We start from the raw sequence: 55,634 nt of genomic DNA on the forward strand, positions 1-55,634 counted from the left end.
TGGCGTCCCCTAGGGGACTCGAACCCCTGTTACCGCCGTGAAAGGGCGGTGTCCTAGGCCACTAGACGAAGGGGACACACTACAACTTCACTGCATGCCGCGTTTCGCTGTGTGCTTTACGCTGCAAGTGGCGCGCATTCTATGGATGCCTCGACAAGCCGTCAACCCCTTTGTGGAAATTTATTTAAATCAACGACTTCCGCCCCTGTACATAGGTCGCGCATGATGCGCCCGGGGATTGGCGTTGCTTTTCTGACGCCAGCCCGGCAAGCTCGCATCAAAGTGCCAGCACTGTAGATTTTCGACCTTGCGCCGACACCCATGGGTATGACCTGTCCGCCAGGCTGCACTGTTCGCCCCCTGGCGAACTCACTACACTCAATGATGCAAAACTTCTTCATGAGGCGTTAACGGTGACACCACTTCTGATCACCCTGCTCATCGTGGCGGGTATCGCGTTGCTGATCGTGATCGGCTACCTCAACAATGTCGTGGAAAACGCCAAGCTCGAGCGCGCGCGCCTTAAAGTCGAGCTGACCGAACGCTTGCGCCGCTGCGGTGAGATCACCGAAACCTTCCCCGGCCAACTGATGACCCCGGCACTCAAGCTGCTGCTGACCCGCCTGGAGCTCAACCTCAATCAGCGCCTGCTGGCGCTGGACAAGCACAACGGCGACTTCAAGGCGCGCATCACCGAACTCGAAGGATTGATTGCCAAGGGCGACAAGTTGCCGGTCAACAACCCGCCGAGCCCGATTCAGACCGAGGTCAAAGCCAAGGACGTGCGCTTCCTGCTTGAGTCGCTGCACAACCAGATCGTGCGCGCTACCCAGGAAAACTTCCTGCAGTCCAACGAAGGCAAGTACTGGGTCAGGGAAATTCGCCACATCCTGGTACTACTGCACATCGAGTTCTTCAATAACCTCGGCCAGCAGGCGTTGCAGCAGAATCAACCAGGCCATGCGCGGCTGGCGTTCGAACGCGGCGTGCAGTACCTGCGCAAACAACCGGAACCGAAACAATATGAAGAGCAGCTGACCTACCTGGAAAAACTGCTCGCTCGTGCCAACGCGCAAGTACTGGACCAGATGGAGCCGGCCGAAAATGACCAGAACGCGCTGACCCAGGGCCTGAAAACCGATGAAGACGAGACGTGGAAAAAGCGGGTGATCTACGACTGATCCACAACCGTTGAATACAAGAAGGGCCGCAAAAAGCGGCCCTTCTTGTTTTTCAGCAGTCGCTCAACGCCAGGAAGATCGACGCCAGGCGTTCAAGCCCGCACTGATCGGCCTCACTGAAACGCGCAAGGCTCGGACTGTCCAGGTCGAGCACGCCAATCAGCCTGCCCTCTTTTACCAGCGGGATCACCAGCTCGCTGTTGGACGCGCTGTCACAGGCGATGTGACCTGGGAATGCATGCACATCTTCCACCCGCTGGGTCTGCCGCGTGGCTGCGGCCGCGCCGCACACACCCTTGCCGAATGCGATGCGCACGCACGCCACCTGCCCCTGAAATGGCCCGAGCACCAGTTCTTCGTTGCGGTTGAGGTAGAAACCCGCCCAGTTCAGGTCTTCCACCTGGTGGTAGAGAAATGCCGAGAACTGTGCGGCGTTGGCGATGAAGTCACGTTCGTCGGCGAACAACGCCTGTACTTGCGCAGCCAGCAGGTCATAGCCATCGAGGCCTTTGCCGCTGGCGTTGAGGTCGATCATTGGTTCTGCTCCAGCAATTGCAGTCCGACCCAGTAGCGGGCGAACTGGTAGGCACAACGGCCATTACGGTTGCCGCGGCCGGTGGCCCAGCGCGCAGCGAGGATGTCGAGTTCTTCGGTGCGCTGCCAGGCCAGCCCGGCCGGTCGCGCCAGTTGGCCGATCCAGTGCTCGACCACGTTGAGGAAATGCTCCTGGGTGAACGGGTAGAACGACAACCACAAGCCAAACCGGTCAGACAAGGCGATCTTGTCTTCCACCGCTTCGTTGGGGTGCAGCTCGCCATCGACCATCTTCCAGTTTTCGTTGTCGCTCTGCTTCTCGGGCACCAGGTGACGGCGGTTCGAGGTGGCATAGAGCAGGACGTTGTCCGGCGCCTGCTCGAGCGAACCATCGAGCACACTCTTGAGCACGCGGTAGTCGCCCTCTCCCGCCTCGAACGAGAGGTCGTCGCAGAACAGGATGAAGCGTTGCTCGAGCTTTTGCAGTTGCTCGACCACCCGCGGCAAGTCGGCCAGATGATCGCGCTCGATCTCGATCAGGCGCAGGCCCTGGCTGGCATGTTCGGCCAGCAGCGCACGCACCAGCGACGACTTGCCGGTGCCCCGCGAGCCCCACAGCAGAGCGTGGTTGGCGGGCATGCCATTGATGAACTGATGGGTGTTGCGGCCCAGTTGCTCACGTTGCTGATCGACGCCGATCAGGTCCGAGAGTCGGATGTCCAGGCTGACTTCCAACGGCATGAGGTAGCCACTGCGACCATCACGCTGCCAGCGCGCAGCGAGGGTCGACGACCAGTCGATCTGCGGTCGGGGCGCCGGCAGCAGCGGTTCGAGGCGGGTCAGTATGGATTCGGCGTGTTCCAGGAATGCAATGAGGCGGGTGTCCATGAAGGTTTCCTTAATCAAGACCGGTTCAGGAGCCGGAGCGCCGCCATCGCGCGACAAGACTGCCCCTACAGAGCCAACAGAGGTTGTGGGAGCAGGCTCGTCCCGCGATGGCCGCACACCGGCCCATTGATTGGATCGCTCGAAACAACAGACAGACCCGCCAGCAGCCGGGGCTGATCGGCTATGCTTGCGCAGCGCAAGGGGCGTTGAACCGGCTCGGGAACCATGGATATCAAGTTCACCAATCGCCTGTCATACAAGCAAGCCCGGTTGACAGTCCTAGTCGGCTTCATCCTGGGAACATTGCTCAGTCTCATCCAGATCGGCATCGATTATGCCAGCGAAGACGCGTCCATCAACCGCGAAGTGCAGGCATTGCTGCAAATAAGCCACGACCCAGCCTCGCGCATCGCCTACAACATCGACGCCGAGCTGGCTCAGGAGCTCACCGGCGGGCTGCTGCAATCGCCAGCGATCATCCGTGCGCGCCTGATCGACAACAACGATACGGTGCTGGCCGACGTCCATCGCCCGCGCCAGGAAGACAGCTACCGGCCGCTCAGCGACTTCCTGTTCGGCGAGCAACGCCAGTTCAAGGACCGCCTGTTCCTCGCCCACATGCCCGACGATTACCTCGGCACCCTGTACCTGGATGTCGACACCTACGCCTTCGGCAGCCGCTTTCTCGACCGCGCCGGCATCACCCTGCTCAACGGCTTCGCCCGCAGCCTGGTGCTGACCGGTATTCTCCTGGGGCTGTTCTACATCATGCTGACCAAACCGCTGGTCACTGTCATCGGCGCCCTGAGCGGCAGCGATCCACGCCAACCCGGACAGACGCGCCTGGACTACCCCACCGGTCATGAGCACGATGAGATCGGGGTACTGGTGAAAGTCGCCAACCAGCAGTTCGTCAGCATGGCCACCGAAATCCAGCAGCGGCGCAACGCCGAAAACCGCCTCACCCAATACCTCAACGAGCTGGAAGACATCGTCTCGGCCCGTACCGAAGAACTCAAGGCCAGCAACAACCGGCTGAGCCAGTCCAACCAGGAACTGGAAGAGGCCCGCCGCCGCGCCCTGGACATGGCCCAGGCGCGCGCCGCCTTCCTGGCCAACATGAGCCACGAGATCCGCACACCGCTCAACGGGATGCTCGGCATGATCGCCCTGGCCCTGGACAGCGGGCTGACCGCCGAGCAACGCCAGCAGCTGTCGATCGCCCACGACTCGGGCAAGGTGCTGGTCGAGCTGCTCAACGATATCCTCGATCTGTCCAAGTTCGATGCCGGGCAACTGGAGCTCGAACGCATTCCTTTCGACATGGGGGCAATGGTCGAGGACACCGCCAATCTGCTGTCGCAGAACGCCGCGCCCAGTGTCGAGCTGACCTGCCTGATCGCTCCGGACTTTCCCAGCAGCGTGCTCGGCGACCCCACACGGGTGCGCCAGATCGTCAGCAACCTGCTGTCCAATGCGCTCAAGTTCACCCGTTTCGGGCGCGTCGACGTTCGCCTTTCGAGCATCGTCGGCGGCGTACGCCTTGAAGTGTGCGACACCGGGATCGGAATCCCCGAGGAAGCCCAGGTGCGCATCTTCCAGCCCTTCACCCAGGCTGGCGCTGGCATCACCCGCCAGTACGGCGGCACCGGCTTGGGCCTGGCGCTCACCCACAACCTGTGCAAGGCCATGCACGGGCACCTGCATATTCACTCGCAAACCGGCTTCGGCAGCCGCTTCAGCGCCGACCTGCCCCTGCCCACCCACACCGAAGCGGTCTCGCCTGCGCCGCTGAAGGGTCAGGTGGTGGCACTGAGCAATGCCTCAAGCGGCCTGGCTGAACTACTGCACGGCCTTTTGCCAAGCTGGGGGTTGGATTATCAGCGACGCGACGATACCAGTGGACTCGACGGCATGGCCATCGACCTGCTCATCACCGACGATGCCGAGCACCTGTTCGAACTGCGCCCCGGCCTCAGCGCACCGATCCTGCTGGTCACGGCCTATGGCAACTTCCTGCCCGGCGAGCAAACCGCGCAATTGGCCCCTTTGCACCAGCAGGCACGCCCTCTGGCGCGCAATGCCCTGTACCAGATGCTGCGTCGCACCCTGCAAGGCGAGAATGCCACCCCCGCACCCACCGAGGCCGGCCGCCTGCTGGAGCGGCGCGCGCAGATCCTTCTGGTGGAAGACAACCCGGTAAACCAGTTGGTAGCCAAGGGCATGCTCGGCAAGCTCGGCTGCCAGGTACAGGTTGCCGCCCATGGTGCCGAAGCGCTGGAGATACTCGAGCGCGAAGGCTTCGACATGGTACTGATGGACTGCAACATGCCGGTGATGAATGGCTACGAGGCCAGCCGACGCATCCGCCAGAGCGGGCGCTGGCCCGACCTGCCAATCGTCGCCCTGACCGCCAACGCCATGCCCGAAGAGCGCGAACGCTGTCGCGCTGCGGGCATGGACGACTACCTGGCCAAGCCGTTCCGCCGCGAAGAGCTACTCGCCCTGATCGACCACTGGGTGCCGGTCAGCGGCTGAGCAGACGCTCGATATCGGCTTCCAGCGCCTGCGGCTTGGTGGTCGGTGCATAGCGCGTGACCTGGCCGCTGGACGGATCGACAAGGAACTTGGTGAAGTTCCACTTGATCTTCTGCGTCCCCAGCAGGCCGGGCGCACGCTTCTTCAGCTCGGCGAACAGCGGGTGGGCGCCAGGGCCGTTCACCTCGATCTTGCGAAACAGCGGGAAGCTCACGCCGAAGTTGAGCTCACAGAACTGCGCGATTTCCGACGCATCGCCCGGCTCCTGCTTGCCGAACTGGTTACACGGAAAGCCCAGTACGACAAGGCCCTGGGCGGCATGGTCCTGCCACAGCTTCTCAAGCCCCTTGTACTGCGGCGTGAAACCGCACTGGCTGGCGGTGTTGACCACCAGCAGCGCCTTGCCGGCGAAGTCGCCCAGGGTTTTCTGCTCGCCCTTGAGGGTGACGCAGGGAATGTCCAGCAACGCATCGGCCATGTCGAATCTCCGTTCAGTCGTGCGGTTTGAAATCCAGGCAAACCGAATTGATGCAGTAGCGCAGCCCCGTCGGTGGCGGGCCGTCCGGGAACACGTGACCCAGGTGCGCGTCGCACTGGGCGCAGGTGACTTCGGTGCGGATCATGCCGTGGGACGTGTCGCGGATCTCGATCATCGCACTCTCCTCGATCGGCGCGTAGAAGCTCGGCCAGCCGCAACCGGAGTCGAACTTGGTCTGCGAATCGAACAGCGGCAGATCACAACAGATGCAGTGATAGACACCGGCACGCTTTTCACTGTTGTATTTGCCCGTGAACGGTCGCTCGGTCCCCTTCAGGCGGCATACCTGGTATTGGGCGGGATCGAGCATCTCACGCCATTCTTCAAGTGTTTTGTCGATCTTTTGCATGGATGGACCTCGGCAGGCTGAATTTCACCCTGCGCCGTCTTTTCCCTGGCGCGGGTGGCACGTATATTAGTTGGCTTGTGCGCAGACGATCAGTCTGGCACCCGCGCCCCGTCCTTTTCAAACCTTTTGACGACCGCGCCCCGCGACTTATCCATTCGGGATCACATCATGCAGTTCAGCAAATCGAACAAGCTCGCCAATGTCTGCTACGACATTCGCGGTCCGGTGCTCAAGCACGCCAAGCGTCTGGAAGAGGAAGGCCAGCGCATCCTCAAGCTGAACATCGGCAACCCGGCGCCCTTTGGTTTCGAAGCGCCGGACGAAATCCTCCAGGACGTGATCCGCAATCTGCCGACCGCCCAGGGCTACAGCGACTCCAAAGGGCTGTTCAGCGCGCGCAAGGCGGTGATGCAGTACTGCCAGCAGAAGCAGATCGAAGGCGTCGGCATCGAGGACATCTACCTGGGCAACGGCGTCTCCGAACTGATCGTGATGTCGATGCAGGCGCTGCTCAACAACGGTGACGAGGTGCTGATCCCGGCCCCCGACTACCCATTGTGGACCGCAGCAGTGAGCCTGGCTGGCGGCAAGCCCGTGCACTACCTGTGCGACGAGCAGGCCGACTGGTTCCCGGATCTTGACGACATCAAGGCCAAGATCACTCCGAACACCAAGGCCCTGGTGATCATCAACCCGAACAACCCGACCGGCGCGGTGTACTCCAGGGAGCTGCTGCTCGGCATGCTGGAGCTGGCCCGCCAGCACAACCTGGTGGTGTTCTCCGACGAGATCTACGACAAGATCCTCTACGACGAAGCCGTACACATCAGCACCGCCTCGCTCGCTCCGGATGTGCTGTGCCTGACCTTCAACGGCCTGTCCAAGTCCTACCGGGTCGCAGGTTTCCGCTCCGGCTGGCTGATCATTTCCGGGCCCAAGCACCACGCGCAGAGCTACATCGAAGGCATCGACATGCTGGCCAACATGCGCCTGTGTGCCAACGTGCCCGCACAGCACGCCATCCAGACCGCGCTGGGCGGCTACCAGAGCATCAACGACCTGGTATTGCCGCCGGGCCGCCTGCTCGAACAGCGCAACCGCACCTACGAGTTGCTCAACGCCATCCCCGGCGTCAGCTGTGTCAAGCCAATGGGTGCCCTGTACGCGTTCCCGAAAATCGACCCGAAGGTCTGCCCGATCCACAACGACGAGAAGTTCGTCCTCGACCTGCTGCTGTCGGAGAAACTGCTGATCGTCCAGGGCACGGCGTTCAACTGGCCGTGGCCGGATCACTTCCGCGTGGTCACCCTGCCGCGGGTGGATGACCTGGAGCAAGCCATCGGCCGTATCGGCAACTTCCTGCGCACCTACTCGCAGTAAGCGATCAAGGCCTTGTCGTGCCAACCAGCCATGTTGGCACGACGCCCTCCGCCCCACGGATGAATTCTTACATCCTGCAACGGTCTATCCCCCGGCGATCCGCCGCATCTCTGTCATACTTCGCGATACACAGTTTGAAATAGTCGGCCAGTTGAATCGCCTCGGCCGCCACCTTATATACCCCGCAGTAGAGCGACATTTTCATCCGTCAGGAGAACGTAACAACCATGATGCGCATTCTGTTGTTTGTAGCCACCAACCTTGCGGTGGTGCTGGTTGCAAGCATTACCCTCAGCCTGTTCGGTTTCAACGGGTTCATGGCCGCCAACGGCGTCGACCTGGACCTGAGCCGCCTGCTGGTCTTCTGCGCCGTGTTCGGGTTTGCTGGCTCGCTGGTTTCGCTGTTCATCTCCAAGTGGATGGCGAAGATGACCACCGGCACCCAGATCATCACCCAGCCGCGCACCCACCACGAACAGTGGCTGCTGCAGACGGTCGAGGAGCTGTCCCGCGAGGCGGGTATCAAGATGCCGGAAGTGGGCGTGTTCCCCGCCTACGAGGCGAACGCCTTCGCCACTGGCTGGAACCGCAACGACGCACTGGTCGCCGTTTCGCAGGGCCTGCTCGAACGCTTCTCGCGGGACGAGGTACGCGCGGTACTGGCCCACGAGATCGGCCACGTCGCCAATGGCGACATGGTCACCCTGGCACTGGTCCAGGGCGTGGTGAACACCTTCGTGATGTTCTTCGCGCGTATCATCGGCAACTTCGTCGACAAGGTGATCTTCAAGAACGAAGAAGGCCAGGGCATCGCTTATTACGTCGCGACCATCGTCGCCGAACTGATCCTGGGCATCCTGGCCAGCATCATCGTCATGTGGTTCTCGCGTCGCCGCGAATACCGCGCCGACGAAGCCGGTGCCCGCCTGGCAGGTACTGGCGCGATGATTGCCGCACTGCAGCGCCTGCGTTCGGAACAAGGTATGCCAGTGCACATGCCCGATACGATGAAGGCCTTCGGCATCAACGGCGGCCTCAAGCAGGGCCTCGCCGGCCTGCTGATGAGCCACCCGCCGCTGGAAGACCGTATCGATGCACTGCGTCGTCGCGGCTGATTCAACGCGGTAAATGGAAAGGGCGACTCAGGTCGCCCTTTTCTTTGCACGTCTTCTGGCCAGAAGGCCGATCAACGCTGCAACCGATACACCCGTTCCACCAGGCTGCCGACTCCCGCTTTCTGGAATTTAGGGCTGTCCTCGATAATGTCCGGCGCCTGCAACTCGGCCACTTCTTGCCATCCAGCAAGCCCGCGCCGGACTTCGTCATCCGGCACCGAGAACGGCGGCCCGTCCAGACGCGACTGATCGTAATCCAAGGTGACCATCAGCCCCTGGCAAGCCGTCGGCAGGTAGTCAGACAGCAACGCAAAGTAACGGGTACGCAGAGCCTGCGGCAATGCAATCACCGCAGCGCGATCATAGAGCCCCGCGCACTGTGCCAGATCCTCCGCCTGCAAGGCGAAGAAGTCACCACACCACAACTCCACCAGGCCGCTGCGCCAGACCTCGAAGGCCCCATGCTGTGACACCTCGGGCTCGAGTTTGTGCTCCAGGAAGAAATCCGCCACCGCACGTTGCGACAATTCCACCCCCAGCACGCGATACCCCTGCCCCGCCAACCAGATGACATCCAGGCTCTTGCCGCACAAAGGCACCAGCACCTGGCTGCCGGATTCCAGCTTTGGCCAGTGCGCCTGCAGGTACGGGTTCACCTGCGACTGGTGAAAGCCGATCTGATTGTCCGCCCACCGCTTGTGCCAGAACGCTGGCTCCATGATTCCTCCGAATACTTCGATAGATAACTTGCAAAACTTATATTGGATATCGATCTGTAACTGATCGAAGATGGCGGCATCTTAACCGCTCAGGACCCTGCCATGCTGCCTAGCCTGTTCATTTCCCATGGCTCCCCCATGCTTGCCCTGCAACCCGGCGCCAGCGGCCCCGCACTGGCCAGCCTGGCGGCAGGCCTGCCACGGCCGAAGGCGATCGTGGTGGTGTCCGCGCACTGGGAAAGCCAGGAACTGCAGGTGATGAGTGGCGCGCAGCCACAGACCTGGCACGACTTCGGCGGCTTCCCCGCTGCGCTGTATGCCGTGCAGTATCCAGCACCTGGCGCCCCCGAACTGGCGCGCGAGGTAGCAGGCTTGCTCAGTGACGCCGGCCTGTCCGCCCAGCTCGATGCACAACGCCCCTTCGACCACGGCACCTGGGTGCCACTGTCGCTCATGTACCCGGATGCTGGCATCCCGGTAATCCAGGTGTCGCTGCCCAGCCGCCAGGGCCCAGCCCTGCAGCTGCAGGTTGGCAAGGCACTGGCCGGATTGCGCGCCCAAGGGATACTGCTGGTCGGTTCCGGCAGCATCACCCACAACCTGGGCGAACTGGACTGGCACGCCGGCCCAGACGCCATCGAGCCCTGGGCACGGGCGTTCCGCGACTGGGTGGTCGAGCAATTGAAGGCAGAGGATACGGCCGCCCTGGAAGACTATCGACAGCAGGCTCCCTACGCGGTGCGCAACCACCCGAGTGATGAGCATCTCCTGCCATTGTTCTTTGCCATGGGTGCAGGCGACAGGTTCGGGATCGTCCACCAGGGCTTCACGATGGGAGCACTGGGAATGGATATCTACAGGTTCGACTGACTCCACAGACCTCAATTGACAGGCAAAAAAAATCCCCGGCAAGGCCGGGGATTTTTCATTGCAGCAGGACTTAGTCCTCGCGATAGCGGCGCAGCTTCAGTTGCTTGCCGGCCACGCGGGTATCCTTGAGCTTGGACAGCAGACGCTCCAGGCCTTCTTCCGGCAGCTCGACCAGGCTGAAGCTGTCGCGCACCTGGATGCGACCGATAGCATCACGGGCCAGGCCGCCTTCATTGAGGATCGCACCCAACAGGTTCTTGGCGGCGATACCATCACGGGCACCCAGGGCAGTACGGCAACGCACGCGGCCTTCGGCCAGCGGCATCGGCGCACGACGCTCGCGATCACCGCGCTCGCTGCGCTCACCACGGTCACTGCGCTCGCCGGTACGCTCACGCGGCGTGTAGGTCGGCACCAGCGGTTGCTCGCGCTCGACAGCAGCCAGGTCAAGCGACTGGCCATTGGTGGCCTTGCGCAGCAACGCAGCAGACAGCGCACGGGCCGAGCAGCCCAGATCGGCGGTCAGGCGGTCGAACAGCTCGCCATGGGTGGCCTCAGCTTCGGCAACCAGCGGCGCGAGGCTTGCGGTCAGCTTCTTGATGCGCGCATCCAGCACGGCCTGTGGGCCAGGCAGACGAGCTTCGGCAACCTTCTGCCCGGTGACGCGCTCGATTACCTGCAGCATGCGGCGCTCACGCGGCGTCACCAGCAGCAGTGCGCGACCATCGCGACCGGCACGACCGGTACGGCCGATACGGTGCACGTAGGATTCCGGATCGTATGGCATGTCCACGTTGAACACGTGGGTGATGCGCGGTACGTCCAGGCCACGGGCGGCGACGTCGGTAGCGACGACGATGTCCAGGCGACCATCCTTGAGCGAGTCGATGACACGCTCACGCTGGTTCTGGGCAATATCGCCGTTCAGCGCGGCAGCCTTGTAGCCCTTGGCTTCCAGCGCGGCGGCCAGGTCCAGGGTGGCTTGCTTGGTGCGCACGAAGGCGATCAGCGCGTCGAACTCCTCGACCTCCAGCAGACGCAGCACGGCCGGGATCTTCTGGTCGGCGTGGACCATCAGGTGAGCCTGCTCGATCGCGGTGACGGTCTGGGTCTTGCTCTGGATCTTGACGTGCTTGGGCTCGCGCAGGTGGCGCTCGGCGATCGAACGGATCGACGACGGCAGGGTTGCGGAGAACAGCACGGTCTGGCGGGTGGCAGGGATGGCGTCGAAGATCACTTCGAGGTCGTCCATGAAGCCCAGCTTGAGCATTTCGTCGGCTTCGTCGAGCACCAGGTACTGAACGGTGGAGAGCACTTTCTCGTCACGGCGCAGGTGGTCGCACAGACGGCCCGGGGTGGCGACGACGATCTGCGCACCGTTACGGATGGCACGCAGTTGTGGGCCCATCGGGGCACCACCGTACACAGCCACCACGTTAACGCCCGGCATCTGCTTGGCATAGGTTTCGAAAGCGGTGGCTACTTGCAGCGCCAACTCACGGGTTGGCGCCAGGATCAGGGCTTGCGGTTCGCGCTTGCTCACGTCGATCTTGTTGAGGATCGGCAGGGCGAAGGCAGCGGTCTTGCCGGTGCCAGTCTGCGCCTGGCCGATCATGTCATGACCGGCGAGGATGATCGGGATCGACTGTTGCTGGATGGCCGACGGCTCTTCATAGCCGGTGGCCAGAACGGCGGCAACGATGTTCGGATGAAGATCGAGAGCGGCGAATCCGCCGGTTTCCTGGGTCATGGGTCTGCCTCTATGTGCATCCGCAAAGACCCATGCTCCAAAACTGCACATGCCTTGAAAGACCCGAAAGTCACCCAGGCAGCTTTGGCGGCGGGGATTTGCGAAAACGATTGAAAAAGAATTACGTGGGAAAGGTCCGCCTAGCGGACGTGCAGCCGAAGCTGGACTCGGAGGGTTTGCACCACCTGATTTTGAGGTCCGCTAAAAGACCGGCGCGTACTATATACGAATTCGCCCTGTACCGTGAGATTTTTTTCTGGGGTGCTGCATGGTATCAGGCCATCATCGAGCAGCTTGCTGAATCGTTTCCTTTTTTTGCTCCGCGGCACACTTTTGTGGGAGCGGGCTTGCCCGCGAATGAAGGCATCACCAACGCCGGATCAGCTCGCCGGTCGAACTTCCTTGATCAGATACTCCAGTGAATACCCCAACTGCGCCGCCAGCGCAGCGGCGCGGGCGCGCAGCCCGTCCAGATCCAGTGCCTGCTCCAGATCCGCCGGCACCAGCAGGATCACGTTGCCCTCTTTCACCGGCAGCTCCCAGTAATGCCGGTGATACAACCCACGCAACAATGCCGCGCCCAGCGGCCGGCCATCGTCGCCGGCCCACTGGTTGATCACCAGCCACCCCCCCGGATTGAGCTGCTGCTGGCACCGCTCCAGAAAGCCCCAGGCCAGGTGCCCGACACCCGGGCCATGATCGGTATAGAGGTCGACGAAGATCAGGTCGGCCTGCTCAGCCGTGGGCAGCAGTTCGAGAGCGTCGCCAATGCGCACGTACAAGCGCGGATCATCATCCAGCCCCATGTATTGCATGGCCAGGCGCGGCACGTCCGGGCGCAGCTCGATGGCCTCGACATCCTCCAGCGGCAGGAACTTCAAGCAGGCCTGGGTCAGGGTACCGGCCCCAAGCCCCAGGAACAGCGCGCTCTCTGGCTGCGGATGGCACAGCGCACCGACCAGCATCGCGCGGGTGTAGTCGTATTCCAGCCAACTGGGGTCGGCGGTGAAGGTACAGCTCTGCTCGATGGCGTCGCCGAACTCAAGGAAGCGATAATCCTCGACCTCGTACACACTGATGACCCCGTAGGCATCTTCCACCCGGGCCAGCAGCCGCTCTTCCCGCTCCGTCGCCATCGCTTGCCACCTGCCCACACAAAAAACCGGCATTGTCCGCCAATGCCTGCGGTGCAACAAGCACGCCGCCAACTGATACCATGACAGGTACGCCTGAACCGACCACATCGAGCCCGTGATGAACCGACCCTGGACCCCTGACAGCTGGCGCGCCCTGCCGATCCAGCAACAACCGACCTACCCCGACGCCGCTCACCTGCTCAAGGTCGAGCAGACCCTGGCCAGCTACCCGCCGCTGGTATTTGCCGGGGAAGCCCGCGAGTTGCGCCGCCAGTTCGCCGAGGTCACCCAGGGCCGCGCCTTCCTGCTCCAGGGCGGCGACTGTGCCGAAAGCTTCGCCGAATTCTCCGCCGCGAAAATCCGCGACACCTTCAAGGTGCTGCTGCAGATGGCCATCGTCATGACCTTCGCCGCTGGCTGCCCGGTGGTGAAGGTCGGGCGCATGGCCGGGCAGTTCGCCAAGCCGCGCTCGGCCAACGACGAAACCATCGGCCAGGTCACCCTGCCCGCCTACCGTGGCGACATCGTCAATGGTATCGGCTTCGACGCCGCCAGCCGCGTCCCCGACCCGGAGCGCCTGCTGCAGGCATATCACCAGGCCACCGCCAGCCTCAACCTGCTGCGTGCGTTCGCCCAAGGCGGCTTCGCCGACCTGCACCAGGTGCACAAATGGAACCTGGACTTCATCGCCAACTCGGCACTGGCCGACAAGTACCATCAGCTTGCCGATCGCATCGACGAGACCCTCGCCTTCATGCGCGCCTGCGGTCTGGACAGCGCCCCGCAACTGCGTGAAACCAGCTTCTTCACGGCCCACGAGGCGCTGCTGCTCAACTATGAGGAAGCCTTCGTACGCCGCGACAGCCTGACTGGGGACTACTACGACTGTTCGGCGCACATGCTGTGGATCGGCGACCGCACCCGTCAGCTTGATGGTGCCCACGTGGAGTTCCTGCGGGGCGTGCACAACCCGATCGGGGTCAAGGTCGGCCCGAGCATGAACACTGAGGATCTGATCCGCCTGATCGACGTGCTCAACCCGGACAACGACCCCGGCCGCCTGAACCTGATCGTGCGCATGGGAGCGAACAAGGTCGGCGATCACCTGCCGGGGCTGATCCGCGCCGTCGAGCGCGAGGGGCGCCAGGTGTTGTGGAGTTCCGACCCGATGCACGGCAACACCATCAAGGCCAGCAGCGGCTACAAGACCCGCGATTTCGCGCAGATCCTCGACGAAGTACGGCAGTTCTTCCAGGTACACCAGGCCGAAGGCAGCCACGCCGGGGGTATCCACATCGAGATGACCGGGCAGAATGTCACCGAATGCATCGGCGGCGCCCGGCCGATCACCGAAGATGGCCTGTCGGACCGCTATCACACCCATTGCGACCCACGGATGAACGCCGATCAATCACTGGAACTGGCATTCCTGATCGCCGAAACCCTCAAGCAGGTGCGTCGCTGAGGGCCTGACGCAACGGCCCTGCCGACTCGCGCGCGCAATCCAGACGCACCCGTTCCAGGCCCAGCCAGCCCGCCAGCCGCTCCAGGCTGCGGGCCAGGGCCTGGAAGCCCTCTTCATCCAGCCCCTGAACTTCCTCATGCACGGCATGCACCGCCAGCTCGCCGCGTGCCCGTTCCGCACGCAGGTCCAGGCGCGCGGCGATACGACCGTCGTGCAGGAACGGCAGCACGTAGTAGCCATACACCCGCTTGTGCGCCGGGGTGTAGATCTCCAGGCGGTAGCGAAAGTCGAACAGCCGCTCGGTACGGGCGCGCTCCCAGACCAGCGAGTCGAACGGCGAAAGCAAGGCGCTGGCCTCCACACGCCGCGGAATACGAGGCGTGCCGGCGCAGTAGGCCGGCTGCTTCCAGCCCTGCACCGTGCACTGCTGCAAGCGACCGTCAGCGAGCAACTCGCCCAGGGCGGCCCGCGCCTGCGCGGGACTGAGCCTGAAATAGTCGCGCAGGTCTTGCTCGGTTGCCACGCCCAACGCCGTGGCGGCTTGCAGCAGCAACCCCTGCTGGGCCTCGCTGTCACGGAGTTCGGGCTGATCGAGGATCGCCGCTGGCAGCACCCGCTCCGGCAGATCGTACAGACGCTCGAACCCGCGGCGCCCGGCGACGGTGACCTGTCCGGCCGCAAACAGCCACTCCAGGGCATGCTTCTCCTCGCTCCAGTCCCACCATGGGCCGGCGCGCTCTTGTCGGGTCGACAGGCTTCCGGCGCCCAGGGCGCCCTGGTCGCGCACCGCAGCCAGCACGCGGGCAATGACATCCTGACGCTCACGCCCGAACTGCGCCAACTGCCGGTAGATACCCTCGCCCTGCTGCGCTCGCGCCATGCGCCAACGCATCAGCGGATAGAGCGACAAGGGCAGCAAGGACGCCTCATGCCCCCAATATTCGAACAACTGGCGCTGACGCCCACGGCCCCAGGCCAACTGGTCGAGCAACTCGGCCGGGTAGTCGCCCAGGCGCGAGAACAGCGGCAGGTAGTGCGAGCGCACCAACGCATTGACCGAGTCGATCTGCACCACGCCCAAGCGCTGCAGCATGCGCTTGAGAGCAGCCGGCGTCGGTGCCTGGGGCTTGCCGAAGCCCTGCGCGGACAGGGCCAGGCGTCGGGCCTGCTTGAGGGAAAGGCTGAAGGTCACGGTACGGGCTCCACGGCAAGTCGGGTCACAGTGTAGCGCCAAGGCAGTCTTTACCCAGCCTTTACCCTGCACTGACCGCCCTTGACCTTGATCTCCCTAGACTGGGCTCATCCGGTAACCACCGGCCTCAGAAAGGAGAAACACCATGCGCAAGACCCTTATCGCTCTGATGTTCGCCGCAGCCCTGCCGACCGTAGCCATGGCCATGCCAGACGGCGGCCCACGCGGTGACGGCCCGCATCACCGCGGTGATGCGCCTTTCGCGCAGCTCGACCTGACCCGCGACCAGCGCCAGCAGATCGGCAAGTTGATGGGCGAGCAGATGAAGCAGCGCCGCGACGTCACCGAACGCTACCTGGCCAAGCTGCCGGCAGCGGACCAGAAAGCCATGCAGGACGAGATCAAGGCCGGTCACGACAAGACCCAGAGCCAGATCCGTGCCCTGCTCAAACCAGAGCAACAGAAGCAGTTCGACGAACTGCAGAGCAAACGCGCCGCAGACAAGGCTGAATGGCAGCAGTTCCAGGCCTGGAAAGCTGAAAAAGCCGCCAAGGCCCAGTAAGCTGTCCGACCGATGCCCGGCTCGCATTTATGCGGGCCGGGCCTTTCTCGTGTGTGGGAGGTACTCGTCTTGCGTTCATTGTTCTGGCGCATCCTGGCCAGTTTCTGGCTGGCCATCGCCCTGGTTGCGGGCCTGTCGATCCTGCTCGGCCACATGCTCAACCAGGACGCCTGGATTCTCAGCCGCCACCCAGGCCTGAACACCTTGGCCAGCCGCTGGGTAAAGCACTACGAACAGGAAGGGCTGGAGGCATCGCAGCGCTTTCTGGAACGCCGCAAGCAGCGCTACAAGATCGACGTCCAGGTGCTCGACGACAGCGGCGACGCCGTGGTGCCCGGCACCTTCCCGCGTCGCGCCGAAGACTTCGAGCGACGCCAGCACAACGACGAGCGGCGCCTGCCCTGGCGCCGCCTCACCGAGGAATACACCAGCCCGACCACGGGCGAAACCTACCTGCTGATCTACCGTATCCCGCACCCGGAGCTGATGGCCTGGCACCGTGAAAGCCTGATCTGGCCGCTCAGCGCCCTGGGAATCGCCTTGGTGGTGCTGACCCTGTTCAGCTTGCTGGTGACCCTCTCGATCACCCGCCCTCTCAGCCGCCTGCGCGGTGCGGTGCACGACCTGGGCCAGACCAGCTACCAGCAGAACAGCCTGGCGCGGCTGGCGGTGCGCCGCGACGAGTTCGGCGTACTGGCCAACGATTTCAACAAGATGGGCGCCCGCCTGCAAAGCCTGATCGGCAGCCAGCGCCAGCTACTGCGCGATGTGTCCCACGAGCTGCGCTCGCCGCTGGCACGCCTGCGCATCGCCCTGGCCCTGGCCGAACGCGCCGAGCCCGAACAGCGCCAGGCCCTCTGGCCACGCCTGACCCGCGAGTGCGACCGGCTGGAAGACCTGATCAGCGAAATCCTGGTGCTGGCCCGGGTCGATGCCGAGCAGGCGCATGCCGAGCCTGTCGACCTCAACGCACTGCTCGGCAGCGTGCGCAAGGATGCCCAGCTCAGCGTGCCGGAACAGGAAGTACGCCTGGAGGCCGAGCCCGGGCTGACCCTGCAGGGCTGGCCGACCCTGCTGGAGCGTGCGGTAGACAACCTGGTGCGCAATGCGCTGCGCTTCAGCCCAGCGGGGCAGCCGATCGAGATCCGCGCCAGACGCGAGCAGGAACACCTGCTGCTGAGCGTGCGCGACCACGGGCCGGGGGTGGCGCCAGAACATCTTGCACAGTTGGGCGAGCCGTTCTTCCGCGCGCCGGGACAGGACGCGCCGGGCCACGGACTTGGCCTGGCGATCGCCCGGCGCGCGGCCGAGCGACATGGCGGGACGCTGGTGCTGGAGAATCACCCGCTGGGGGGCTTTGTCGCGCGGCTGGAACTGCCGGTGGCCCAGGCAACTGCCTGAGCGTGCAAGCCCACGCGGTCACTCGCCCCAGGCGCTGACGAACTCGGCGGTCTCCAGCACCGGCGGGGTGCGCGGTTCATTGACCGGCGTGCCCAGGTACAGGTATCCGATCAGCTCTTCGTTCTCCGCCAGCCCCAGCCCCTTGTTCACATGGGCATCGAAGGCCATGTCGCCAGTGCGCCACACCGCGCCGATCCCCTGAGCATGGGCGGCGATGAGGATGCCATGGGCCGCACAACCGGCAGCCAGACGCTGCTCCGACTTCGGCACCTTGAAGTGATCCTGCAGACGGGCAATGACCACGATCAGCAAGGGCGCGCGCAGCGGCATGGCCCGGGCCTTGTCCAGTGCCGCCTGGCTGGCGTCCCCCTTGGCCTGTACAGCTTCGGCGAACAGCTCGCCAAGCTTTTCGCGCCCCTGCCCTTCGATGGTCAGAAAACGCCACGGGCGCAGCTGACCGTGGTCCGGTGCACGCAGCGCGGCCTGGAACAAACCCTCGCGCTGGGCGGCATTGGGCGCCGGATCGGTCAGGCGTGGTACGGAAACACGGTTGAGCAATGCGTCGAGAGCCTCCATCGGCTACCCTCCTGACAGAAGAAATGTGGCGCCATTCTAAAGGACCTCGCGCACATGTGGAGCCGACTTGTCCGCGATCGCGATCAAAAGTCCGCAACCCGCACCGCCGGGCACACGTTTACATCCCGCAACCCACAGGTAGAATGGCGCCCTTTCCGTTTCGAGTCAGGGCAGATCACATGGCGTTGCCGACCTTAAGGATCATTGGTTTCATCATCGGCATCTTCCTGATCACCCTGGCGGTGAGCATGGTCGTGCCCATGGCGACCCTGCTGATCTTCGAACGCACCGGCGACATGCCGTCATTCCTCTGGTCGAGCCTGATCACCTTCATTGCAGGCCTGGCCATGGTCCTGCAAGGCCGCCCCGAGCACGTGCACCTGCGCCCACGCGACATGTACCTGCTGACCGTCAGCAGTTGGCTCGTGGTCTGTGTGTTCGCCGCCCTGCCCTTCCTGCTGACCCAGCACATCAGCTACACCGACGCCTTCTTCGAAAGCATGTCCGGTATCACCGCCACCGGCTCGACGGTGCTCAGCGGGCTGGACAACATGTCGCCCGGCATCCTCATGTGGCGCTCGATGCTGCACTGGCTCGGCGGCATCGGCTTCATCGGCATGGCGGTGGCGATCCTGCCATTGCTGCGCATCGGCGGCATGCGCCTGTTCCAGACCGAGTCCTCGGACCGTTCGGAGAAGGTCATGCCGCGCTCGCACATGGTTGCCAAGTACATCGTCGCGGTGTACGTAGGCATCACCGTACTCGGCAGCCTGGCCTTCTGGTGGGCGGGGATGAGCCCCTTCGATGCGATCAACCACGCCATGTCGGCGATTTCCACCGGCGGTTTCTCCACCTCCGACCTGTCGCTGGCCAAATGGGACATTCCTGCGGTGCACTGGGTCGCCGTGGTGGTGATGATCCTGGGCAGCGTGCCCTTCACCCTTTATGTGGCCACCCTGCGCGGCAATCGCCGGGCGCTGATCCGCGACCAGCAGGTGCAGGGGCTGCTCGGGTTGCTGGTGGCCACCTGGATCGTGCTCGGCACCTGGTACTGGGCCACCACCGATTTGCACTGGCTCGACGCCTTCCGCCACGTGGCACTGAACGTCACCTCGGTGGTCACAACCACCGGTTTCGCCCTGGGCGACTACAGCCTGTGGGGCAACTTCTCGCTGATGCTGTTCTTCTACCTGGGCTTCATCGGCGGCTGCTCCGGCTCGACCGCCGGTGGCATCAAGATTTTCCGCTTTCAGGTCGCCTACATCCTGCTCAAGGCCAGCCTCAACCAGCTGATCCACCCGCGCGCAGTGATCAAGCAGAAATACAATGGTCACCGCCTCGACGAAGAAATCGTGCGCTCGATCCTGACCTTCTCGTTCTTCTTCGCCGTGACCATCTGCGTCATCGCCCTGTTGCTGTCGCTACTGGGCGTGGACTGGATGACAGCCCTGACCGGCGCAGCCAGTACCGTTTCCGGCGTGGGGCCAGGCCTGGGCGAGGTGATCGGCCCGGCTGGCAACTTCGCCAGCCTGCCGGATGCCGCCAAGTGGATTCTCGCCGGCGGCATGCTGCTCGGCCGCCTGGAGATCATCACGGTGCTGGTGTTGTGCATGCCTGCGTTCTGGCGTCACTGACCACTGACGCCTCCAGGCGCGCGCGGTACTCGCTGGGAGTGACGTCGAACCAGCGGCGGAAGGCCCGGTAGAAATTGCTCGGATCGGCAAAACCCAGCAGATAGGCGGTTTCCAGCAGGGTCATGCCCGGCTGTGCCAGGTATTGCTCGGCCAGTTCGCGCCGCGTGTCGTCGAGCAGGGTCTGGAAGCTGGTGCCTTCCTCCTGCAGACGCCGCTGCAGCGTGCGCTGGGACAGGTGCAAGGCCTGGGCCACGGTTTCGCGCTTGGGTTCGCCCTGGGGCAGGATGCGGCACAGGGTCTGGCGCACTCGATGGGTGACCCGACTTTCCGAGAAACGCGCCAGGTATTCGCCCGCGAAACGGTCATGAAGAATGGCCATCGCTTCGTTGGCAGTGGGCAGCGGCGCCTCCATGTCGGCCCGTTCGAGCACCAGCGCATCGTGCGGAGCCCCAAACACCAGCGGTGCCCGGAAAGCGACCCGATAAGGCTCGACATTCCTCGGTTGCGGCCCCTGGATCAGCACCCGGCGCGGCTGCACCGGGCGTCCGCTGAGCCAGCTGCACAGCGACAGCGCACAGGCCAGCGAGGCTTCCGAGCTGTGCCGGGTCGGAGGCAGGTGATCACCATGAACGGTGAGAATCAGCGAATAGCCCTCAGGCCCGAGACGGAAGCTCAGGTCGGAGCTTTCGGCGATGATCCGCTGGTAACGCACCAGGCGCTCGAAACCTTCGGCCAGCGTACGGCTGGACATCAGCGCATAGCCAACCACATGAAAGGACGCGGGCCTCACCACGCGTGCCATGTTCAGGCCAATGGCCTCGTTGCCCGACAATTCCACCGCCAGCTGCCAGAGACGGGTCATGGCGTCCTGCGGGAAGCGTGCATCCGGATCGTCTAAGGCGGCGAAATCCAGCCCGAGCTGCTTGAACATGGCACGGCAGTCGAGCCCTTCCAGCTCGAGCGCCTTGACGATCCCTGATGCCCAGCTGGCTGACGTGGTTCTTTCACTCATGACAGATTTCTTGTGCTGACCGCTCCAGCGGTGAATCAAAAGGATAGTCAATTGGCGCCAATTGTCACTGGTAGCCGCTCCCAGTGACTCTAGACTCGAAACAGGCTCCACGCCGTGTATCCTGAACAAAAACGCACCTGCGGGAACACAGCCCATGAACAGCACAGCGCAGTTTCGCAGTTTTGCCGAGTTCTACCCCTACTACCTTGGCGAACACGCCAACCCTACTTGCCGACGCCTGCACTTCGTCGGCACCAGCCTGGTCATCGCCCTGCTGGCCTACACCATTGGCAGCGGCAACTGGCTGCTATTGCTGGCCATACCGTTCGCCGGGTACGGCTTCGCCTGGGTCGGGCACTTCTTTTTCGAGAAGAACCGACCGGCAACTTTCACGTATCCGCTGTATAGCCTGATTGGTGATTTCGCGATGTTCCGCGACATCCTGAGAGGCAAGATCAGCCTTTGAGAGGCCTGCGGCCTTATCGAACTAAGCTGGCTCGCGCAACGCCGCGACGCGCTCGATTTCCCGTGCCTGGGCATCGGCCAGACGATACAGCTCGATGTGGCCATCCCAGTGCTCGATCAACGCCGTGCACGATTCGACCCAGTCACCGCAGTTGAGGTATTCGACCTCGCCCACCTTGCGAATCTCGGCGTGGTGAATATGCCCACACACCACACCCTGGAACCCCCGGCGCGTGCATTCATGGGCGATCGCATCCTCGAAGTCGCTGATGAAGTTCACCGCCCCCTTGACCTTGTGCTTGAGGTAAGCCGACAGCGACCAGTAGCCATACCCGTAGCGGGCACGCCAATGATTGAGCCAGCGATTGAGCACCAGGGTGAACTCATAAGCCCGGTCGCCCAGAAACGCCAACCAGCGGTGGTAGCGGGTGATCACGTCGAACTGGTCGCCATGCACCACCAGCAAGCGACGACCATCGGCGGTGAGGTGCTCGGCCTCGTCGACCAGCTGGATATTGCCCAGGACCAGCTTCGAATAACGGCGCAGGAACTCGTCGTGGTTTCCGGTGACGTAGATCACCTCGGTACCGCGCTTGCTCATGGTCAACAAGCGACGGATCACGTTGGTATGGGCTTGCGGCCAATAGATGCCGCTACGCAGCTTCCAGCCGTCGATGATGTCGCCGACCAGGTAGACGCGGTCGGCCTGGTAGCCCTTGAGGAACTGCGACAGGTGTTCGGCCTGGCAATCCCGGGTGCCCAGGTGCACATCGGAGATCCACAGGGTGCGCACCCGCTGCTTGCGTGACGGACGGACAAGTTCGGCATGTGTCATGGGGCGGCCTCCGGCGCTGTTTGCAGGAGACTGGCAGGTGCGGATGACAGATTGGTGGCAGTGATGTGACGAGTGATCGTCCCGGACGGAGCGCCGGCCTTTTCGCGGGCAATTCCCACGGTGATACACTGCACCTCTGTTCCAAGGATGCTCCCATGGTCGGTCCGATCCTTTCCCTGCGCCACTACCGCGACGAGTTGCTCGCCCACAGCCACGAACACCCGCAACTGGTGTTCGGCCTGCGTGGGCAACTGGATTTCGAAGTACAGGGCCGGGGCGTGCGCATCGACCGCCAGGGGCTCATCGTGGTCCCCGCCGGCTTTCACCACACCTGTGCCAGCGACGCGGGCAGCCACTGCCTGGTGCTGGATATTCCAGGCGAACACTGGCTGCGCGAACAGATGGGCGGCCACGCCGAGGCCAGCCATCGCCTGCTCGAGCGCTCGGCGGCGCTACTGCTCGACGGCCGCCAGCAGCAACTGGTGGACTGGCTCGCGGCGAGCCCGGTGAATGACCCGCTGATCAGCCGCCAAGGCGCACTCCTGCTGCTGGCCAGCCTGAACACCGCTGCCGCCCCCACCACCGCCAGCAAACGCCTGCCCTACGCCGCCTTCGATGCACATATCGAGCGTCATGCCGCACACCCGCTGCAGGTCGCCGACCTGGCACGACTGGCCGGTTTGTCAGGTGCCCGCCTGCACGCACGCTTCGTCGAGGAATGCGGCATGACGCCGATGGACTACATCCGCCAGCGGCGTTTGCTCAAGGCACGGCAACTGATCGTTCGCACTTCGCTGCCGATGGGCGAAATCGCCGCACAGGTGGGTTACAGCTCGCAGAGTGCATTTTCGGCGGCGATACTGCGGGCATTCGGCCTTACGCCGCTGGCGCTGCGACGAGAGTCTGGCGACAACTGACGCCAGGATCGCGACAGAATCTGTTCTCCCCGAGCTCTACACTGTGCCTGTATCGGCCTGTGGCTGCGGGTTTACCCGCGCAAGTGCCAGCAACGATCTCGAGCAAGGACTCAGCATGAACCACCGTACTGCCCTCGGCGCCCTGCACATCGGCGCGCTGTTCTTCGGCCTTACCGGCGTCTTCGGCAAACTGGCCGCCAGTGCCACGCCCTCGATCATCGTCTTTGGCCGCGCACTCTTCGCGGTGCTGGCCCTGGCCTTGTTCGCCGGCCTCGCCCGCAAGGGATGGCAGCGACTCAGGGCTCAGGACCTGGGGCGTTTGCTACTTGGCGGCATATTGCTGGCCGGGCACTGGGTGAGCTTCTTCATCGCCGTGCGGGTCGGTGGCGTTGCCATCGCCACCCTCGGTTTTGCCAGCTTTCCAGCGTTCACCGTAATCCTTGAGGGCGTGCTGTTCCGCGAGCGCATCCGGCGCAACGAAGCCGTGCTGGTACTGCTGGTAAGCATCGGCCTGGTGCTGGTCACCCCGGCGTTCAACCTGGCCAGCGAGGCCACGGGCGGCCTGCTTTGGGCCTTGCTGTCGGGCCTGTTGTTCTCGCTGCTGTCGCTGACCAATCGTGCCGGCTCCGGTCGTGTGCCTGCGGTGCAGGCTGCGCTGTGCCAGAACCTGGTGGTCGGCCTGTGCCTCCTGCCCTTCGCGTTGCCGGGCCTGAGTGCCGTGAAACCGATGGACTGGCTGTGGATCGCCCTGCTCGGCATCTTCTGCACCGGGGTGGCGCACAGCCTGTTCGTCGCCAGCCTGGCAGTGATCAAGGCCCGTACCGCCTCGGTGGTGTTCGGCATGGAGCCGGTCTACGGTATTGCCGTGGCCTGGATGGTGTTCGCCGAGACCCCCACCCTGCGCATGCTCGCTGGCGGGGTGCTGATCATCTTCGCCATCGTGCTGTCCAGCCGCCTGTCTGCCGAGCCACCACCACAGCGTGAACGCCTGGCCGAAGGTGCATGATCAACGGTCGTTGTGGCCCAGGTCACGCTGCGGGTCGATCTGGTCGCGCACCCGCTGCTTGAGCACCTTGGCCTCGGGGAAGCCACCATCGAGCTTGCGCTCCCAGATCTGCGCGCCGTCGCAAGTGATGCGGAACACTCCACCAGTGCCCGGTTCCAGGGCGACTCGCGCGAGATCGTCGGAAAAAGTGCTGAGCAGTTCCTGCGCCAGCCAGGCAGCGCGCAGCAACCATTGGCACTGCGTGCAATACGTGATGACGATTTCGGGTTTGGTATCGGCCATATGAGGACATTTCCTGGTGGGTGAGCCGCTTATACTAGCGGTCTTTGCCCACCGCTTTGAGACTCACGATGCATCATCTGCTGCTATGCCTGTTGCTGGCGCTCACCTCGTTCACCGCCCTGGCCGTGGAGCCACCCCGGCCCAAGGTCGGCCTGGTACTTTCCGGCGGCGCCGCCCGCGGCCTGGCGCATATCGGCGTGCTCAAGGCCCTGGAAGAACAGGGCGTGCGCATCGACGCCATCGCCGGAACCAGCATGGGTGCGGTGGTCGGCGGCCTGTATGCCTCCGGCTACAGCATCGAGGAGCTCGAGCACCTGGCGCGCACCCTCGACTGGCAGCAGGCACTCTCCGACGCCCCGCCGCGCAAGGATGTGCCGTTTCGCCGCAAGCAGGATGACCGTGATTTCCTGGTCAAGCAGAAGCTGAGCTTTCGCGATGACGGCAGCCTTGGCCTGCCGCTGGGTGTGATCCAGGGCCAGAACCTGTCATTGCTGCTGGAAAGCAAGCTGGCGCACACTGCTGACATTCGCGACTTCGACAAACTGCCGATCCCGTTCCGCGCCGTCGCCACCGACATCGCCAGCGGCGAGAAAGTGGTGTTCCGCCGTGGCCACCTGCCTCAGGTGGTGCGCGCCAGCATGTCGATTCCGGCAGTGTTCGCCCCGGTCGAGCTCGACGGGCGCCTGCTGGTGGATGGTGGCATGGTCGACAACATCCCACTGGATGTGGTGCGCGAAATGGGCGTGGACATGGCCATCGTCGTCGATATCGGCACCCCGCTGCGCAGCCGCAAGCAACTGGCCACGGTCGTGGACGTGCTCAACCAGTCGATCACCCTGATGACCCGGCGCAACTCCGAGGAGCAACTGGCCAGCCTGCACCGCGACGACATCCTGGTACAACCAGCACTGGCAGCCTTTGGCGTCACCGACTTCGGTCGTGCCCAGGACATGATCGACGCCGGCTACCGCGCCACCCGCGCCCTCGACGCACGCCTGGCGGTGCTGCGCCAGGCAGGCGGCGACAGCCAGTTGGCCGCGGCCCGCTCTGCGCAACAGCGCACGCCCATCATCACGGCGATCAAGGTGGAGAACGATTCAAAGGTCAGCGATGACGTGATCCGCTACTACATCCGCCAACCCATCGGCGAGCCGCTGGAGCTGGAGCGCCTGGAGACCGACATGGGTACCCTCTACGGCCTGGACTACTTCGACCGGGTGCAGTACCGCGTGGTGCACAAGGGCGACGACAACACACTGGTGATCAACGCCCGAGGCAAGCGCGGCGGCACCGACTACCTGCGCCTGGGCCTGAACCTGTCCGACGACATGCGCGGCGACAGTGCCTTCAATCTGGGTGCCAGTTATCGGGTGAATGGCATCAACCGCCTGGGCGCCGAATGGTTGACCCGGGCACAGATCGGCGATCAGCAGGAACTGTACAGCGAGTTCTACCAGCCGCTGGACGTGGGTTCGCGCTACTTTGTCGCGCCGTACCTGTCCCTTGGCTCGCAAAACATCGAAGCGACCCTGGACAACGATCCGGTTGCCGAGTACCGCCTGGAACGCTACGGCTTCGGACTGAACCTGGGTCGACAGATCGGCACCTACGGGGAAGTGCGCCTGGGCGTGGGCAAGGCCTGGGGTGAGGCCGAAGTGCGCATCGGCGACCAGGACCTGCCCAAGGTCAGCTTCAATGAAGGCTTCTACGAACTGAAATACTCCTTCGACACCCTCGACAACGTGTACTTCCCCCACAGCGGCGAGGACATCGGCCTGACCCTGCGCAAGTACGACCGCTCGCTGGATTCAGACACCGACTACCGCCAGTGGCAGTTCAACATCGACAAGGCGTTGAGCTACGGGCCGAACACCTGGGTATTCGGCGGCCGCTACGGCCGTACCCTGGACGATACCGACGTGGTGACCTCCAGCTTCGTGCTTGGCGGTGCTCGTCAGCTATCGGGCTTTCGCCAGGATTCGGTGTCGGGGCAGAACATCAGCCTGATGCGCATGGTCTACTACCGGCGCCTGACACCACGCGCCTACCTGCCGCTGGACTTCCCGCTGTACCTGGGCGGGTCGCTGGAGCGTGGCCGCGCCTGGAACAACGACAACGAGTTCGACAGTGGCTATATCAACGCAGCGAGCATCTTCCTCGGGCTGGACACACCGCTTGGGCCGCTGAACATCAGTTATGGCGCCAACACCGAGCACCAGAAGGCGGTGTACCTGAACCTGGGCCACACCTTCTAGTACGCGCGAAGGCGCGACATAAAAAAACGGATAGGGCGTGAGCCTATATCCGTTTTCTCGTGCCGCTGACGCGTAGTGCTGTGGTCAGGACTTCTCGAGGTTGCCAAGAATCTTCGCGTGCACGCGCATGCACACCTCCAGATCCGCCTCATCGACGCCAGTGAAGAGTTCGGCGCGCAGGGCATTGGCAATGGTTTCGATCTGATCGATGAGCGGTTTTGCAGGCGGGCACAGCAGGATTTTCTTGGCGCGCCGATCTTCCATGACCGCTTGACGACGCACCAGCCCCTGACTTTCCAGGCTGTCGAGCAGGCGCGCCAGCGTCGGGCCCTCGACACCGACACTTTGCGCCAGCTCGCGCTGGGTCGGCGCTTCGTCGAAACGGGCCAGGTGCAACAGCACCAGCCAGCGGGCCTGGGACAGGTTCAGCCCGGCCAGGCGGCGGTCGAGTTCGGCGCGCCAGCCCCGGGACATCTGGGCCAGCTGCATGCCGAAGCGGTGTTGGTTGTCGGTCAGGGGCATAAGCAACTCGATCGATAGAACTAATTATTAGTCAGCTAATCATGCCCCGGAGTATCAGGCAAGGCTCGGCGAGTGGGAAACGTCCGATAATCAACAAAAAGAATGACAAAGGTCAGGAATGACCGGGAAACCCGGCGTTACCGGCGGCACTCTACGCTCACGGCAGCAGGCACTATTGCCTCAGAGCTCGAACTCCGCCGCCAGCGCCGCACGCACGCAATACAGCACACCTTCCGGCACGCGCTGGCCAAACTGCGGGGCAATGGCCGAAACCGGCGGCAGTTCACCCTCCCCGTCGAGGAATGCGTCCTGTACCTCCATCATCAACTCTTCTGGCAGGTCCAGCGCCTGCTCCAGGCTCAGTTCCTGGCGCCCGATGGCCTCGGCCAACAGGCTGTAGACGTTCTTCTCGCTGCAGTTCAACTGCCCGGCGATCTGCGCCGGGGTCATGCCGGCGCGGGCCAGGCTGACCAGTTCGTGCCGCAGGTCGAGCACCACCTTCGGTGCCTCCTCGGTGCCGCCGGCGCCGTTGAGCACCTCCAGGAACGCCTGGCCATAACGCTCCAGCTTGCGCGCACCCACGCCACTGACCTGGGCCATGTCGCTGAGACTGGTGGGCTGGCTGCGCAGCATCTCGAGCAACGTCGAATCGGGGAAGATGACATAAGGCGGCACGCTGTGCTCCTCCGCCAGCTTGCGCCGCAGTGTACGCAGCGCCTCCCACAGCTCGCGCTCCTCGGCACGCACCAATTGGCTGGCCGGGCTGCCGCCGCCGCTGCCCGAGGACTTGGCCACGGTCTGCGGCTTGAGATCACGGCGCAGTTGCAGGTTCACCTCGCCTCGCAGCAGTGGCCGGCAGGTGTCGGACAGACGCAGGCCGCCATAACCTTCGAGGTCGATGTCCACCAGGCCACGGGCAACCAGCTGACGGAACAGCGACCGCCACTCGTGCTCGCCCAGCGCCTTGCCGACCCCGAATACCGACAGCTTCTCGTGACCGAAATTGCGTACCTTCTCGTTATCCTTGCCCATCAGCACATCGACCAGATGGCCAACCCCATAGCGCTGGCCAGTGCGAAACACGGCCGACAGCGCCTGGCGGGCAGGCTCGGTGGCATCCCAGGTCTGTACCTTGTCGACGCAGTTGTCGCAATGGCCGCAGGGCTGCTCGAGCACCTCGTCGAAGTAGGCCAGCAAAGACTGGCGCCGGCAGCGCGTCTCTTCGCACAGCGCCAGCATCGCGTCGAGCTTGTGCTGTTCGATACGCTTGTGACGCTCGTCGCCTTCGGAGTTCTGCAGCATCTGCTTGAGCATCACCATGTCCTGCAGGCCGTAGGCCATCCAGGCATCGGACGGCAGGCCGTCACGCCCGGCCCGACCTGTTTCCTGGTAATAGGCCTCAAGCGACTTGGGCAGGTCGAGGTGGGCGACGAACCGCACGTTGGGCTTGTCGATGCCCATGCCGAACGCGATGGTGGCGACCATGATCAGCCCTTCCTCGTTGAGGAAGCGGTGCTGGTTGGCCGCGCGGGTCTCGGCAGCCAGGCCGGCGTGATAGGGCAATGCCGGGAATCCCTGCTCGCAGAGGTAGGCGGCGGTTTCGTCGACCTTCTTGCGCGACAGGCAGTAGACGATGCCGGCGTTGCCGCGCCGCTCGCCGAGAAACGCCATCAACTGCTTGCGCGGCGATTCCTTGGGCACGATGCGATAGAAAATGTTGGGCCGGTCGAAGCTCGACAGGAAACGCTCCGCGCCCTGCAGGTGCAGGCGCTGGACGATCTCCTCACGGGTGCGCATGTCGGCAGTGGCGGTCAGGGCGATACGCGGCACATGCGGGAACAGCTCGGCAAGCTGACCCAGTTGCAGGTATTCGGGGCGGAAGTCATGCCCCCATTGCGACACGCAATGCGCTTCGTCGATGGCGAACAGCGAGATATCCAGGTCGCGCAGGAACTCCAGCATGCGTGGCTGCACCAGGCGCTCAGGCGCCAGGTAGAGCATCTTTACCTCGCCGCGGCGCAGGCGCCCAGCCAGGTCGCGCTGCTGCTCGGGGCTGAGCGTCGAGTTCAGCGCGGCCGCAGCCACCCCCAGCTCATCGAGGGTGGCGACCTGGTCGTCCATCAACGCGATCAGCGGCGAGACCACGACGGTAAGGCCAGGGCGCAGCAGGCCTGGCACCTGGAAGCACAGCGACTTGCCACCCCCGGTGGGCATCAGGACCAGTGCATCGCCCCCGTTGGCCACGCATTCGATGATCGCCGCCTGGCGACCTCGGAAACTGTCGTAGCCGAAGATGTCCTTGAGGACGCGCTGAGCCTGTTCGAGCATTTGCCACTCCAAATCGCCGTACCATCCTGGACACAGGCTGGACGATAAATCCGCCGCGCACACGTCGAATGCGTAAGCGGTTTTTGCCGGGCGGCGCAGAAACGCCAGCTGGCTTGAAAAACTGCGGAGTATACCCGAGTGCCCTGCTCTGCGGCAGGCTCCGGTGACAGACGTTCCCTTTGCCCCGCCGAGGCTGCAAGGTGCTAGAATTCACTATCGTTTATTCCCCAAGGTAGCCCTGTAATGTCCTTCGCCGAGCAACTGACCCGCCTGCAAGCCTTCCTCGACGCCGATGAGCTGCACGAAGAAGCGCTGGACTACGTCGCCGCACACGGCTACCTGACCGCGCTGTCGATCTGTGCCGAGGACGTTCCCGAGCGCGAATGGATCGACGCGCTTTTCGCCGAAGAACCTCACTACGCCAGCGAAGCCCAGCGCACCGAGATCGAAGCGACGCTGGTGGCCCTCAAGGGCCACATCGCTCGCCAACTGGCCAGCGACGAGGAATTCGACCTGCCTTGCGAGCTGGACCTGACCGACGAGCCGGACGATTCCGACCTGCGCGGGTGGTGCATCGGCTTCATGGAGGGCGTGTTCCTGCGTGAAGAGGCCTGGTTCGAGAACGCCGAAGAGGAAGTCAGCGAAATGCTGCTGCCGATCATGGTTGGCTCGGGCCTGTTCGACGAACAGCCTGAGTTCGCCGACATCGCCAGCAACGCCAACCTGCAGGACGACATGGTCGTGCAGATTCCCGAGGCACTGAGCGCGCTGTTCCTGCTGCTGCACGCGCCGGAAGAAAAGCCGGCCCTGCTCAAGCCGCGCCACCACTGATTCGCAGTGGTGCGCTACCTGCTGCTGGCCGTCGGCTGGCTCAGTGTCGCGCTAGGGGTGCTGGGGATCTTCCTGCCGGTGTTGCCCACCACCCCTTTCCTGCTGCTGGCGGCGGCCTGTTTCGCCCGCAGCTCGCCGCGCTTCCACGACTGGCTGGTGAACCACCCCAGGCTCGGACCGTGGATTCGCGACTACCTCAACGGCGAAGGTATCCCGCTCAAGGGCAAGGTCTACGCCATCGGCCTGATGTGGGCGAGCATCGGGCTGTCGAGCTACCTGGTGCCGCTGTTCTGGGCCAGGGCCTTCATGCTCACCAGCGCCGTGCTGGTCACCCTCTACATCCTCAAGCAGAAGACCCTGCGCCATCCGTAACCGGTTACACCGTATCCACCTTCAACGAATGATCGTTGAGCATACCGCTGATGACGGTCGCGGTATCGTGCCCTGCCGCGATCATGCCCCCCGCTCCCGCCGTCACCCCGTAATGCTGGGCCAGGTCGACGCCGGCAAGATCGATGGTCTGGGTCGCCGCAGCACCCGCCACACTACTGACCTCAATGGTCGAGACCACATTGACCCCACTGCCACTGACCTTGAAGTGCAGGTAGTCATCCAGCGAGGCTGCCGTAGCATTCTCGCCTTGCAGCAATTGCGACAGGTCGAGCCGGTCGCTGCCCGGCGTGAAGTCGGTCACCCGGTCGTGCCCGGTATCGCCTTTCTGCCAGACGAAGGTATCGTTGCCGCTGCCGCCGGTGAGGGTGTCGTTGCCTGGCCCGCCAATGAGGATGTCGTTACCGCCACCGCCGATGAGAATGTCGTCCCCCAGGCCACCACTGAGCACATTGTCCCCCTCGTTGCCGATCAGCGTGTCGTTGTAGTCCGAGCCGATCAGGTTCTCGATGCTGACCAGGGTGTCGAGGCCCGCCCCGCCGGTGTTCTGCGCACCGACATGGCCGAGATCGACCGTGACCCCGGCCGTCGCCGACGCGTAGCTGGCGGTGTCATTGCCGGGCCCGCCGTCCAGCAGGTCGTTGCCGGGGCCACCGATCAGCAGATCATCTCCCTCCCCGCCGTACAGGGCGTCGTTCCCCACCCCTCCCACCAGCACATCGTGGCCGGCACCACCGTTCAAGGTGTCGTCGCCATTGCCCGCCAGCAGTACATCGTCGCCTGCCGTGCCCTGCAAGGTGCTACCGGCCTGATAGGTGATGTCCACCGCCCCGGAGGCGCTGCCGCCATGGTTGTCGCTGAGCGTGTAGCTGCCCTGGTAGACCTCGTTCTCGGCATGGCTGTAGTCGATCACCAGGCTCAGCTTGTAGTTCTCCGCCGCCTTGCTGTTACCCAGGGCATTCTCGCTGTTGATCACATGAATGCTGTACACACCGTCGTGGCTGGCGGTGAAGCTGCCACCGTCGGCGATCGGCTGATAGCTGCCGTTGGCATCCTTCCACTCCAGCATCAGGTTGCCTGTCGGGCGGTCATGGTCGAGGCTGAGGCTCTCACCCTTGCGCAGGGTCACGGTCAGGGTGTCCTCATCGTTGGCATTGCCGGTGCTGATCGAACCCAGGTACCCAGCAATCACCAAGGCCGCCGTCATGGAGCCCGAGATCGCCGTGAAGTCACTGCGCGCCAGGTCCTTGAGCTGATTCTCGAGCTTGTTGGCGGTGCCATCGAACTTGAGCGTCTGTGCCTGGCTGCCTGCCGTGAAGCCCGCGCCCTTGTCGGCAAAGCCCGTGTTGAAGGTGATGGGCGCAGCGCTGAGGTGGTCGTGATCCGCATCACTGTCATTGGCCAGCAGCGCCTGGGCCGGGACGGTGACGCTGGCACCGGTGATATTGGTGATGATGTGGTCGGCACCCGCCACTGGCGCGCTGTTGCTATTGATCTTCACCATCAGGCTGGCGCTGCTGGTGTCGCCGTCGTTGTCGCTGACAGTGAAGCCGAACTTCTCGACCTGGCTGCTGCCGGTATCCTTCGGCGGCGTGTAGGTAAATTCACCAGTGTCCATGTCCACCAGCAGCGTGCCACCGAGCGCAGTCTTGATCGACAGCGTGTTGCCGCTGGTATCGAAGCTGGCCTTGTCCGGCCCTCCGGCAACGCTGTAGCCCCCCTGCCCAGCATTGGCCTTGGGATCGAAGGTGTAGGTGGTGCCATCGACCAGCAGCGCCTTGATGAAGCCGCCATCGGCACCAAAGTGCCCGCCATTCATCAGGCTGCCGGTGATCGGCGCCCCCTGCACAGTGCCCGACAGCACGGCGCTGAGCTGGCTGAGGTCGGTAACCACCACGGAGCCCGTATCCACATGGCTGCTGCCGTCGTAGGCCAAGGGGTCGAGGTTGGCCTGGTTGACGCCGGTGCCCAAGCCAATGGCGTAGGACTTGATCCCGTTGTTGTCGAGGAAGCTTTCCCAGGCCGCTTCGCGCACCGCTGTCATCGAATGATTGTCAGTGGGCACGCCATCGGAGAAGAAGTAGCTGATGTTCTGCGCCCCCGCGATCTTGCCACTGCTGGCAAAGGCCTCCTGGGCCTTGATGGCCGCCGAATCGTAGTAGGTCGAGCCGTCGGCGCTCAACCCGGCGACGATGCTCTTGGCCTCGGCGATCGACACCCAGACCGGCGTCTTGACCCAGGCCCCGGTGGCGAAGGTGACGATTTGCACCTTGATATCGCCCATGTCGTCGTACTTGTCGAGCAAGGCGTTGATCGCCTGCTTTGCCAGGGCCAGACGGCTCAGCCCCTGCACACCAGAGGCAAAGTTCATGCTGCCGGAGACATCGATCACCAGCAGGATATTGGAGTCCACCTGGCCGGGCGTGATGCTGCGTTCGGCGCACACGGCCTTGGGCACATCATCGACGATGGAAATGGCAATGGTGCTGGTGACACTGTTGCCCAGCGAATCGGTGGCCTTGTAGGTGAAGTACTCGACAACCGGATTGGCGCCATCGTCCGCACCGTCCGGGGTTTTCGGTGCCGAGGTCAGGGTGTAGGTGTAGGAACCATCGGCGTTGATCTGAATTTGCCCGAACTGGCCGACAGCATTGCCCACCAGGCTATAGGTCAATGCCCCGACACCGCCGCCGACCGACCCCACCAGACTGCCGGAGGCGGTTTCCGCCGTTGAATGCGGGTCACTGCCAGTGACCGTGCCCGCCGCCAGGTCGTTGCCGTCCTTGACCAGGTCCAGCGCCTTCTCGTACACGGTGACGTCACGATCCTCACAAGCCACCAGCTTGCTGTCCTGCACATCGATGGTGATGGTCGTGGTGCTCTCGTCACCATCGGCATCGCGAATGGTGTAGACGAACACGTCGCTAGCGCCGACCTTGGACACACTGTCAGGGTTGGCGTGATAAGTCGCATTGCCTTGGGCATCGAGGGTCAGGTAGCCGTACTGGCCCATGACCTGACTGCCAAGCTGGCCAATCGCCGAGGTCGAGGTGTCGCTGCCGGCGCGCACGCCGACCACATACTGACCGTCTGCCCGCACATCGGCACCGACAATGTCGTTGTCCAGCACATTGCCGCTGACCACGCCGCCTTCAGTCACACTGGCCACATCGCAATGGGCCTTGGGTACATCGTCGACGATGGTGATGACGATGGTGCTGGTAGTCGAGTTACCTACGGAGTCCGTCACTTGATAGGTGAAGGACTCGGTCAGACTGTTCGCACCGTCATTGACGTTGCCCGGCGTTTTCGGCGCTGAGGTCAGGGTGTAGGTGTAGGAACCATCGGCATTGAGCTGGAGCTGGCCATATTGCCCCGTGGCATTGCCCACCAGGCTGAAGGTCAGCGCGCCAACACCACCACCCACCGAGCCCGCGAGGCTGCCGGACGCGGTTTCCGCTGTCGAGTGCGGGTCACTGCCGGTGACATTGCCTGCGGCCAGGTCGTTGCCATCCTTGTTCAGGTCCAGTGCTTTTTCATACACCTTCACTTCACTGTCTTCGCAGGCCACCAGCTTGCTGTCGTGCACATTGATGGTGATGGTCGTGGTGCTCTCGTCGCCATCGGCATCACGGATGGTGTAGACGAACACATCGGTAGCGCCGGCCTGGGACACGCTGTTGGGGTTGGCATGGTAGGTCGCGTTGCCCTGGGCATCGAGGGTCAGGTAACCGTACTGGCCCATGATCTGGCTGCCGACCTGGCCAATCGCCGAGGTCGAGGTGTCGGAGCCGGCACGCACGCCGACCACGTACTGGCCGTCGCCGCGCACATCTGCACCGACAATGTCGTTGTCCAGCACATTGCCGCTGACCACGCCGCCTTCAGTCACGCTGGCGACATCGCAGTGCGCCTTGGGCACATCGTCGACGATGGTGATGACGATGGTGCCGGTGGTCGAGTTGCCGAGCGAATCTTTCACCTGGTAGGTGAAGGACTCCGTCAGCGTGTTCGCGCCGTCATTGACGTTGCCCGGCGTTTTCGGCGCCGAGGTCAGTGTATAGGTGTAGGAGCCATCGGCATTGAGCTGGATCTGCCCGTACTGACCTGCGGCGTTGCCTACCAGGGTGAAGGTCATCGCCCCGATACCACCACTCACCGCCCCCGCCAGCGAGCCCGAGGCCGTCTCGCCCGGGGAGTGTGGATCGCTGCCGGTAACAGTGCCTGGCGCCAGGTCATTGCCGTCCTTCACCAGATCCAGCGCCTTCTCGTACACCGTCACGCCGCCATCAGGCGTTGCGACCAACGAGCAGTCGTGGATATCAATGGTGATGGTGGTGGTGCTCTCGTCACCGTCGGCATCGCGGATGGTGTAGACGAACACATCCGTAGCACCAGGCGGCGCGACACTGTCGGGGTTGGAGTGATAGGTCGCGTTACCCTGGGCATCGAGGGTCAGGTAACCATACTGGCCGACCACCTGGACGCCCAGTTGGCCAATGGCCGAGGTGGAGGTATCACCGCCTGCGCGAACCCCGACCACGTATTTGCCATCAGCCACCACATCGGCGCCGAATACATCATTGACCAGCACGTTGCCACTGACCGTGCCGCCCTCGAAGACATTGGCAAAATCGCTGTGCGCCTTGGGCACGTCGTCAACGATGGTGATGACGATGGTGCTGGTGGTCGAATTGCCCAGCGAATCCTTCACCTCGTAGGTGAAGCTCTCGGTCAGACTGTTCGCCCCATCATTGACGTTATCCGGCGATTTCGGCGCCGAGGTCAGCGTGTAGGTGTAGGAACCATCGGCATTGAGCTGAATCTGGCCATACTGGCCCACCGCATTGCCCACCAGCGTAAAGGTCAGCGCACCGACGCCACCGCTCACGGAGCCCGCCAGGCTACCGAAGGCGGTTTCGCCAGTGGAACTCGGTGTGCTGCCGGTGACAGTACCCGGCGCCAGGTCATTGCCGTCCTTCACCAGGTCCAACGCCTTCTCGTACACCGTCACGCCGTCGTTGGGCCCGGCGATCAGCGAGCAATCCTTGACGTTGATGGTGATGGTCGTGGTGCTCTCGTCACCGTCGGTGTCGCGGATGGTGTAGACGAACACATCGGTGGCACCGGCCGGCGCCACGGCATTCGGGTTGGCATGGTAGGTAGCATTGCCAGCGGCATCGATGGTCAGGGTGCCATACAGGCCCCCGATCGCGGTATTGAGATTGCCGATGGCCGAGGTCGAGGTGTCGGACCCCGCCCGCGCGCCCACCACCACATTGCTGGTCCCAGCCTGGTCGGCGCCCAACTGATCGTTAAGCAGCACGTTGCCGCTGACCGTGCCACCTTCCACCACGCTGGCCGAATCGGGCTGCGCCTGGGGTACGTCGTCGACGATGTTCACATCCAGCGTGGCCGTGGCGCTGCTGCCATCGGTGTCCTGGGCGATCACGCTGAAATGCTCGCTCAGGCTGTTGATGCCCTCGCCCGCAGGATGGCCTTCGTTACCGAGCAAGGTGTAGCTGTAGCTGACCACGCCGGTGGCCGGGTTGTAGCCGGTGATGGTCAGGGTGTTGCCCAGCGCGGTCGTGATCGACTGCGGGAAACCCGTCACGATGCCGCCGCTGACCACGCTGATGCCACCGACACTCAGGGTCTGCAGGCCGTCCGGTGCATTGACGGTAAAGCTGCCACTCTGGGTCAGGGCGGTGCTGTCCGGCGCACTGCCGTTGCTCAAGTGTTTCTCGAAGACCGTCAGCTCACCGCCCTTCACATCCAGGCCACCGAGGGTTACCGGATCGTCGAGGTTGGTGATGTTCAGGGTCAGGGTCGCACTGCTGGTGTCGCCGTCCGCATCCGTCAGGGTGTAGGTGAAGGTCTCGACGCCATGTCCGCCACCGTTGAGGCTCTTGAAGTCCGGATCGTTGACGTTGAGCGTGTAGGTGTAGGAGCCGTCCGCAGCAAGCACCAGGGTGCCGTAGGTTCCGACGTAGGTACCGGCCACCACGGGGCCGCCGACCACCCGATCGGCGCCCTGGACGTCGTTGTCCAACACATTGCCGGTGAGCTGGGTGTGCTGCTCGGTGGCGGTGACCGCGTTGGTATCGTTGACCGCCGTGGGCACATCGTCGCGAATGATCACGTCCAGCGAGCCACTGGCGACGTCGCCATCCGTGTCGCTGACCAGCACCGGGAAATGCTCGCCGAGTTCATTGCTGCCCGCCCCGTCCGGATGGTGCTCGGCGCCGGTGAGGGTGTAGCTGTAGCTGACGACACCCGTGGACGGGTTGTAACCGGTGATGGTGAGGACGTTGCCAAGGCCCGTGGTAATGGACTGGCCCACACCGGTCACCACACCGGCAGTCACCACGTTGATACCGCCGACGCTGAGGTTGAACACACCATCCGGCGCGACCACGGTGAAACTGCCGGATTGGGTCAGGGCTGCCGGGTTGCTGGCCGATCCCAATGGCAGGTTTGCCTCGTTGAGGGTCAGTTCGGCGGGGCTCAGGTCCAGCCCGCGCAGGGTGACAGGATTGTCCGGCGGTGTAACGGGAGGATTCACAGGTGGATTGATCGGCGGGTTTACAGGGGGATTGACCGGCGGATTGAGCGGCGATCCGAAGGGCCCTGCGTTGTTGTCGGCGTCCAGGGTGCCGATGTAACGGTTGGCCAGTTCCGGAATACCGTTGAAGCCGGCGGTGGGGAAGCCGATGGTCGGATCGACCCGTCCGGCCACCTCGGTCAGCAACACGAAACTGTGCCCGCCCCCCAAGGCCCCGGGCGCTCCGTTGGCGCCAGGCCCGGCGGCGGGTGCTTCGCCCTCCTGCGTCGGGTCGGCACCTGCGGCAATGGCTTGTTGCAGACGCTCGACATCGCTGAGCTGCGCCTGGCTGGGAAGCGGATCAGGAGCCTGTACGTGGGGAGCACGGTTGGCCAACAGGTCCGGGGTCATTTCCAGGCTGCTGCCTCGTCCCAACGTCAGCTCGGCGCCGTTGTGCAAACGTACGGCCACAGCACCGGCGGCTCCGGTTTCCAGTTGTTCGCCAGCGAACAGGCGGTCGCCCTCCACCAGCATGCGCTTGGCACCGTCGCTGCCCACCGCGAATACCTGGCCTATGACCTTGCTGACCACGCCAATTGATTTAGCCATGAACGCACGCCTCCCCTGCCGATTGGCTTTCTGCAGTGGCGGACGGGCCAGGTAATGCGGGAAGCGATCCTTTGCGGGGTCTCGCGTCTGTCACAAGGGTGAGAAATCGCCTTCACCAAGACAGCTCAACGCGTGCGGTAGTGGGAATTGGCCATCATTATAATGCCAATTTTTTGTCGCCAAATTCCGCCGTCGTTGTCCTCTCCAGGGTCCTTAGCTGCAAAAAATCTGGAACTTTCTCCGAAGCCCGGAAATCAGGTACTGCAGCCGATTTACCCGGGCGCTTGAATAGAACAATGTCTCGGTTTGCTTAGACCGCATAAGTTTTTTTTCGCATAGACCTTATGAAAAAATCTTCTTAGCTTGCCCGTTAAATGTTCTTAGCTCTGTTGTTACAAACCTGAAACGGTTTCAACTCAATTTTTCGTCATTTTTTTGGCGAATCGCAGGACTTTTTTAAAGACCAGGGAGAAGTACCCCATGCGCGTGTTAACCCCCATCACCAGTGCGATCCTGTTGGCCATGGCCTGTGCCAACGCTCAGGCGATGTCGATCACCGAGGCTGTCCAGAGCGCCGTGGACTACCACCCTCAGATCAGTTCCAATCGCAACAGCAAGCTGTCGGCCGATGAGGATGTGAAGTTCGCGCGCGGAGGCTACTACCCCAGCGTCGACCTGGTGGCCGGTTATGGCCGCCAGCGCTCGGACAACCTCAATACGCGCGGCATCAACCCCGACGGCACGCGCAACCACAACAAGGAAACCCTCAACTACACACAGTCCGAGCTGCGCCTGCGGCAGATGATCTTCGACGGCTTCAACACCGCCAACGAAGTCGGGCGCACCGAATCGGTGGCCACCTCGCGCGCGTACTACACCCAGGCCATCGCCCAGGATGTCGCCCTGCGCGCCATCGAGGTGTACCTGGAAGTGCTCAAGCGCCGTGAGCTGGTGACCCTGGCCAAGAACAACCTGCAGGCACACCTGCGCGTCAACGACCAGATCGGCCTGCGCAGCGAGCGCGGCGTGGGCAGCACCGCCGACCTCGACCAGTCCCGCGCCCGTCGCGCCCTGGCGGAAAACAACCTGGACACCGCCGAGGTCGACCTGGCCGACGCCGAGGCCAACTTCTACAGCGTCATCGGCCGCCAGCCGGACGAACTGGAAACGCCGACCTCGATCAAGATCCAGATGCCCGGCACCCTCGATGAAGCCCGCCAGGGCATGCGCGAGAACAACCCGTACCTCAAGTCCGCCCAGGCCGATGTCAACGCTGCAGAGAAACAGTACGAAGTGGCCAAGTCGCCGTTCTATCCACGCCTGGACGCAGTGCTGGCCACCGGTGCCAACAACAACCTGGGCGGCGAGCGCGGCCACAGCAACAACGACTGGCAGGCCGGCGTCGAGCTCAGCTACAACCTTTTCCGCGGCGGCAGCGACAAGGCGCGCCTGCAGTCCGATGCGCACAAGATCAACCAGGCCATGGACATCCGCAACAACGCCCTGCGCGAGCTCACCGAGAACCTGAGCCTGGCCTGGAACGCCATGAACAACGCACGCAAGCAGACCCCCAGCGCCCGTGAATACGCCGAGACCACCCAACGCGTGCGTGGTGCCTACCAGGACCAGTTCGGCCTGGGCCAGCGCACCCTGCTCGACGTGCTCGACAGCGAGAACGAGCTGTACAACGCCAACCGTCGCTACACCGAAGTGCGCTACACCGAAGAGTTTTCCATGTACCGGGTGCTGGCGACCATGGGCGAGTTGCTGAGCAAGCAGCGCATCTCGCTGCCACCGGAAGCCATCGCCAAGACCGAAGTGCGCAATGAGGCGCAGTTGCCCGATATGCGCTAGGCCCTGCGAAAGGCGGCTGTAGCCCCCTGCAGCCACTTCCCGTCCACCGCGGCAGGAGTAGGCCATCGTGACCAGTATGCAAAGCACGCAGCCCAACCTGGCTGCGGATGATCCATTGCTCGATGGCCTGCTGATCCTGTGCAAGGTTCATGGGTGCCCGGCCAGCCGCGCCAGCCTGTGTGCCGGCCTGCCGCTGGCCGACCAGCGCCTGAGCCTCGAACTGCTGCCCCGGGCCGCCGCCCGCGCCGGGCTGCAGGCGCGAGTACTGCGCCGTGAGCTAGGCGCCATCAGCCCGCTGAACCTGCCGGTACTGTTGCTGCTCAGTGACGGGCGCAGCGCCGTGCTGCAACGCTGGAGCGAAGATGGACGGGCGCTGATACTGCCGTGCGAGGCCGAAGGTGGCGAGCAATGGGTCGAGCGCCAGGCGCTGGAGCAGGCCTACAGCGGGCAAGCCCTGTTCGCCCGCCCGCGACATACCCTCGAAGACCTGCGTACGCCACTGCTGCCACGGGTCGAAGCCTGGTTTCGCGACACCCTCAAGCATTCACGCTGGCTGTACAGCGATGCCCTGCTGGCCAGCCTTCTGATCAACCTGCTCGGGCTGATGGTGCCGCTGTTCGTGATGCAGACCTACGACCGCGTGGTGCCCAACCAGGCACTCTCGACCCTGTGGGTGCTGGTCATCGGCCTGTTCATCGGTACCGCCTTCGAGCTGGTACTGCGCATGGTCCGCGCGCACCTGCTGGACCAGGCCGGCAAGAAGACCGACCTGATCCTGTCCGCCACACTGTTCGAGCGCATCACCGGCATGGCCATGAAAGCACGTCCGGTCAGCATCGGCGGCTTCGCCCAGAGCATCCACGACTTCCAGGGCCTGCGCGAATTCCTCACCGCCGTCACCCTGACCAGCATCATCGACCTGCCCTTCGTGGTGCTGATGCTGCTGGTGATCGGCCTGCTCGGCGGCTGGCTGGTGCTGATCCCGCTGGTGGCCTTCCCGCTGGCGGTGGGTGTGGCGTTGTTCATCCAGATGCGCCTGCGCGATACGGTGCAGAAAAGCCTGAGCCTCGGCGCCGTGCGCCAGGCCTTGCTGATCGAAACCCTTGGCGGCCTGGAAACCCTCAAGGCCTGCGGCGCCGAAAGCGAACGCCAGTATCTGTGGGAACACACCAACGGCGCCATCGCCCGTCTCGACGCCCATGCCCGCAACCTGTCGGCCCTGGCCAGCAACGGCACGCTGTTCATCCAGCAGTTCTGCGGCATGGCCACCATCGTCGCGGGGGTCTACTCGATCATCGCCGGCAGCCTCAGCGTGGGCGCCCTGGTCGCCTGCTACATGCTCGGCAGCCGGGTGCTGGCGCCGCTGGGCCAGATCGCCGGGCTGATCACCCGCTACCAACAAGCGCAATTGACCATGCGCAGCACCGACGCACTGATGAGCTTGCCGCAGGAGCGCCAACCCGGCCAGCAGGCACTGGAGCATACGGCGCTGCAGGGCGGCCTGGGCATCAGCCACGTGACCTTCCGCTACCCCGGCCAGGCTGCCGCTGCCCTGAACGACATCAACCTGTCGATCAAACCCGGGGAGCGCATCGGCATCATCGGCCGCAGCGGTTCGGGCAAGAGCACGCTCGGGCGGTTGTTGATGGGGTTTCATCACCCTGACGAAGGCCAGGTGCTGCTGGACAACCTCGACCTGCGCCAACTGGATATTGCCGACCTGCGCAACCAGCTGGGCTATGTCGCCCACGACATGCCCCTGCTGGCAGGCAGCCTGCGCGACAACCTGACCTTGGGCGCACGCCACGTCAGCGACGCGCGCATGCTCGAAGTCGCCGAGCTGACCGGCGTCAGCGAACTGGCCCGCCAACATCCGCAGGGCTTCGACCGCCCGCTGGGCGAGCGTGGCCAACTGCTCTCCGGCGGTCAGCGCCAGGCCGTCCTGCTGGCCCGCGCACTGTTGCTGGAGCCGCCGATCCTGATCCTCGACGAACCCACCAGCCACATGGACAACAGTAGCGAAGACCAACTGCGCCAACGCCTGCTGGCCTGGGTGCCCGGCAAGACCCTGCTGCTGGTCACCCACCGCAGCTCGATGCTCAGCCTGGTGGACCGCCTGGTGGTACTGGACAACGGCAAGGTGGTGGCCGACGGGCCGAAGGACGCGGTGATCGACGCCCTGCGCAAAGGCCGTATCGGCGCAGCCCTGTAAACGACGTCAAGAACGGCGCTGCCAGAGGCTCCGTGGTTTTCATCGGAGGTAGACATGCCCCTCAGCCAAAGCGTTCGCAGCCATCTCGCCGGCGCCGACAAGCATGCCGAGCGCGACTACATGCCGGAGCTGGCCGGCGCCACCCTGCAGGACTCGCCGCGCCTGTCGCGCATCACGGTGTGGCTGGCAGCAGCGCTGTTGCTGGTGGCCCTGGTCTGGGCCAAGTTCGCCGTGCTCGACGAGGTCACGGTCGGCGAAGGCAAGGCCATCCCCTCGAGCAAGGTGCAGGTGATCCAGAACCTCGAAGGCGGCATCGTCACCGAGATCTTCGTGCGCGAAGGACAGATGGTCGACAAGGGCGCCACCCTGCTGCGCCTGGACGACACCCGCTTCAAGTCGAACAAGGGCGAGAGCGAAGCCGACCGCTACGCCCTGACCGCACAGGTCGAGCGCCTGTCGGCCGAATCCGAAGGGCGCCCCTTCGCGCTGTCGGACGAAATCCGCGCCAAGGCACCGCAGGTGGCCGAAGACGAAATCGCCCTCTATCAGTCGCGTCAGCGCCGGCTCACCAGCGAGAAGCAGACGCTCAACGAACAACTGCGGCAGAAGACCCAGGAGCTCGCCGAATTCCGCTCCAAGGTCGATCAGTACCGTTCAGCGGTAGGGCTGCTGCAGCAAGAGCTGGACATGTCGTCGCCACTGGTGAGCAAAGGCGCCATTTCTCCGGTGGAAATCCTGCGTCTCAAGCAGCGCAGCGTCGAAGCCCGCGGCCAACTGAACGCGACCAACCTGGCCATTCCTCGCGCTGAAGCGGCCATTGCCGAGATTCGCAGCAAGATCCAGGAGTCCGAGGCGAGTTTTCGTTCCGACGCGGCCAAGGAGCTCAATGACAAGCGCACGGAATTGTCGAAGATCACCGCCACCAGCATCGCCATCGACGACCGGGTCAACCGCACCACCGTGGTGTCGCCAGTGCGTGGCATCGTCAAGCTGCTCAAGGTCAACACCATCGGCGGCGTGGTCCAGCCCGGCAGCGACCTGGTGGAGATCGTGCCGATCGAGGACAACCTGCTGATCGAGGCCAAGGTGCGCCCGCAGGACGTGGCGTTCCTGCATCCGGGGCAGGTGGCGATGGTCAAGTTCAGTGCCTACGACTACACCATCTATGGCGGGCTCAAGGCCAAACTCGAGCTGATCAGCGCCGACACTGTCACCGACGACAAGGGCAATGCGTTCTACCTGATCCAGGTGCGCACCGAGAAGAACCATTTGGGCGGGGACAACAAGCCGCTGCTGATCATCCCGGGGATGACCGCGACGGTGGACATCATCACCGGGCAGAAGAGTGTGCTGGATTACCTGCTCAAGCCGGTCATGAAAGCCAGGACCGAGGCAATGCGCGAGCGGTGAGGGCCGTGGGATGGGTGGTGGCCTCTTCGCGGGCAAGCCCGCTCCCACAAATTGGACTGCCCCATAACATTCTGAATGCTGTGGGGCCCCTGTGGGAGCGGGCTTGCCCGCGAAAAGGCCCCCGCCAATCCGTCATCCTTGCCCATGATTCCGAGCAAAGGTCTCAGCCCCCATGGCGCTGATCTGCCCCTCGATCAATGCCTCGAACGGTCTGAGCAATTCATCGAAATTCGCGGGTTGTTCCAACCCATTCAACACCTGCACCACCGCCTCCAAGGTCGACAGCGCACCCTCCTCCGGCGCCTTGCGCAGCCGGTAACGCGAGGGCTGCACCTGGCCAAGCGTCACCCGCGGCAGTCCCCCCAACAGCGGATTGAGGTACAGCAGCTTGCGTGCCTTGCGCCAGGTCCCGTCTGGGACGATCAGCAGCAGCGGCAACGCATCGCCTTCGCCATAGGCCGACACCACCTCGGCCTGCTCGCCCGGGAACAACAGCGCCGGACGATAGCCGGGGGTGGCCAGCAGTGCAGGAAGATCCTCGAAGACTTCGCCAATCACCAGCTCGGCATTGCGCAGCCCCAACGCAGCCAGGCGGGCGGTGTTCAGGGCGTGGCTGGATTCACTGGGGTGCTGCAGCAGGACTACGCGGGTGCGGCTGTCGAGTGACGGGATCAGTGGGCAAAGGCAATGGGCGAGCGGACGCTGGCAGCGCTCGCAGCGGGGTCTGGGCATGGGGGTCTCCGTTGGCGGAGGGATTTTGCCATATGCCGGAACTGTATGCCGGAAATCGGGGCCCGCGTTGCGGGCCACCCCCCTCTAACGATTGAACCGCTCCGCCAGGCTATGCAGGTACTCCGCCATCCGCTCCAGATCCTGGCTGATCTCAGCCCCCTGCTTCGCCTGCCCGGCGCTTTCGTCGCACAGGTGGGCAATGCGCACGATCTGCTGGTTGATATCCTCCGCCACATGGCTCTGCTGCTCGGACGCGGTCGCCATCTGCTGGCTCATGCCGGTAATGCGGCTCACCGCCTGGACGATGCCGGTCAGTGCCGACTGCACCGCCTCGACGCTGTGCACGCTATCGCGAGAAATCTGCTCGCCGCGGCTGGCGCTGCTCACCGCGCGCTCGGCACCGGCACGCAGCGAGGCAATGATCTGGTGGATTTCCTCGGTGGAGGTGCGGGTGCGCTGGGCCAGCGAACGCACCTCGTCAGCCACCACCGCAAAGCCCCTGCCCTGTTCCCCGGCACGCGCCGCTTCGATGGCGGCATTGAGCGCCAGCAGATTGGTCTGCTCGGCAATCGAGGTGATAACATCCACCACACTGCCGATCGACTGGGTCTGCTCGGCCAGGGCATTGACTGCCTGGCCGATGTCGTTCACCGCCTCGCTCATGCTGCCCATGGCGCGCAGGCTCTGCTGGGCCAGGTCACTGCCCTGCTGCGCCAGCTGGTCGGCATCGCCGGCCGCGTGGGCAGTACTCTGCACGTTATGGGTGACCTGCTGGATGGTCGCCGCCATCTGCGCGATAGCGGTCGCCGACTGGTCGGTTTCGCTGCGCTGTCGGTCGAGCATCTGCGCCTGGGCATCGGACAGTTCCGCTGACTGCGCGGCCCGTGACTTGACCCCGACGCCAGCGTCCACCAGCCGCGTGAGCGCAGTCTGCAGACGCGCCTCTTCGCTGATGATCGCCAGGTCGAGCTGACCGCGCAGGCCCGGGTTGTCACTGTAGGTCAGGGCGACCAGCGGACTGGTGAAAGCCTTGGGATGCTCGGCCAGGGTACGGCGAATGGCCTGGTTCTGCCGGTGTTCGATCAGGTACCAGGCACTGAACAGGCTGACCATCAGCAGGCCCAGCGCCGCATAGGGCGGTAGCCACAGGTAGCCTGCCGCCGCAATCAGCCCGGCACCCACCAGTGGCCAGCCAGTCCCCAGGCCATGCCCCAGCCGCGCCGCCCAGGGCACCGGCGAGCGTTCGGCCCGCAGGCGTGCGTACAACGCTTCGGCACGACGAATCTGTTCGCGAGTCGGCACCGAGCGCACCGACTCGTAGCCACTGATGCGACCGTTCTCGTAGACCGCCGTGACATAGGCGCTGACCCAGTAGAAGTCGCCGTTCTTGGCGCGGTTCTTCACCACCCCCATCCACGGCTTGCCTTGCTTGATGGTTTCCCACATATGGCCGAACACCGACGGCGGCATGTCGGGGTGGCGCACCAGGTTGTGCGGCTGCCCCACCAACTCGTCGTAGGTGAATCCGCTGATCGCCACGAACGCGTCGTTGCAGTAAGTGATCCGGCTGTTCAGATCGGTGGTGGAAATCAACCGCTGCTCGCTGGAGAACGTTCTTTCATGCTCGGTTACGGGCAGATTCGTGCGCATCTCGGGCGGTCCTTGCTTGTGTAGATGAGAGGGAAATTTCATCAAAGCAAGTAAAGGTTTAGCAGAGCTTTTTCACGTGCGGGATCAGCATTTGTAAGAAAAGTTCCCGACCTGACGGAATGTATTTTCGGCAACGCCGATCAGCCCACATTCAACTGCGACTTGAGCAGGTCGCGGAAGGTCTGGATCAACGGTTCGCGGCTGCGCCCACGGCGGATGATCAAAGAGAATGGCGCCTGATAGCCGAAGGTAGACGGCGACAACACCCGCAGATCACCTTTGTCGGCCCAGGCCTGGGCATAGTGCTCGGGCAGGTAACCGATGTAGGCACCGGACAGGATCAGGATCAACTGCGCCTCCATGCTCTCCACGGTCGCCGCGCTGTGCTTGAAACCGTGCCGGGCCAGTTCCGCCTGGCTCCAGTAACCCCGGCCGACCATGCGTTGCTGAGTGATGACCTGCGCCGGAATGCGCCGCTCGCTGAACAGCGGGTGGCGGCTGCTGCAGTACAGCCAGTGCTGCTCGCGGTACAACGGCTGGTACACCAGGCCGCTCATACGCGAAGAGAAGGCGCCGATGGCCAGGTCCAGGCGGTTGTCCTGCACACCCAGCTGCAGCTCGTAAGGGCTGGACACCGACAGGTGCAAGTGCACGGCCGGGTGCTCCTGGCTGTAGGCGCCGATCGCCTCGGCCAGGGGCAGCGCGCGATCGCCAACGGTGGAGTCGATCACTCCCAGGTTGAGGGTGCCGCGCAGCTCACCCTTGAGCGCCGCGGCGTATTGCTCGAAACCGTCGAGCTCGCCCAGCAGGCGCAAGGTCTCCTGGTGGAATAGCTCGCCCTTGCTGGTCAGGCTGAAACCACCACGCCCACGGTGGCACAGCACCAGGCCCAGGGCGCTTTCCAGCTGGCTCATGTAGGTGCTGATGGCCGACGTCGAAAGGTTGAGGTCGCGCTGGGCATTGGCGAAACCCTGGTGGCGCACCACGCTGGCAAAGATGCGCAACAGTTTCAGGTCGGGCAGCGATGAGGCCATGGCGCACGGGTTCCGTCGAGTGGAAATGCGCCAGAGTCTACCGCGCCTGCGCGTCGATAGTTCAGAAATTCCTGAAGTAAGTATTTGTCGGTAGCGATTCTTCCCGCGCACTACCTTGCGCAGACTTGGCCGAAATGTCCCTGGTCGCCGGCGCCTTCGCGCTTGCCGAGCGTGCCGCGACACAGGTTCGAACAAACAGAACAATCGACCGACTGATGAGGCCCACCGTGGACAAGATTCTCCACCAACCACTGGGCGGCAACGAAATGCCGCGTTTCGGCGGCATCGCCACCATGCTCCGTCTTCCTCACCTGCAAAGCGCCGAAGGCCTGGACGCCGCCTTCATCGGCGTGCCACTGGATATCGGCACCTCGCTGCGCTCCGGCACCCGCTTCGGCCCGCGGCAGATCCGCGCCGAATCGGTGATGATCCGCCCGTACAACATGGCCACCGGCGCCGCCCCGTTCGACTCGCTGTCGGTCGCCGACATCGGTGACGTGGCGATCAACACCTTCAACCTGCTCGACGCCGTGCGCATCATCGAAGAAGCCTACGACGAAATCCTCGAACACAACGTCATCCCCATGACCCTGGGTGGCGACCACACCATCACCCTGCCGATCCTGCGCGCCCTGCATAAAAAGCACGGCAAGATCGGCCTGGTACACATCGACGCCCACGCCGACGTCAACGATCATATGTTCGGCGAGAAGATCGCCCACGGCACCACCTTCCGCCGCGCCGTCGAGGAAGGCCTGCTGGACTGCGACCGCGTGGTGCAGATCGGCCTGCGCGCCCAGGGCTATACCGCCGACGACTTCAACTGGAGCCGCCGCCAGGGCTTCCGCGTGGTGCAGGCCGAAGAGTGCTGGCACAAGTCGCTGGAGCCGCTGATGGCCGAAGTGCGCGAGAAGGTCGGCGGTGGCCCGGTGTACCTGTCGTTCGACATCGACGGCATCGACCCGGCCTGGGCGCCAGGCACCGGCACCCCGGAAATCGGCGGCCTGACCACCATCCAGGCGATGGAAATCATCCGCGGTTGCCACGGCCTGGACCTGATCGGCTGCGACCTGGTCGAGGTCTCGCCACCGTACGACACCACCGGCAACACCTCGCTGCTGGGCGCCAACCTGTTGTTCGAAATGCTCTGCGTGCTTCCCGGCGTGGTGCGTCGCTGATCACCTGAAACACCTGCAATACCCAGGCAGGAGCCGTGGGTCAGGGCCATAGAGGCCCGCCAACACTCGATGAGGAGCGCCGGACGCGGTGAGAGCGTCCGAGCGATCGATCTCGCATAATAAAGATAATCGGAGACACCCATGGCCTTGGACATCATTGTTGTACTGATCTACGCCGCTGGCATGCTCGGGCTTGGCTGGTACGGCATGCGGCGGGCGAAAACCCACGAAGACTACCTGGTCGCCGGACGCAATCTCGGCCCGACCCTCTACATGGGCACCATGGCCACCACCGTGCTCGGTGGTGCATCCACCGTCGGCACCGTGCGCCTGGGCTATGTCCACGGCATTTCCGGTTTCTGGCTGTGCGCGGCCCTGGGCCTGGGCATCATCGCCCTGAACCTGTTCCTCGCCAAACCGCTGCTGCGCCTGCGCATCTTCACCGTGACCCAGGTCCTGGAGCGCCGCTACAACCCGATGGCGCGCCAGGCCAGTGCAGTGATCATGCTGGCCTACGCGCTGATGATCGGCGTGGTCTCCACACTGGCCATGGGCACCGTGCTGCAAGTGCTGCTCGATGTGCCGTTCTGGATGGCCTTGCTGTTCGGCGGTGGCGTGGTGGTGGTCTACTCGACCATCGGCGGCATGTGGTCGCTGACCCTCACCGACATCGTGCAGTTCGTCATCAAGACCGTGGGCCTGATGTTCATCCTCCTGCCGGTGTGCCTGTACAAGGCCGGTGGCTGGGATGCACTGGTGGCCAAGCTGCCGGCGGCGAGCTTCCAGCTCACCACCATCGGCTGGGACACCATCATCACCTACTTCCTGATCTACTTCTTCGGCATCCTGATCGGCCAGGACATCTGGCAGCGTGTGTTCACCGCACGTGACGAGAAGGTCTGCCAGCGCGCCGGCACCGCCGCAGGCGTGTACTGCGTGATCTACGGCCTGGCCTGTGCCCTGATCGGCATGGCCGCCCATGTGCTGATGCCTGACCTGGCCAACCCGAACAACGCCTTCGCCGAGATGATCAAGACCACCCTGCCCGACGGCATCCGTGGCCTGCTGATGGCGGCGGCACTGGCGGCGATGATGTCGACCGCAAGCGCCGGCCTGCTGGCGGCGTCCACCACCCTGACCGAAGACCTGCTGCCCAAGCTGCGTGGCGGCAAGCGCTCGAGCCTGGGCGTGAACCGCCTGTTCACCCTGCTCACTGGCGTGGCAGTGCTGGTGATCGCCCTGGCGGTGAACGACGTGATCAGCGCCCTGACCCTGGCCTACAACCTGCTGGTCGGCGGCATGCTGATCCCGCTGATCGGGGCGATCTTCTGGAAACGCGCCACCACCCCGGGTGCAATCGCCAGCATGTCGCTGGGCTTTGCCACCGCGCTGTTCTTCATGTTCAAGGACGGCCTGGATGCCAACTCGCCGATCTACTACAGCCTGGCGGTGGGCCTGGTGAGCTTCATCGTGGTCAGCCTGATGTCGCGTAAACCGACGGCTGCGGTGAACCTGGCCTGATTCCAGGGCAGAAAATCTCCGGACCAGCCCGCCCCTACCCTGTGGAAGCAGCTGTCTTGTTCAAAATCTAAAGGTCAGCCCAATCCCTGTGGGAGCGGGCTGGTCCCGCGATCACCGGCGAAGCCGGTGCCATGCACTACGAAAGCCACACCACAGATCCCCCTTGCAAAAACGCAAAAGGCCGCCGCATCCCCCAAGGATGCAGCGGCCTTTTTCCTGCGCTAATCAGCGCCGACGCGGCTGGCGCTTGCGCTGTTCTTCGTCGGTGGGGATCGGTACCGGTTGCAATGGCGGTGGTACCAGGCCAAGGGCGACGGCAAGGTCGTGGAGCCAGTTGTACATGCGCTTGTTCATAGTGCCCCCTTCACGGGTCAGCCTTGCGGCAAATCAGTCCTGCGATGCTTCATACAGATCATAGTCCCATGTTCTGTATATCGCCTGCGTCTAACCTTACAGATATGGGCGATTTTGCCGCAGATCAAGCGGAAACGCCGTACTCCGACAGCCGGTTTACTGTTTCACCTTGTTGCAGGTCGATCCAGGCCTGCAAATTCGCCCCGCACATGCCCTGGCGCCACATCAACCAGGTCTCGGCATGATCGAACGGCGCCTGCAGCGTATGCGCGCTGACCCGCTCGCGCCCCGGCAGGCTGTCGAGCATCGAACGCGACATCATCGCCACCCCGGCACCGGCGATCACACACGCCAGCATGCCCTGGTACGACTCGATCTCCATCACCCGCCCCATGGGCGTGTGGTCGTGCGCGTACCAAGCCTCCAGACGCATGCGGTAGGCACACCCCTGACGGAACGTGAATACCGAACGCCCGGCCACATCACGCGCGCTGTGCACAGGCGGGTGCTCGGGGCTGGTGATCAGCACCAGTTGCTCCTCGCACAAGGGCACGCCATCAAGCCCGGCCAGCCCCGGCGGGCCATCCACCAGGGCGGCGTCCAGGCGGCGCTCGAGCAGGCCCTGCAACAGCTCGCCGCTGGGCGCGGCCTGCACCTGCAGGTTCACTGCCGGGTACGCCTGGTGATAACGCGCCAGCAACGCCGGGAGCTGGATTGCCGCCGTGCTGTACATGGTGCCCAGGGTGAAGTCCCCTGCGGGCTGACCACCCTGCACCGCCGCCATGGCCTCATCGCGCAGCGCCGCAAGGCGGTTGGCGTAATCCAGCAGTACCTTGCCTGCCGGCGACAACTGCAGACGCTGACGCTCACGCAGGAACAACTCGACCCCCAGTTGCTCTTCGAGCTGACGCAGGCGCGTCGACAGGTTCGAGGGCACCCGGTGCAGGCGCTCGGCGGCCCGGGTCACCGAGCCCTCCTCGGCGACCGCCTGGAAAATCCGCAGTTGGCTGAAGTCCATTGAATTCTCCAAAACAGAACAACTTGATCATAATTATTCAATTTTATTGAAAGTCAAGAACCCCTACCCTGCCATCCATCGCTTACCACTGCGCAGGAGTCTTCCCATGTCGCCCTTACTGCAACTGCTGGCCAGTGCTGTCGCACTGATGATGGCCATGGGCATCGGCCGCTTCGCACTGACCCCACAAATGCCCCGCCTGATTGCCGAAGGCCAGTTCGACCTGACCGCAGGCGGCCTGGTGGCCGCAGCCAATTATCTCGGCTATTTCATCGGCGCCGTGGACGGCATATTCGCCCGCCACCCGCACCAGGTGCGCCTGCGCCTGCATGCCGGGCTGTGGTTGTGCGTGCTGCTGACCCTGGCCTCCTGGGCTGCCAACGGATTCTGGAGCCACCTGCTACTGCGCTTCGGCACCGGTGTGGCAAGCGCCTGGGCATTGGTGATGCTGACCAGCCTCAGCCAGCACGTGGCCAGCAGCCATGGTCGGGCGCGACTCGGCGCATTGGTGTTTGCAGGCCCAGGCGTGGGGATCGCCATCACCGGTTTCCTAGCGCTCGGTGCGCACCTGCTCAGCCTCGATTCGGCCGCGTTGTGGCTGATGTACTCGGTGGCCGCGCTGGTGATGCTGCTGGCCGTGCTGCCGTGGCTGCCCCGCGCCCACCTGCTGACGCCAGCGACCACTAACGCACCGGCACAGGCTCATTCACACCCGCGCGGCATCGCCCGACTGGCGGTGGTCTATGCGCTGTACGGCATTGGCTACATCCTGCCGGCCACCTTTCTGTCGCAGATGGCCAGCCAGCAATTCCAGGGGCAATGGCTTGCCGACCTGTTCTGGCCCGGTTTCGGCCTGGCTGCGGCGCTTGGCGTATTGATCGTCAGCCTGCGCGGCCCGGGTCGCACCAGCGCCTGGCTGACCGCCACTCTCTGGCTGCAAGCCTTGGGTGTGTTGGCCTGCCTGTTGGGCGGTGGTATCGGACTGGGGCTCGGGGTACTGCTGTGTGGCGCGCCGTTCCTGGCCTGCATGCAGTTGGTGATGCAGCGTTCGCGAGAGCTCGCGCCCCACGCCACACAACGCAACGCCGGCCTGCTGACCGCCTGCTTCGCCCTCGGCCAACTCAGCGGACCGTTGCTGGCCGCGCTGAGCAACCACTTCAGCGGTGGGCTGCAACCCGCACTGTTGCTGGCGGCTGCGGGGCTGGGGGTCGCCGGGTTGCTGGTGGCGACAAGCAGATCGGATCAACGCGCCGCAGAGCAACTGGCGACCCCTGTGTAGGAGCAGCTGTCTTGCTCAAAATCTAAAGACCAGCCCAATCCCTGTAGGAGCGGGCTTGCCCGCGAACACGGGCGTAGCCCGTGCCAGGCAGCGCGATATCTTCTTCGCGGGCAAGCCCGCCCCTACAGGTCGAGGCGGCTTCATAGCCGGGCTGTGGCCTCAATGCACCGAGTTACGCCCAACCTCCAGGTCGTTCAGCAACGCCTTGGCCATCGCGCTCAGGTAGTGCAGCGCGGTGATGCTCACCGGGTCCACCTGTTCCTGCTCGCTCAACTCCCGGACACAGCCAAGGATCACCGACACTTCTTCCAGCACCCGCTCGAAAGGAATGCCAGGCTGTACGCGGTACATGTCCAGGAAAGTCGCCACACCAGCGGTGGTGTAGCCATTGGATAAGTCAGTCATGGTCACGTCTCCTCACTGTGGTGTGGGGAACGTGCGTAAGGCGGGGTGGATCGGGGACGAGCTTTTTCATGGGGTCAAATCTCACGTCTGGTCAGAGATATCACCACCCCACTCTTTCTCACGGAGTTAGGGTGGCAACCGTGCACGGAGTGAGAAACCGAGGACGTGAGAGCCCGGCCGGGCCGAAGCCCGTCCGCACACGGCTGCCATAAAGAAGTGCCGCTGCCACGTCGTCGGGTTTCTCACGCCCGGTCGCCAAATGACGACCCGGCGAAGTTATCCCTGACGCATTTCCACGACAATTAAGACGCTTCCGCAAGCCGCGTAGGATAGATCCTAACGACTCAAAACCTGACACCGGCGCCCGAGAATTAGGAAAAATCAGACACGCTACAGCCCACCTTACCCCACCACCCGGCGCAACTGCCGCCGCACCCAAGGCTCGGCACTCACCAGCACCACACCACCGAGCACCATCACCGCCCCCACCACGAAGTTCACGCTCAGCGGCTCATCCAGCAACAGCACCCCGAACGTCACCCCGAACAACGGCGTGATGAACGAAAACACCGCCAGGTTCGACGCCAGGTACTGGCGCAGCAACCAGAACCAGGTCAGGTAACTGAAGAACGACACCACCAAACCCTGAAACAGCACGCTGCCCAGTGCCAACGGCGTGAACGACACCGCACCGATCTGCCCGCTGAACAACGCCATCAGCAGCAAGCCGACGAAGCCCACCATCAACTGGTAGAACAGCGTCAAGGTCGCCGGCGCCTCCGATAGCCGCGAAGCCCGCACCACCACCGTGGTCGCACCCCACATCAGCCCCGCCAGCACCGCCATGGCATCGCCGAGCAGCACCCGCCCATCGAGTTGATCCAGCGACAGCCCGCCCGCAAAGGCCAGGGCGATCCCGGCAAACGCCAGCGCAATCCCCAGCCACTGCAACAAACGCAGGCGCTCGCTGGGCAACATGAAGTGCAGCCCCAGCGCGGTGAACACTGGGGCCGTATAGAGAAATACCGACATATGCGCCGCCGAGGTCAGCTTCAGCCCCTCGGCGATGAACAGAAACTCCAGCCCGAACAACGCCCCGGCCAGCAAACCCGCGCGCCAGGTGCTGCCCAACTGCGCCCAGCCGCCTCGCCAGCACATCAGCAGCCCGACCAGCACCGCAGCGACACCGGAGCGAAACGCCGCCTGCATCACCGGCGCGATATCCACGGCAGCCCATTTGATCATCACCTGCTGGGAGCCCCAGATCAGGCACAGCCCCAGCATCACCTGCAGGGCAAAGGCGTCGGTGTTCTTGCGGGCCACGCTCATGGGCGGGCCTCGTGTCGGGTCAGGGGCATGGCAACGCTCGGCAGTCAGAAAATGGATCCATTACCGATTATCGGCGCGCCCGCCCCGCCGATACCAGCCTAAATCGCGCCCGGTGTGATCTGCGGCTTGCTCGAGACCTGATCGAAGGTGGACTCATTCAGCGCATCTGCCTGCTGATCCAGCTTCAAGCGTGGGCTGTCCGCTCCTGGAATCGCGCTGTCGATGAGGCTGAGCAGGCGCGAGCCGCGCTCGGTGAGCACGAAGTTTTCACCGTTGCCGCCATCCTCTTCAGGCCGGCTTTCGATGAATCCGCGCTGGAACAGCAGCTTTTCGTATTCACAGGCGCGGGTTTTCAGCTGATCCAGATCGCCCACCGGCTGGCCTTTGGCGGCCATCGCCGCAGCATGCTGCTCGGCGTAGGGGCGTGGCGTGAAGCTTTGACCTGCGCCGTTCTGCACCTCGTGCAGCAAGCGTTCGATCAGGTCCCAGTCGTAGGTGCTCATGGCAGTGGCCTCTTGCTGTGGACGGTGGGTACACAGCATGGGACCGGAGGCGTTGGAGGTCCGTTCAAATCATCGACAGCACACGGTTGGAACCGGCTCGGGGCCTGCGAACAGGTATCTACGGCACTTCAAACCTGCTCACGGGTTACAGCTCCCCCGAACTCGAGACAAGTCTTGTCTCCAGAAACCTCAAAACAAATCAACGCGGCTCATCTGAGCTGTGCTGAATAGCCGACAGCTGCGCCAGCCGCGTTCGGGCGCAAGACCGAGCAGACAGGCGATGCGGCGACGCCACAACTGCCGCTCTTCGACGAGGCAGAAAGCCTGGCCGAGCCCTTGGATGAGGCCGGCGACGAAGAAGTCGTTGCACCGACCAAGCGCCGTGGCAAACGTAAGCCACTGCCGGCTGATTTGCCGCGTATCGAGGTTGTCCACGAACTGTCCGAGCATGAACTGACCTGCGCTTGCGGCTGCCGCAAACATGCCATCGGAGAAGAAGTCAGCGAACAGCTTGAAATCGTCCCGATGCAGATTCGCGTCATCAAGCATGTGCGCAAGGTATACAGCTGCCGGGACTGCGAGTCAGCGCCCGTGACGGCAGGCAAGCCCGCCCAGGTGATAGAGAAAGCATGGCCAGCCCGAGTGTGTTGGCCATGCTGCTGACCACCAAATACGTAGACGGCTTGCCGTTTCACCGCTTCGAAAAAGTGTTGGGGCGTCACGGTATCGATATCTCGCGCCAAACCCTGGCACGCTGGGTGATTCAATGCAGCGAGCACTTTCAGCCGCTGCTGAATCTGATGCGCGAAAGCCTGTTGAACAGTCGGATCATCCACTGTGACGAAACACGTGTGCAGGTGTTGAAAGAGCCGGGTCGTGAGCCCAGCAGCCAATCCTGGGTGTGGGTACAAACCGGCGGCCCACCTGATCGCTCGGTGATCCTTTTTGACTACGCCACCAGCCGAACGCAGGAGGTGCCGACGCGCCTGTTGGATGGCTATCGCGGCTATGTCATGACCGACGACTACGCCGGTTACAACGCGCTGGCCACACAGGACGGCGTGGAGCGATTGGGCTGCTGGGCGCACGCACGCCGCAAGTTCGTCGAAGCGCAGAAAGTGCAGCCCAAGGGTAAAACCGGGCGAGCAGACATCGCACTGAATTTGATCAACAAGCTGTATGGCATCGAGCACGACCTTAAGGACGGCAGCGATGAAGATCGTAAGGCTGCCCGCATGGAGCGCAGCCTGCCACTGCTGGCTCAACTGAAAAGCTGGGTAGAGAAAACGCAACCTCAGGTCACGACGCAGAATGCCTTGGGCAAGGGCATC

At 63.7% G+C, this 55,634-nt stretch carries 44 protein-coding genes, 1 tRNA gene and 1 pseudogene; 22 read left to right on the forward strand and 24 right to left on the reverse strand.

Annotated elements, in window-relative coordinates; translation table 11 throughout:
• Positions 1 to 76 (reverse strand) — tRNA-Glu (locus AC2CGW_RS24400).
• Positions 77 to 413: 337 nt separating this feature from the next.
• Here AC2CGW_RS24400 and AC2CGW_RS24405 point away from each other — a divergent pair.
• Positions 414 to 1,181 (forward strand): hypothetical protein, encoded by a 768-nt coding sequence (locus AC2CGW_RS24405; protein WP_186666825.1) that lies wholly within the window; start codon positions 414 to 416, stop codon positions 1,179 to 1,181.
• Positions 1,182 to 1,233: 52 nt separating this feature from the next.
• Here AC2CGW_RS24405 and AC2CGW_RS24410 read toward each other — a convergent pair whose 3' ends face one another.
• Positions 1,234 to 1,716 carry a GAF domain-containing protein gene (locus AC2CGW_RS24410; protein WP_186666826.1) on the reverse strand — a complete coding sequence of 161 codons (483 nt, stop codon included), beginning with the start codon at positions 1,714 to 1,716 and terminating at the stop codon, positions 1,234 to 1,236.
• Positions 1,713 to 2,603 (reverse strand): ATP-binding protein, encoded by an 891-nt coding sequence (locus AC2CGW_RS24415; RefSeq protein ID WP_484574736.1) that lies wholly within the window; start codon positions 2,601 to 2,603, stop codon positions 1,713 to 1,715. Before AC2CGW_RS24415 ends, AC2CGW_RS24410 begins: the two co-directional genes overlap by 4 nt.
• 225 nt (positions 2,604 to 2,828) lie before the next feature.
• Between AC2CGW_RS24415 and AC2CGW_RS24420 the strand changes: the two genes are divergently transcribed.
• Positions 2,829 to 5,141: a hybrid sensor histidine kinase/response regulator gene (locus tag AC2CGW_RS24420; RefSeq protein ID WP_484574737.1), complete on the forward strand. Its 2,313-nt coding sequence runs from the start codon at positions 2,829 to 2,831 to the stop codon at positions 5,139 to 5,141.
• Here the strand turns inward: AC2CGW_RS24420 and AC2CGW_RS24425 are convergent.
• The gene (locus tag AC2CGW_RS24425; protein ID WP_186666829.1) at positions 5,131 to 5,619 is read right to left on the reverse strand and encodes a glutathione peroxidase; all 489 of its coding nucleotides are present in this window, start codon (positions 5,617 to 5,619) and stop codon (positions 5,131 to 5,133) included. The two genes, AC2CGW_RS24420 and AC2CGW_RS24425, sit on opposite strands and share 11 nt — an antisense overlap.
• A 13-nt stretch (positions 5,620 to 5,632) precedes the next feature.
• Positions 5,633 to 6,028, reverse strand: coding sequence for a peptide-methionine (R)-S-oxide reductase MsrB (gene msrB, locus AC2CGW_RS24430; RefSeq protein ID WP_186666830.1), 396 nt, complete (start codon positions 6,026 to 6,028; stop codon positions 5,633 to 5,635).
• 168 nt (positions 6,029 to 6,196) lie between these two features.
• Here msrB and AC2CGW_RS24435 point away from each other — a divergent pair, with 168 nt between their 5' ends.
• Entirely contained in the window at positions 6,197 to 7,408 is a 1,212-nt protein-coding gene (locus AC2CGW_RS24435; protein ID WP_186666831.1) for a pyridoxal phosphate-dependent aminotransferase, read from the forward strand.
• Between the two features lie 227 nt (positions 7,409 to 7,635).
• Positions 7,636 to 8,523, forward strand: a complete 888-nt coding sequence (gene htpX / locus AC2CGW_RS24440; protein ID WP_063543804.1) for a protease HtpX — start codon at positions 7,636 to 7,638, stop codon at positions 8,521 to 8,523.
• A gap of 71 nt (positions 8,524 to 8,594) precedes the next feature.
• On the opposite strand, the gene AC2CGW_RS24445 is transcribed toward htpX, so the two are convergent.
• Positions 8,595 to 9,242, reverse strand: a complete 648-nt coding sequence (locus AC2CGW_RS24445; RefSeq protein ID WP_484574738.1) for a thiopurine S-methyltransferase — start codon at positions 9,240 to 9,242, stop codon at positions 8,595 to 8,597.
• A gap of 102 nt (positions 9,243 to 9,344) precedes the next feature.
• On the opposite strand from AC2CGW_RS24445, the gene AC2CGW_RS24450 reads away from it, so the two are divergent.
• Positions 9,345 to 10,112, forward strand: a complete 768-nt coding sequence (locus AC2CGW_RS24450) for a DODA-type extradiol aromatic ring-opening family dioxygenase (RefSeq protein WP_186666833.1) — start codon at positions 9,345 to 9,347, stop codon at positions 10,110 to 10,112.
• Positions 10,113 to 10,182: 70 nt separating this feature from the next.
• On the opposite strand, the gene AC2CGW_RS24455 is transcribed toward AC2CGW_RS24450, so the two are convergent.
• Both AC2CGW_RS24455 and AC2CGW_RS24460 read right to left on the reverse strand, forming a co-directional pair.
• On the reverse strand, positions 10,183 to 11,862 hold the full coding sequence (locus tag AC2CGW_RS24455) for a DEAD/DEAH box helicase (RefSeq protein ID WP_186666834.1): 1,680 nt from the start codon (positions 11,860 to 11,862) through the stop codon (positions 10,183 to 10,185).
• A gap of 380 nt (positions 11,863 to 12,242) precedes the next feature.
• The gene (locus AC2CGW_RS24460; protein ID WP_186721203.1) at positions 12,243 to 12,998 is read right to left on the reverse strand and encodes a spermidine synthase; all 756 of its coding nucleotides are present in this window, start codon (positions 12,996 to 12,998) and stop codon (positions 12,243 to 12,245) included.
• 118 nt (positions 12,999 to 13,116) lie between these two features.
• On the opposite strand from AC2CGW_RS24460, the gene AC2CGW_RS24465 reads away from it, so the two are divergent.
• Positions 13,117 to 14,463 (forward strand): class II 3-deoxy-7-phosphoheptulonate synthase, encoded by a 1,347-nt coding sequence (locus AC2CGW_RS24465; protein WP_054893253.1) that lies wholly within the window; start codon positions 13,117 to 13,119, stop codon positions 14,461 to 14,463.
• Here the strand turns inward: AC2CGW_RS24465 and AC2CGW_RS24470 are convergent.
• Entirely contained in the window at positions 14,444 to 15,655 is a 1,212-nt protein-coding gene (locus tag AC2CGW_RS24470) for a winged helix-turn-helix domain-containing protein (protein WP_186666836.1), read from the reverse strand. The two genes, AC2CGW_RS24465 and AC2CGW_RS24470, sit on opposite strands and share 20 nt — an antisense overlap.
• Before the next feature lie 145 nt (positions 15,656 to 15,800).
• On the opposite strand from AC2CGW_RS24470, the gene AC2CGW_RS24475 reads away from it, so the two are divergent.
• Together AC2CGW_RS24475 and AC2CGW_RS24480 are read left to right on the forward strand one after the other, a co-directional pair.
• Positions 15,801 to 16,217: a Spy/CpxP family protein refolding chaperone gene (locus tag AC2CGW_RS24475; RefSeq protein WP_054893255.1), complete on the forward strand. Its 417-nt coding sequence runs from the start codon at positions 15,801 to 15,803 to the stop codon at positions 16,215 to 16,217.
• Between the two features lie 12 nt (positions 16,218 to 16,229).
• Positions 16,230 to 17,618 (forward strand): sensor histidine kinase, encoded by a 1,389-nt coding sequence (locus tag AC2CGW_RS24480; RefSeq protein WP_484574739.1) that lies wholly within the window; start codon positions 16,230 to 16,232, stop codon positions 17,616 to 17,618.
• An 18-nt stretch (positions 17,619 to 17,636) separates the two neighbouring features.
• On the opposite strand, the gene AC2CGW_RS24485 is transcribed toward AC2CGW_RS24480, so the two are convergent.
• On the reverse strand, positions 17,637 to 18,194 hold the full coding sequence (locus tag AC2CGW_RS24485) for an NAD(P)H nitroreductase (protein WP_186666839.1): 558 nt from the start codon (positions 18,192 to 18,194) through the stop codon (positions 17,637 to 17,639).
• A gap of 179 nt (positions 18,195 to 18,373) precedes the next feature.
• On the opposite strand from AC2CGW_RS24485, the gene AC2CGW_RS24490 reads away from it, so the two are divergent.
• Positions 18,374 to 19,828, forward strand: a complete 1,455-nt coding sequence (locus AC2CGW_RS24490) for a TrkH family potassium uptake protein (protein ID WP_186666840.1) — start codon at positions 18,374 to 18,376, stop codon at positions 19,826 to 19,828.
• Here the strand turns inward: AC2CGW_RS24490 and AC2CGW_RS24495 are convergent.
• Positions 19,785 to 20,840 carry an AraC family transcriptional regulator gene (locus tag AC2CGW_RS24495; RefSeq protein ID WP_054893258.1) on the reverse strand — a complete coding sequence of 352 codons (1,056 nt, stop codon included), beginning with the start codon at positions 20,838 to 20,840 and terminating at the stop codon, positions 19,785 to 19,787. The genes AC2CGW_RS24490 and AC2CGW_RS24495 overlap by 44 nt on opposite strands.
• Positions 20,841 to 20,994: 154 nt before the next feature.
• Here AC2CGW_RS24495 and AC2CGW_RS24500 point away from each other — a divergent pair, with 154 nt between their 5' ends.
• Positions 20,995 to 21,306: an Mpo1-like protein gene (locus tag AC2CGW_RS24500; protein WP_054893259.1), complete on the forward strand. Its 312-nt coding sequence runs from the start codon at positions 20,995 to 20,997 to the stop codon at positions 21,304 to 21,306.
• Between the two features lie 21 nt (positions 21,307 to 21,327).
• Here AC2CGW_RS24500 and AC2CGW_RS24505 read toward each other — a convergent pair whose 3' ends face one another.
• Complete coding sequence (locus AC2CGW_RS24505) at positions 21,328 to 22,140, reverse strand: UDP-2,3-diacylglucosamine diphosphatase (RefSeq protein WP_288374591.1); 813 nt, start codon at positions 22,138 to 22,140, stop codon at positions 21,328 to 21,330.
• A gap of 155 nt (positions 22,141 to 22,295) precedes the next feature.
• On the opposite strand from AC2CGW_RS24505, the gene AC2CGW_RS24510 reads away from it, so the two are divergent.
• Positions 22,296 to 23,057: a helix-turn-helix transcriptional regulator gene (locus AC2CGW_RS24510; protein ID WP_484574740.1), complete on the forward strand. Its 762-nt coding sequence runs from the start codon at positions 22,296 to 22,298 to the stop codon at positions 23,055 to 23,057.
• 115 nt (positions 23,058 to 23,172) lie between these two features.
• Positions 23,173 to 24,063 (forward strand): DMT family transporter, encoded by an 891-nt coding sequence (locus tag AC2CGW_RS24515; protein WP_186710084.1) that lies wholly within the window; start codon positions 23,173 to 23,175, stop codon positions 24,061 to 24,063.
• Here AC2CGW_RS24515 and AC2CGW_RS24520 read toward each other — a convergent pair whose 3' ends face one another.
• Positions 24,064 to 24,345, reverse strand: a complete 282-nt coding sequence (locus AC2CGW_RS24520; protein WP_186666844.1) for an Rdx family protein — start codon at positions 24,343 to 24,345, stop codon at positions 24,064 to 24,066. It lies immediately after the preceding gene.
• Positions 24,346 to 24,413: 68 nt separating this feature from the next.
• On the opposite strand from AC2CGW_RS24520, the gene AC2CGW_RS24525 reads away from it, so the two are divergent.
• Positions 24,414 to 26,600, forward strand: a complete 2,187-nt coding sequence (locus tag AC2CGW_RS24525) for a patatin-like phospholipase family protein (protein WP_186666845.1) — start codon at positions 24,414 to 24,416, stop codon at positions 26,598 to 26,600.
• An 84-nt stretch (positions 26,601 to 26,684) separates the two neighbouring features.
• On the opposite strand, the gene AC2CGW_RS24530 is transcribed toward AC2CGW_RS24525, so the two are convergent.
• Together AC2CGW_RS24530 and recQ are read right to left on the reverse strand one after the other, a co-directional pair.
• Positions 26,685 to 27,122 carry a MarR family transcriptional regulator gene (locus AC2CGW_RS24530; protein ID WP_186666846.1) on the reverse strand — a complete coding sequence of 146 codons (438 nt, stop codon included), beginning with the start codon at positions 27,120 to 27,122 and terminating at the stop codon, positions 26,685 to 26,687.
• A 180-nt stretch (positions 27,123 to 27,302) separates the two neighbouring features.
• The gene (recQ, locus tag AC2CGW_RS24535; RefSeq protein WP_186666847.1) at positions 27,303 to 29,450 is read right to left on the reverse strand and encodes a DNA helicase RecQ; all 2,148 of its coding nucleotides are present in this window, start codon (positions 29,448 to 29,450) and stop codon (positions 27,303 to 27,305) included.
• A 243-nt stretch (positions 29,451 to 29,693) separates the two neighbouring features.
• Between recQ and AC2CGW_RS24540 the strand changes: the two genes are divergently transcribed.
• Positions 29,694 to 30,281 (forward strand): YecA/YgfB family protein, encoded by a 588-nt coding sequence (locus AC2CGW_RS24540; RefSeq protein ID WP_186666848.1) that lies wholly within the window; start codon positions 29,694 to 29,696, stop codon positions 30,279 to 30,281.
• Between the two features lie 9 nt (positions 30,282 to 30,290).
• The gene (locus AC2CGW_RS24545; RefSeq protein WP_186666849.1) at positions 30,291 to 30,653 is read left to right on the forward strand and encodes a YbaN family protein; all 363 of its coding nucleotides are present in this window, start codon (positions 30,291 to 30,293) and stop codon (positions 30,651 to 30,653) included.
• 4 nt (positions 30,654 to 30,657) lie between these two features.
• On the opposite strand, the gene AC2CGW_RS24550 is transcribed toward AC2CGW_RS24545, so the two are convergent.
• Positions 30,658 to 37,824, reverse strand: a complete 7,167-nt coding sequence (locus AC2CGW_RS24550) for a retention module-containing protein (RefSeq protein ID WP_484574741.1) — start codon at positions 37,822 to 37,824, stop codon at positions 30,658 to 30,660.
• 480 nt (positions 37,825 to 38,304) lie between these two features.
• Here AC2CGW_RS24550 and AC2CGW_RS24555 point away from each other — a divergent pair, with 480 nt between their 5' ends.
• The 3 genes from AC2CGW_RS24555 to AC2CGW_RS24565 all read left to right on the forward strand — a co-directional run bounded on the left by AC2CGW_RS24555 (position 38,305) and on the right by AC2CGW_RS24565 (position 43,300).
• Positions 38,305 to 39,678 (forward strand): TolC family outer membrane protein, encoded by a 1,374-nt coding sequence (locus tag AC2CGW_RS24555; RefSeq protein WP_186710091.1) that lies wholly within the window; start codon positions 38,305 to 38,307, stop codon positions 39,676 to 39,678.
• 76 nt (positions 39,679 to 39,754) lie between these two features.
• Entirely contained in the window at positions 39,755 to 41,890 is a 2,136-nt protein-coding gene (locus tag AC2CGW_RS24560; RefSeq protein WP_484574745.1) for a type I secretion system permease/ATPase, read from the forward strand.
• Between the two features lie 54 nt (positions 41,891 to 41,944).
• A complete protein-coding gene (locus tag AC2CGW_RS24565; protein WP_186710093.1) occupies positions 41,945 to 43,300 on the forward strand; it encodes an HlyD family type I secretion periplasmic adaptor subunit in 1,356 nt (451 codons plus the stop codon).
• 132 nt (positions 43,301 to 43,432) lie between these two features.
• Here the strand turns inward: AC2CGW_RS24565 and AC2CGW_RS24570 are convergent, their stop codons facing one another.
• The 3 genes from AC2CGW_RS24570 to AC2CGW_RS24580 form a co-directional block, all read right to left on the reverse strand.
• Positions 43,433 to 44,032, reverse strand: coding sequence for a tRNA-uridine aminocarboxypropyltransferase (locus tag AC2CGW_RS24570; protein ID WP_288374580.1), 600 nt, complete (start codon positions 44,030 to 44,032; stop codon positions 43,433 to 43,435).
• Between the two features lie 84 nt (positions 44,033 to 44,116).
• On the reverse strand, positions 44,117 to 45,682 hold the full coding sequence (locus AC2CGW_RS24575; RefSeq protein ID WP_112897731.1) for a methyl-accepting chemotaxis protein: 1,566 nt from the start codon (positions 45,680 to 45,682) through the stop codon (positions 44,117 to 44,119).
• Between the two features lie 140 nt (positions 45,683 to 45,822).
• The gene (locus tag AC2CGW_RS24580; RefSeq protein WP_186666854.1) at positions 45,823 to 46,716 is read right to left on the reverse strand and encodes a LysR family transcriptional regulator; all 894 of its coding nucleotides are present in this window, start codon (positions 46,714 to 46,716) and stop codon (positions 45,823 to 45,825) included.
• Positions 46,717 to 46,943: 227 nt separating this feature from the next.
• Between AC2CGW_RS24580 and speB the strand changes: the two genes are divergently transcribed.
• Together speB and AC2CGW_RS24590 are read left to right on the forward strand one after the other, a co-directional pair.
• On the forward strand, positions 46,944 to 47,894 hold the full coding sequence (gene speB, locus AC2CGW_RS24585; protein ID WP_063543768.1) for an agmatinase: 951 nt from the start codon (positions 46,944 to 46,946) through the stop codon (positions 47,892 to 47,894).
• Between the two features lie 141 nt (positions 47,895 to 48,035).
• Entirely contained in the window at positions 48,036 to 49,415 is a 1,380-nt protein-coding gene (locus AC2CGW_RS24590; protein ID WP_151924196.1) for a sodium:solute symporter family protein, read from the forward strand.
• A gap of 225 nt (positions 49,416 to 49,640) precedes the next feature.
• Here the strand turns inward: AC2CGW_RS24590 and AC2CGW_RS24595 are convergent, their stop codons facing one another.
• Together AC2CGW_RS24595 and ptrR are read right to left on the reverse strand one after the other, a co-directional pair.
• Positions 49,641 to 49,769: a PA1414 family protein gene (locus tag AC2CGW_RS24595; RefSeq protein WP_256093825.1), complete on the reverse strand. Its 129-nt coding sequence runs from the start codon at positions 49,767 to 49,769 to the stop codon at positions 49,641 to 49,643.
• Positions 49,770 to 49,893: 124 nt separating this feature from the next.
• Positions 49,894 to 50,787, reverse strand: coding sequence for a putrescine utilization regulator PtrR (gene ptrR / locus AC2CGW_RS24600; protein WP_484574742.1), 894 nt, complete (start codon positions 50,785 to 50,787; stop codon positions 49,894 to 49,896).
• Between the two features lie 106 nt (positions 50,788 to 50,893).
• Here ptrR and AC2CGW_RS24605 point away from each other — a divergent pair, with 106 nt between their 5' ends.
• A complete protein-coding gene (locus AC2CGW_RS24605; RefSeq protein WP_484574743.1) occupies positions 50,894 to 52,066 on the forward strand; it encodes a YbfB/YjiJ family MFS transporter in 1,173 nt (390 codons plus the stop codon).
• A 159-nt stretch (positions 52,067 to 52,225) separates the two neighbouring features.
• On the opposite strand, the gene AC2CGW_RS24610 is transcribed toward AC2CGW_RS24605, so the two are convergent.
• The 3 genes from AC2CGW_RS24610 to AC2CGW_RS24620 form a co-directional block, all read right to left on the reverse strand.
• Complete coding sequence (locus tag AC2CGW_RS24610) at positions 52,226 to 52,471, reverse strand: DUF3077 domain-containing protein (RefSeq protein ID WP_125930463.1); 246 nt, start codon at positions 52,469 to 52,471, stop codon at positions 52,226 to 52,228.
• A 402-nt stretch (positions 52,472 to 52,873) separates the two neighbouring features.
• The gene (locus AC2CGW_RS24615; protein WP_484574744.1) at positions 52,874 to 53,800 is read right to left on the reverse strand and encodes a DMT family transporter; all 927 of its coding nucleotides are present in this window, start codon (positions 53,798 to 53,800) and stop codon (positions 52,874 to 52,876) included.
• Between the two features lie 98 nt (positions 53,801 to 53,898).
• On the reverse strand, positions 53,899 to 54,303 hold the full coding sequence (locus AC2CGW_RS24620; protein ID WP_186666858.1) for a transcriptional regulator: 405 nt from the start codon (positions 54,301 to 54,303) through the stop codon (positions 53,899 to 53,901).
• Positions 54,304 to 54,555: 252 nt separating this feature from the next.
• Between AC2CGW_RS24620 and tnpC the strand changes: the two are divergent.
• Positions 54,556 to 55,634, forward strand: a pseudogene (gene tnpC / locus AC2CGW_RS24625) (IS66 family transposase); the annotation flags it as partial.

The sequence above is a fragment of the Pseudomonas sp. SYWMCR5 genome, from assembly GCF_057197165.1.

What these genes read in the sequence shown, in the direction of transcription:
- AC2CGW_RS24455 (WP_186666834.1), bottom strand. Translation starts at nt 11,862, where the DNA reads ATGACCCAGGAAACCGGCGGATTCGCCGCTCTCGATCTTCATCCGAAC.
- AC2CGW_RS24595 (WP_256093825.1), bottom strand. Translation starts at nt 49,769, where the DNA reads ATGAACAAGCGCATGTACAACTGGCTCCACGACCTTGCCGTCGCCCTT.
- AC2CGW_RS24420 (WP_484574737.1), top strand. Translation starts at nt 2,829, where the DNA reads ATGGATATCAAGTTCACCAATCGCCTGTCATACAAGCAAGCCCGGTTG.
- AC2CGW_RS24530 (WP_186666846.1), bottom strand. Translation starts at nt 27,122, where the DNA reads ATGCCCCTGACCGACAACCAACACCGCTTCGGCATGCAGCTGGCCCAG.
- AC2CGW_RS24475 (WP_054893255.1), top strand. Translation starts at nt 15,801, where the DNA reads ATGCGCAAGACCCTTATCGCTCTGATGTTCGCCGCAGCCCTGCCGACC.
- AC2CGW_RS24525 (WP_186666845.1), top strand. Translation starts at nt 24,414, where the DNA reads ATGCATCATCTGCTGCTATGCCTGTTGCTGGCGCTCACCTCGTTCACC.
- AC2CGW_RS24605 (WP_484574743.1), top strand. Translation starts at nt 50,894, where the DNA reads ATGTCGCCCTTACTGCAACTGCTGGCCAGTGCTGTCGCACTGATGATG.
- AC2CGW_RS24620 (WP_186666858.1), bottom strand. Translation starts at nt 54,303, where the DNA reads ATGAGCACCTACGACTGGGACCTGATCGAACGCTTGCTGCACGAGGTG.
- AC2CGW_RS24580 (WP_186666854.1), bottom strand. Translation starts at nt 46,716, where the DNA reads ATGGCCTCATCGCTGCCCGACCTGAAACTGTTGCGCATCTTTGCCAGC.
- AC2CGW_RS24460 (WP_186721203.1), bottom strand. Translation starts at nt 12,998, where the DNA reads ATGGCGACGGAGCGGGAAGAGCGGCTGCTGGCCCGGGTGGAAGATGCC.
- AC2CGW_RS24495 (WP_054893258.1), bottom strand. Translation starts at nt 20,840, where the DNA reads ATGAGTGAAAGAACCACGTCAGCCAGCTGGGCATCAGGGATCGTCAAG.
- AC2CGW_RS24490 (WP_186666840.1), top strand. Translation starts at nt 18,374, where the DNA reads ATGGCGTTGCCGACCTTAAGGATCATTGGTTTCATCATCGGCATCTTC.
- AC2CGW_RS24485 (WP_186666839.1), bottom strand. Translation starts at nt 18,194, where the DNA reads ATGGAGGCTCTCGACGCATTGCTCAACCGTGTTTCCGTACCACGCCTG.
- AC2CGW_RS24560 (WP_484574745.1), top strand. Translation starts at nt 39,755, where the DNA reads ATGCAAAGCACGCAGCCCAACCTGGCTGCGGATGATCCATTGCTCGAT.
- AC2CGW_RS24450 (WP_186666833.1), top strand. Translation starts at nt 9,345, where the DNA reads ATGCTGCCTAGCCTGTTCATTTCCCATGGCTCCCCCATGCTTGCCCTG.
- msrB (WP_186666830.1), bottom strand. Translation starts at nt 6,028, where the DNA reads ATGCAAAAGATCGACAAAACACTTGAAGAATGGCGTGAGATGCTCGAT.
- htpX (WP_063543804.1), top strand. Translation starts at nt 7,636, where the DNA reads ATGATGCGCATTCTGTTGTTTGTAGCCACCAACCTTGCGGTGGTGCTG.
- AC2CGW_RS24570 (WP_288374580.1), bottom strand. Translation starts at nt 44,032, where the DNA reads ATGCCCAGACCCCGCTGCGAGCGCTGCCAGCGTCCGCTCGCCCATTGC.
- AC2CGW_RS24410 (WP_186666826.1), bottom strand. Translation starts at nt 1,716, where the DNA reads ATGATCGACCTCAACGCCAGCGGCAAAGGCCTCGATGGCTATGACCTG.
- AC2CGW_RS24615 (WP_484574744.1), bottom strand. Translation starts at nt 53,800, where the DNA reads ATGAGCGTGGCCCGCAAGAACACCGACGCCTTTGCCCTGCAGGTGATG.
- recQ (WP_186666847.1), bottom strand. Translation starts at nt 29,450, where the DNA reads ATGCTCGAACAGGCTCAGCGCGTCCTCAAGGACATCTTCGGCTACGAC.
- ptrR (WP_484574742.1), bottom strand. Translation starts at nt 50,787, where the DNA reads ATGGACTTCAGCCAACTGCGGATTTTCCAGGCGGTCGCCGAGGAGGGC.
- AC2CGW_RS24505 (WP_288374591.1), bottom strand. Translation starts at nt 22,140, where the DNA reads ATGACACATGCCGAACTTGTCCGTCCGTCACGCAAGCAGCGGGTGCGC.
- AC2CGW_RS24415 (WP_484574736.1), bottom strand. Translation starts at nt 2,603, where the DNA reads ATGGACACCCGCCTCATTGCATTCCTGGAACACGCCGAATCCATACTG.
- AC2CGW_RS24550 (WP_484574741.1), bottom strand. Translation starts at nt 37,824, where the DNA reads ATGGCTAAATCAATTGGCGTGGTCAGCAAGGTCATAGGCCAGGTATTC.
- AC2CGW_RS24425 (WP_186666829.1), bottom strand. Translation starts at nt 5,619, where the DNA reads ATGGCCGATGCGTTGCTGGACATTCCCTGCGTCACCCTCAAGGGCGAG.
- AC2CGW_RS24435 (WP_186666831.1), top strand. Translation starts at nt 6,197, where the DNA reads ATGCAGTTCAGCAAATCGAACAAGCTCGCCAATGTCTGCTACGACATT.
- AC2CGW_RS24515 (WP_186710084.1), top strand. Translation starts at nt 23,173, where the DNA reads ATGAACCACCGTACTGCCCTCGGCGCCCTGCACATCGGCGCGCTGTTC.
- AC2CGW_RS24520 (WP_186666844.1), bottom strand. Translation starts at nt 24,345, where the DNA reads ATGGCCGATACCAAACCCGAAATCGTCATCACGTATTGCACGCAGTGC.
- AC2CGW_RS24500 (WP_054893259.1), top strand. Translation starts at nt 20,995, where the DNA reads ATGAACAGCACAGCGCAGTTTCGCAGTTTTGCCGAGTTCTACCCCTAC.
- AC2CGW_RS24445 (WP_484574738.1), bottom strand. Translation starts at nt 9,242, where the DNA reads ATGGAGCCAGCGTTCTGGCACAAGCGGTGGGCGGACAATCAGATCGGC.
- AC2CGW_RS24565 (WP_186710093.1), top strand. Translation starts at nt 41,945, where the DNA reads ATGCCCCTCAGCCAAAGCGTTCGCAGCCATCTCGCCGGCGCCGACAAG.
- AC2CGW_RS24480 (WP_484574739.1), top strand. Translation starts at nt 16,230, where the DNA reads ATGCCCGGCTCGCATTTATGCGGGCCGGGCCTTTCTCGTGTGTGGGAG.
- AC2CGW_RS24575 (WP_112897731.1), bottom strand. Translation starts at nt 45,682, where the DNA reads ATGCGCACGAATCTGCCCGTAACCGAGCATGAAAGAACGTTCTCCAGC.
- AC2CGW_RS24590 (WP_151924196.1), top strand. Translation starts at nt 48,036, where the DNA reads ATGGCCTTGGACATCATTGTTGTACTGATCTACGCCGCTGGCATGCTC.
- AC2CGW_RS24540 (WP_186666848.1), top strand. Translation starts at nt 29,694, where the DNA reads ATGTCCTTCGCCGAGCAACTGACCCGCCTGCAAGCCTTCCTCGACGCC.
- AC2CGW_RS24555 (WP_186710091.1), top strand. Translation starts at nt 38,305, where the DNA reads ATGCGCGTGTTAACCCCCATCACCAGTGCGATCCTGTTGGCCATGGCC.
- AC2CGW_RS24465 (WP_054893253.1), top strand. Translation starts at nt 13,117, where the DNA reads ATGAACCGACCCTGGACCCCTGACAGCTGGCGCGCCCTGCCGATCCAG.
- AC2CGW_RS24610 (WP_125930463.1), bottom strand. Translation starts at nt 52,471, where the DNA reads ATGACTGACTTATCCAATGGCTACACCACCGCTGGTGTGGCGACTTTC.
- AC2CGW_RS24510 (WP_484574740.1), top strand. Translation starts at nt 22,296, where the DNA reads ATGGTCGGTCCGATCCTTTCCCTGCGCCACTACCGCGACGAGTTGCTC.